The sequence below is a fragment of the Ponticoccus litoralis genome (assembly GCF_039769985.1).
GTDB lineage: Bacteria > Pseudomonadota > Alphaproteobacteria > Rhodobacterales > Rhodobacteraceae > Ponticoccus > Ponticoccus litoralis.
The window spans coordinates 174,883-231,305 of sequence record NZ_JBDNCH010000002.1 but is presented as its reverse complement, the minus strand read 5'-3'; the positions used below and the strand labels follow the sequence as shown (position 1 = coordinate 231,305).

Sequence of the window (56,423 nt, the reverse complement as noted above, 5' to 3'; positions counted from 1 at the left end):
ATGGCGGCCGGGGTGTCGGCAAGGCGCCCGCCCCCGGTGATCCCGTCCAGTACGCGCAGGGCTACCTTCACACCTTCGCGGGGAACCAGGAGGGCGTGGACACCCACGAGGGCGGCTCGATCAACTTCAAGCAGAACGACTTCACCGTCAAAGGCACCGAACCGGTTGCATAATCCCGCGCGGGACAGGGGGCGGGCGTATCGTGGCGCGCCTGCCCCCAGCACAAAGCCACGATCCACGACATCAAGGACACCACCATGTTTCAATTCACCGACACGAAGGCGCTTTCGGAAGACGGCGCATGGGTTCACATCAAGGATGGTTCGCGCCCTGCGTACTGGCCCGGCAAGGATGGCAAGCCCGACCTGTCGCGCCCGGTTCGCATCAAGGTCTATGGTCCGCACTCCGAGACGTTCAAGGATCGCGCCCGGAAGCGTGCGGCCAATCTGCTGCGTGAGCGCGGCGGGGGCATCAATTTGGCGAAGATGAGCGCCGCCGAAATCGAGGCGTTCATCGAGCAACAGGAAGACAATGCCGCCGCTGTCTGGGCTGACCGCACCATGACGTGGGAGAACGTGCCCGGCCCCGAAGGCGAGCCGCTTGCGTTCAGCCATGATGCTGCCGCGAGCCTTTACGCGGCATACCCGAGCGTGCTGAATCAGTTGGCGGCGGACTCCTCGGAGATCGAGGATTTTTGGCACTAACCTCCGGCGCCTGAAGGACTACGCGGCCCAACGCGGTTTTCTCGACGCACATATCGAGGTGAAGGGGCCAAAGGGCGAGGTGCAGGTGCTGCCGCATAGCCGTCTGGATGAATACCTCGAAGCCGGAGAAGACCCGCCGCTACCGGATCTGCCGACAGGTGGCGAGTACCTCATCGAAGCTATGTACGTCCTTTCCCCCATCCGGGTCACCGGGCGGGGGATCGCCGCGGCGGACTGGCCGGAGATCGTCGCATTCGCGCAAGGGACGCGCCGGGTTTCGGACCCATGCGAGCTGGAAGCGCTACACGCCATGTGCGCGGCTTACCGCGATGGCTTGGTCTCGGGCGCCAACCCCTTCCGCAAGTCCCCGATGGAAATCGCAGAGGACAAGCCTAGTCGGTGAAGTCCCGGAGCAGGTCTAAGGCAGGCGTCTGGGGTGACCTTGCGCAGGCCAGTCGCAGTCTGCGCAAGGTGGTCTCCTCGGCGCCTTGAAGGCCGCCCTCTGCGGTATCGAAGCCCAAGAGAAAGCCGAAGGTCATTCCGGTCTTTGCCATGGCCGGCGCCAATCGTGCCAGGCCGTCCCGCGTGCCGTCATTCAGGTCATCAAATGACCTATCCAGCTCCGCGATCACCTCGGTGCAGGGGCGTTCGCTGAATATCCTGACGCCGTCGTGATCGGAGTAGTCCGCCAGAGCCGGAGAGGCCGACAGGATTGCCGCCGCTGCAAATCTTTTCACAATCGAATCCCCCCGAGGTTCCTCAATGGACATAGCGCGTCTTGGCATCCAGATCGACAGTCGCGGCGCTCGCTCTGCTGTCACAGACCTCGACAAACTCGACAAATCGGCGGGCCGCGCTGAGCGGGCGGCGGGCGGACTCGGAAAGGCCTTCGGCATGGCGTTCGCGGGGATCGCAGGCGCACTGGCGTCTGTGAACGCGGTCAGCACTCTGCGGGGCTTCGAGAGCGCGATGGCTGAGGTTGGTGCGGTGTCTCAGGCGTCTGCCGATCAGATGCAGGCGATGCGCGACATGGCGCAGGAGATGGGCGCCACCACCAAGTTCAGTGCGACCGACGCTGCGAACGCGCTCGCCCAGCTTACCGCTTCGGGCTACTCCGCCGACGACAGCATGAAGGCGCTGAGCGGGACCATGAACCTTGCCGCTGTCGGCTCGATGAGCCTTGAACAGGCGGCGGACAGTACCTCGGATATTCTCCAGCAGTTCCGCCTCGGGGTCGAGGAGACCAACCGCGTCGTAGACGTGCTGGCCAAGCAGCACACGCAATCCTCGTCATCCGTCGCGATGACGGCAGCGGCGATGCAACAGGCTGGTGTGGCTGCGGCAACCCTCGGGCTGGATGTGGAAACCACAGCGGCCGCGATAGGCGCCCTTGCTGAGTCCGGCATCAAGGGGGCCCAGGGCGGCACCGCACTGAACGCCGTGCTGTCCCGACTGATCGACCCCACCAAAGACGCGCGCGGCGCTCTGGCGGAATTCGGTCTGACCGCTGATGACATGGATATTGCATCGCGCGGCCTGCTACCTGTCTTGCGGGATTTGGAAGCGGCCAACATCGACCTCGCCACGGCCAACGCGCTGGTGGGGTTGGAGCACGGCAAATCGCTCATTTCTCTCGCGAACAGCGTCGACATGCTCGGTGATTTCACCGAGGCGAACCGTGACGCGTCCGGTGAGGCGTTGCGCCTCGCAAAGTACATGAGCGACAACCTCGATGGAGCCTTCTTGGGGCTGAGGAGCGCCGCAGAGGGCCTTATCCTCGCCCTGGGCGAAGCAGGTCTGACCGAGGCGATCAAGTCCAGTGTCGAGGCTGTCACGGCGCTCGTGCGCGGCGTTACCGCCATGCCGAACCTCGGACCCATCGCAGCCGGGTTCACTGCTGTTGCAGCCGGTGCGGTTCTGCTCGCTTCCCCGCTCATTGCGGGCGCAGCGGCTGTGACCGGGCTGGCGGCGGCTGGCGCCCACCTCTACCAGAACTGGGATCGTGTCGCTGCCGCTTTCCCGCGCGCGGCTGGCTTCGTCAGCGCCGCCGTGGATGGGTTGATGAACGGCCTCGCTTATGTCTACCGCCGGGCCAGACAGGCGATGGCCGGAATCGAGGCAGCCTTGAACGGCGATGGGGGCGCGGCGCTCGGGGCGCTTTTCTGGGAGATGGTCGGGGATGCAGAGGCAGCACTGCGCAGCCTGTCGCCGGCGGTCTCAGATGCCGTCGATGCGTGGAAGCGGTACATTTCCGCTGGCGTCCAGACGGTACAGGCTATCCTGTCCGGCGATTGGGTCGGAGCATGGGAAGGCGCGAAGGCCACGGTGTACGAGTTCGGGGACTTCTGGAACAGCTTCGTCATTTCTCCGATTTCCCAAGCGCCATGGATGCAGGAGCTGCTAAACAGCGCGCCCATGCAATCTGCGCTCGAAATGCTGGGCGGCTACTTCGAAAGCTTTTCCAGCGGCCTATCGGCGGCGTGGGTTAACATTCAAGACGCATGGGCGCAGGTTGGTCCGACCTTCGATCACCTTCGAAGCATCATCGGATCGCTCATGCAGATATTCTCTGACGCTGACAGCGATGCAGCTCTTTCCGATCTGGCCAGCGGCCTCGGCAGACTGACGGGCCTCGGACTTGAAGCGGTATCGCTTGGCCTCGAACTATTCGCTCGGGCCATCGAGACGGTTACGGGCGCATTGGCTGCGGCGCTCAAGGGAGATTGGTCGCAATTCTTCAACGAATTTCGCGAGTTCTTCAGCTGGCTCGGCGGCGGCGTGCTTGAGGCCGTGAAGGTCGCCATGGATGGGATGGGCAGTGCGATATCCGGGGCCGGTACAGTCATCGCCGGGGCTTTCGCGGACATCTGGGCGGCAATCAAGGCGGAGGTGGCCTCGTGGCCGGGCCAGATGATCGCCATGGGTGAAGACCTCGTGCAGGGCCTGATTGACGGGATCAAGGCCAAGGCGGCGGGCGTGACCGGCGCAATCGGGGACATGGCTTCCGACGCAATCACCAGCGCCAAGAGCCTGCTGGGCATTCAATCGCCTTCCAAGGTCTTCCGTGAAATCGGTGAGTGGACCGGGCAGGGCTTTATCGACGGCGTGTCAGGAAAGGTGGCCGACGCAAACGATGTCATCGCGCAACTGACCGGCGGTGCTGACACCTCTGGTGCGCTGGCCGGCATGTCCAAGGCACAGAAGAAGAGCGCGGCGGAAAGCTGGGTCACACGGGCAATGTCCGATATCGACCGATACAAGGCGCAGCTTGCGGAATTGGCGGAGCTGAACAACGCTGGGTTCTTCGCAAGCGCCCCAGAGGCCTATGCTGATGCTGTGAAGATGGTGGCCGACCAGCTTGACCGAGCAGAAGGGGCCAAAGGCCTCAGCGATGCAATTGAGGTCTCGAAAGGCGAACTGGCTTCCCTCGGGCGAAGCCTGATGCACGGTGATTGGGAGGGCGCGTTGGATCAATTCGCCAGTACCTTCCTCAGCAGAATCTATGACATAGCCATGGACCCGATTTGGGAGACACTGGCGAACGCGTTGAACAGCCTCTTGGGCGGAATCTTCCCAAGCGTCGGGGCGGTCTCCACGTCTGGATATTCGGCGAGCCCCAGTGCCCTGGCGTCGGTAGGTCTCTATGCCGAAGGCGGAGAGCTACCGCGCCGCGCCAAAGGCGGAGGGTTCCGTGACGTGCCCCGCGCGATCGGGAAGCTGGCCGGGCCCGGCGGGAAGACGGAGGACAACCTTCTGTTCTGGGGGTCGCGCGGCGAGTTCATGCAGCCCGCCGCCGCGGTCGACTACTACGGGTTGGACTTCATGGAGGCGATCCAGAAGCGAAAGATCCCGAAGTTCGCGGCTGGGGGTGTGCTGGGTGCGCGTTCCTCCTCCGTGAATTCGGTCTCGGCCTCTGCCGTTCAACCCATCGTCAACATGCAGGTGAACGTTGAGCCGCTCCCCGGCGAAACCGCAGAGGTCACGCGCCCGCAGGATGGCCACATGAACATCCGCATGGTCCGGCAGGTCATGCGGAACGAACTCGCCAGCGGCAGCATGGACAGCGCAATGCGTCAGCGCTGGGGCGGCCGCCCACTACCGAAAGGATCCTGATATGCCAGCATGGCCCGTCGGCCTGCCGTTCTTCCAGTCCTCGCGCGGCGCGCGCCGCGATGTGGAGCCGGACGTCATCCGCACGCAGATGAGCAAGGGCCCCGCCAAGGTGCGGCGGCGTTCGTCCTCGGCGCCGATGCCGCGCCAGGGACGGTTGTCGCAGATCACCTTGGCGCAGCTCGACGCCTTCGAGACCTTCTTCCGTGAGGAGCTGGGGGAGGGTGTCCTGTCCTTCACTGCCACGGATCCGCTCGACGGGCTTGAGCGCACGTTCCGGTTCGTCGGGGGCTATTCGGTGGAGCCGCGTGGTGTCCGCCGTGAGGTCACTGCCACCTTGGAGATCCTGCCATGACCCATGAGATCAGCACGCGCCTGCGCACGGCGATCTACGCGCAGGAGAGCCCCGAGGTGCTCACCACGATCCTGCGGCTGACCCATCCCGCCCGGGAGGCGCCTGTCTGCCTCGTCAGCAATGGCGAGCCGCTGGTTCACGGCGGAGAGACCTATCACCCGTTCCCCTTCACCCTGACGCTGCCAGAGAGCGAAGAGGGCGTGCTGCCGGTCCTCAAATGGGAGGCGCAGAACGTGACCCGCGAGCTGATCCCGCAGCTGCGCAGCGTCACCGGTGAGATCTACGCGCGGGTGGCCTGGGTGCTGACCTCGACCCCGGATGTGATCGAGCGGGGGCCGTTCGAGGTTCAGATCTACGGCGTCGAGTACAACGCGCTCACCATCAGCGGAACCATGACCCTCGAGCCGGTGCTGGAGGAGCAGTTCGGCTGGCTCACCATGACGCCGGGAAACACCCCGGCGCTGTTCTGAAGGAGAACACCCATGAAAGCTGAATACGCGAAAGAGGCTGCCGCCTACCTGCGTGGCTATGTTCAGCGCCCCGGCCATGATGCCGATCTCGCCGCCGATCTGTGGTTGCAGATCCTGCGGGAAGGGCGCGGCGATGTGCAGGCTGCGCCTGTTGACACGCCTGTCAGTATCGAGCCGCCGCTCGGGCATTTCGTGGAAGTCAGCCGGACATCCGATGGTGGCATGAATATCCGCTTCGTCCCCCAGCTCACGGGCGGGAAAGATGCGGCCACGGCGGAAGGCGCTGCCGAGCAAGAGCCGGAGCAGCCCCATGTCCATGTTTTCGGGAAGTACAGCTGGAAGCCCGCGGACGGCGTCGTGATGAAGCTGTCGGATGGTGCCCACCCGATCGCCTCGGCGCTCATCCGGGAAGGGGCGATGTACCGCCGGTACGGGATGCGCCCGAGGCCCAAGGGCTGCTGAACCCTCACCCCATCCCCACGAAAACGGAAAGCCCACATGTGGACCGACGACTGGATCGGCCTGCCTTACGCGGAGCGGGGGCGGGGGCCGGAGGCGTTCGACTGCCTCGGGCTCTGGTTGGCGCTGCAGCGCGCCCGCTTCGGGCGCGAGATCCCGGACCCTGATTGTACCATGCAGGCGGCGCTGAAGCGCTCGGTGGTCGATGGTCTTCGACCACAGTTTGACCGGGTGGATGCAGCGGAAGAGGGGGACGCTTTGCTGTTCCTGTCTCGCCGGGCGTCCACTCCATCTCGGCTACGCCCTCAATAACCGGGACATGCTCCACATCGAAGCCCACAGCGGAAGTCGCGTGGACTGCTGGCGCGGGATGCGCTGGCTCGGAAAGCTGGAAGGAATTTATCGTGCTCGATGACACTGGTTTGCTCGACGTTGTCGGGCAGAAACACCCGCTGCGCCGGGATGTGGTGCGCCCGAAAATCATCTGTGGTGCCAGCGTTGCGGAAATCGTTCGGGCGATGGACCTCGACACGGAGCGCTTTGGGCTACCAGTGGTGCGCCTCATCCGTGGCACAGAGATGTCGCTCGTGCCCATCAGCATGTGGGGCAAGGTCCGCCCAAAGCTCGGCACGCGCGTTGAAGCGGCTTTTCCCGTGCGCGATCCAGGCTCGTTGGCGCTGCTGGCCTCGGCGGCGCTGCCGTCTGCTGCGACGTGGGCGGCGGGGGCGTTGGGCACGGCTGGCATTATCGGGGCCGCCGGTACTCTCTCATACGCCCTCACGGTGGCTGCCATCACCGTGGTCGGCTCGTTGGTCATCAACAGCCTGATCCCGCCGGCACAGCAGGGCGGAACGCGCGACCCTGAGAACTACGCAATCACCGGCACCGGCAACGCGATCAACAGGCGTGGGGTCTATCCCTATGTGCTTGGTCGTCACCTCATGTTTCCGCCGATGACCGCCACCGGGTTCTCGGAGACGGTGGGCCGGGACATCTATTACCGCGGGCGCATGACCTTTGGCTGGGGGCCGGTCGCGCTGGAGGATCTGCGCATCGGCTCGACGCCGATCTGGGAATACGACGGCGTCGAGCTGGAGTTCCTGAATGTCGACGAGGCGCGGACACTCGCGAACATGCCGCAGCTCGCGGACTTGGTGCGTCCGCGCACCGAAGAGGAGCATGCGCCCCGGAAACTGCTCCACGCTGTGGGTGACCTCTATGAGTTCCAGCCCGCGCAGGCGGCACGGTCGGCGGTGATCGCGGTCGAGCCGACCGCGCTGCGGCACGGCACTGTCTATTCGTTTGTGGTCGAGGTGGCCGAGGCGGGTGTTCCCGGATGGACCACGGTCGCGACCTATACCGACATCACCACAGGGCAGGAGTTCCAGTGCGGACGGCTTTTCCGATGGGGTCGCGCGCCGCTGGCGCGTTCGGATCACCAACAAGCGGCGGCTCTATGAGGAGACCACCACACTGCCGTTCATGCGCCCGGAGTCCGAGGGCATGACGGTCACCCGGGCCTCGGCGACCTATCAGGTTCCGGCTGCCGGGTGGCGGCAGGGCAGTGAGGTCATGCGCCTCTATTCCGATGACGTCGCCGAGGATGCCTATAGCGATGTCCCGCAGGAGAATGATCCGGTCATCAAGTACACCCGCCAGGAAACTGTTTCGGCGGCGGTTGATCTGACGTTTCCGCAGGGTCTCTACAACAGCACGTTCGACGGTGACCTCAGCAGCCACCGGGCGCGCTTCCGCTTCGAGTACCAGCGCACGGAAGGCGGCCTCAACGAGGCGGATTGGGTGGACCTCGGCGAAACCGAATGGTCGGGCAAATACGTCAGCCTGTACCGGGTGACCAAGGAAATCGCGTTCCCGGCGCCGGACGAATACGCCATCCGGATCACCCGCACGAATGGCATCGATCAGGATGTGGGCGACGTCAACAGCGCCACGCTCACTGCGATCCGGTCCATTCGCGACGGCAAGCTGCCGAGTCACGCGGGCATTGCGGAGGTGGCGTTCCGCATCCGGGCCAACGAGCAGCTCAACGGGCGCATCGACAGCCTCAACGCCATCGTGCAGCAGCTGGCGCCGGAGCTGGACAGCAACCTGCAGTGGACTGAGCCGCGCCCGGTGCGGCATCCGGCATGGCTCTACGCGCAGGCGCTGCGGGGTCCGCACCTGCGCCGCCCGGTCACCGATGACCGGATCGATCTCGCCGCGCTGCATGCCTGGGCCACGGAGGAGCCGCATTGGACCTGCGATTACGTGGTGGATACGGCCACGCAGCTGGCCGATGTGCTGGACATCATCTGCGCCGCCGGGCGTGGGCGGCGCACGCTGGCCGATCTGCGCTACAGCGTTGTGCGGGACGGGGCGGCGGGGCCGGTGCGCCAGGTGTTCACCCCGCGCAACTCTTGGGACTACCGTTCCAAGCTGACCTTCCCGCGCGAGATCCATGGCTTCCGCTGCATGGTTCGCTCCGAGCGGCTGGACTGGCAGGAGGATGAGGTGCTGGTGCTGAAGGACGGATACACCCGCCAGACCGCCACCGAGCTGGAGACGCTGCAGCTGCCCGGCACGGTGGTGACCGCCGAGGATGCCGACGAGGGCAACACCTATCGCCTTGGCCGCTATCACCTCGCCACCGCGCTGCACCGCCCGGAGACCCACTCCTTCAAGGCTGACTGGGAAAGCATCCATATCCAACAGGGCGACAAGATCCGGCTGGTGCATGACGTGCCGCTGATCGGCGTGGGCGAGGCGCGCGTCAAGGCGCTGACCGTCGAGAATGATCTCATCATCAGCATCACGCTGGACGACGTGTTCGACTTGGATCAGGCCAGCTTCCGCATGGTGGTGCGCAATGTCAGCGCGGGCATCCATGCATTCGCCGCAACATCGCCGGTGGACCCGCAGGCCCGGGTCTGGACGCCGACCGTCGGCGTGATTGCGGGTGATGTCGCGGTGGGTGATCTGGTTGCCATCGAGGAGACCGAGCAGCGCAGCGCCGACATGCTGGTGATGGCGGTGCGCCCGGATCAGGACGAGACCGCGCTGATCGAGGTGGTGGACGCGGCGCCCCATGTGCTGGACGCGGCCTCTGACATCCCGCCCTATGATCCGGTCATCACCAACCCGCGTCCCCCGGCATCGGACCTGCCGCCCGCGCCGGTGATCACGGCGGCCCGCTCGTCGCAGCTGACCCAGATCGTTCTGCCGGATCTCTCGGTCCGCCCGCGCATTGCCGTGCAGCTCGCGCCCATTGCGTCCCGCGCGGACCTCGACGGGGTCACCGTGCAGCTGCGCTGGCGTGAGGCTGGCGAGGATGAGACGCCCCGGACCTACGGCGAGTCCGTGCCGGCGGGTGAGTATAGCCTGCTGACCGGCGCGCTGGAGGAGGGTGTGCGCTATCTGGTCGAGGCCCGGACCGTTGGCAGGGCTGGGAAGACGCGGGGTTGGTTTGCCGCCCCCATGCAGGTCACGGCGACGACAGCCGCCCCGGCTCCGCCGCCGATTGTTGCCTCCGCCGTGCCGGCCAGCATCCCGGACGCCAATGGCAGCGCCCGTCGCCCGGCTATCCGGTTGTCCCGGGTGGCACCGGCCAACCGCACACTCCGCGTGACGTGGCGGCTGCGGGTGGCCGGGGCGAGCGAGATCGGACAGCGCGGCCTCTTCGCGGAAGCGTCCGAGGGGGAGGTGCTGATTGCGGACGGCATCCTCCCGAATACGGCGTATCAGATCCAGGCGAGCTTCGTCTCCGGCGCCGCCGATCTGCGGAGCTGGGGCGGCTGGATGGACGTCGCAACACCTGACATCCGTCTCACGGTCGATGATCTCGACGAGGATGCCCTTTCGGGGGGCTTCGATTACCCGACTGCACCCGCCAATTTGGCCCTTTCGACTCACCTGCGAGAGGACGGTGCCGCGGTCGTCAACGCCACGTGGGATGCGGCTGATCCGGCAACGGGGTACGAGATCGAAGTCGCCGAAAACGGGGGCGGCTATGTGGGCACCTCATCGACCACGAACGCCTATGCCCTGACGGTGCTGCCCGGGACCAGTCTGCAGATCCGCGTGAGGGCCGTGAATGGCCCCCGGCGTTCTGACTGGGTTGGTCCTGAGGCGATCACCGCTGCCGTCGACACAATCCCGCCCGCGGCTCCAAGTGGGCTCACCGCTGAGGCAGGGTTCGGCACGGTCTGGCTGAGCTGGAACGCGAACACTGAGCCCGACATGGCCTTCTACGAGATCGTGGAAAAGGCCAACGCGAACGCGCCGGCGCCGAACACGACCTCGCCGATCCTGACCAGCACGGCGGCCACCTTCGCGCGCACAGGCCTCAATGACGACGTGACCAAGTATTACTGGGTCCGCGCCGTGGACACGAGCGGCAACCGCTCTTCTTGGTCCAGCATGGCCTCGGCCACCACACCGGCGCCCGCGGGCATCGACACCGAGGACCTGCAGGGCCTTATCGACGAGACCAGTTTCGCGGCGGGCCTTGAGGGCGTCCGCGTGGTTTCCGGGTCGACCCTCCCGACCACCCGCAGCACCTCCGCGATTGTCTTCGGCGGCGACCTCTACCGCTGGAACGGCACAGCCTACGTCAAGTCGGTCCAGGCCGTTGACATCTCCGGGCAGGTGACCGGCGCGCAGATTGCTGACCAGGCGCTCGGCACGGCCAAGTTTGCCAACTCGATCAAGCCCGTCGAAGTCCTCTCGGCCCTCCCCGGAACCCCGCATGTCAAGGGCCGGCAGGTTTTCCTCACGACCAACAACAAGCTTTATCGGAACACGGGGTCTGGTTGGATCGCCTCTGTCGCGGCAGGAGACGTCACGGGCAAACTCACCAACGCACAGATCGAGGCGCTGGAGGCTGCCAAACTTACCGGGCAGATCACCGGAACGCAGATCTCCGATGGCGCCGTTTCCACGCCCAAGCTCGAAGCCAACTCTGTCACGACCGACAAGCTGCTCGTCACTGGTCGCGGATCCGCACTCAACGACGACCCGAATACATCGGACGCAAGCGCTTGGTCCGCCGGGGACATCGTGCATCCGGCTTCCCCTGCAGTCGGCCCGACCGCGTTGAGGAGCACCAAAGCCTATTCGTTTTCGAGACAGTTTCAGGTCGACGAGAGTAAGCAGTACCGCGTGCGCTGTGTTGCGCGACCCTCGTCTAACGCGAACGGCGATTTCTTCCTGCGGCTGTATCACTACGATGCCAATGGGAACCAGATTTCCTACAACACTGTCGCTCACCGCCCTTCCTTCTCTGGCGGCTGGCAGGTCTTCGATGCCATTATCGATGTTCCCGCCGGCACGGTTACAGCCAGCCTCAATGTGATTTTGAACCACGCCGGAACCCAAGGCTACCACGAAGCGCAAGATGTGCGCTGCGAAGAGGCAGTCGACTCGGCTCGTCATGGTCGATGGCGCCGTCATCGCCCGGCACATCAAGACAGGCGAGGTGAAGACGGACCACCTTGACGCCAACTCGGTTGTCGCGGGGAAAATCGGCGCAGGCGCGGTCCGCACCGGCGAACTCGCTGCTGGGGCCGTCACCACATCGAAAATGGCCATTGGGGACTTCACCAACCTCAATACCGACCGTGATTTCTCAGACCCCTCCCTGTGGTCTTTCGTCGGGACGGACAGCTCTGTTTCCTTCTCGAACGCAGCGCCCGAGGTGTGGGGCTCCAAGCGGGTCATGCGTCTGCAGGGGAACGGTCAGAATTTCGCTTGGGGTGCTGGGCCAGTCTTCGAAATCAGCCTGGAAGGGGAAGAGATATTCCTTCAGGGCCGCGCGAAGAATGAAACGGGCGTTGGACATGCAACACTTCACATTGAAGTGTCCAATTCGCCCACATTCGCCACCGGAAAGGTTAGCGTTTGGGGGTCTCCGACCACCATTGGCTTTCCCACGGCCTCCGTCCAGACTAAGTCCGCTGTGTACTCAATTCCCCCAGGGTACGCCTACGCACGTCTCCGCTACTACATCACGGACGGGGCAACCGACGTCAGGATCGGCGGCGTCGTAGTCCGCCGCCGCAACAAGGGCGAGTTGATCGTCGAAGGAACGATCGTTTCTAACCATGTGAAAAGCGACGCCATCGAGACTCGCCACATCGCCTCGGATGCCGTGATCGCCCGTCATATCTTGGCGGGCGAGGTCAAGGCTGACCACCTTGATGCCAACTCTGTTACCTCGGCCAAGATCGAATCTGGCGCTGTGAAGACCGCACAACTGGACGCTGGGGCTGTCACCGCTTCTAAGATGCTCATCGGCGACGTCACCAACTTGGTTACGGACCCCTACTTCTCGGACTTGGACTACTGGACGTTCCCCAGCGGGTATCTGGTCGAAGACTCCATAAGCACGACTTGGAACACGCCGCGCATCCTTCGCTTGACGGGGGACGCCAACCAGTACCTCACCGCTTTCGGGCCTTCTTTCGAAGTCACCCCGGGACAAAAGCTGTTCATGTCCGTGCAGGGCTTCCTCAGCCCTGCCGTGGGCAGCTGCAACATGCACCTGCAGGTATCTGAGAACCCGAATTTCTCCCCTGCTCAGTATTTGAACCCCGGTGAGATCACTTCGGGCAGCATCACAACCTCGTCGGGCATCGTCACTGTTCCTGCGGGCATGCGTTACGCCCGTGTCCGCTTGGAAAAGCGAAACAATGGCGCAACGGTCTGTCGTCTCGGGGCGCCTATCGTCCGCATCGCCGCAAGCGGCGAGCTGATCGTCAACGGCGCCATTCAGGCGAACCACGTTTCAACCAACGAGATCATCACGAACGAAGCCAACATTCGAGACGCGATCATCACCGATGCCAAAATCGCCAACCTTTCAGCGGCGAAAATTGACACGGGCATCATGAACGCGCGCCACGTCGAGGTCACAGAGACCCTGAAGCTCGACGCCACGACGGCGGGTTTCTCCGTGGGCAAGACCTCGGCGGGCGACCTTACGACCCCGGGCATCTATCTGGGCCGTGCGGCCTCGGGCGGCGCGGACGCGTTTGGCCTGCTGGCGGGTGGGGTCAATGCGGCGGGGATGCCCGAGTATCTGGAGGTTTCCAAGTCTCGCGGCACCCGGTTGGTCAACGCGAAATACTATCGCGACCTCTCGGTGCGCGGCGCCACGACCACGGTCACCAACTCGCAAACGATCACCCTGAACCCGGCCTGCCAGTACGTCGAGGTCACGATGATCTCGGGCGGCAACGGCGGTGATGGCGGCCGGAGTGGCAACTACGGACCGTCCCTGGGTGGGCGCGGCGGCCAGACCTCCGTCAGGGTTTTCAGCGGGTCCACGGCAACCGCGGACATTCGCAACGCGCCCCGCCCGGCGGTGCAGTCGGGCGTTGCCCGTAGCCACTTCAACGGCGGCGACGGCTTCAGCAGTGCCTTGGGCACCGGCGGCGCAGGTGGTGAAGGGTACATGAACCAAAGCTTCCAGCCGGTGAACAACCCCGGCGCAAATGCCACTGGCTACGGCGCGGGTGGTGGCGGCGGATCCTCTTGCCCCGCCAAGGATGCCGGCGCCGGAGGCAACGCGGCAGAGGTGACGACCGAGATCATCGATGTGTCCTCGGTGGCCAACGCCAAGCTGCAGATCACCATCGGCACCGCCGGCGCCAAGGGTCTGGGGGAATCTGGTCGTGGTGCCGACGGCGGCAACGGTTCTCCGGGGTGGTGCCGGATCACGCAGTACCTGGGCACGCCGGTGCGCGCCGACGTGGTGCCCATGTCTCCGACCGCTTTCGGCACGGTCTCCAACAAGGGGCCGTTTCCCGACCTCGGCGGCGGGATGTGGGTGATCACCCACACGAACGACGTGACGCTCGGCACCATCAAGGTCAACGACACGGGCAACAATCCGGTCTGCAACAGCGGCGGATCGTTCACGTTCCTCAGCTCCCGGACGCCGACTGTCGTCTCCAACCCGCACAGTGCCCGAACCCTCAACTACCAGTTCTTCAAGATGGGTGATTAATGAAGCTCTACTACGACCCAGCTGATGGCCGGGCGCTCTTTACCCTGGCCGTTCCCGACGACCAGGCGCCTCCGGGCGTCTGGGTCGAGATCGACGACACCCTGCATCCTCTGGACGTCTCGGCGCACTGTGTGGTCGAGGGCATGCTGGTTCCGGTCGAGAACCTCGTGGCGGCCCGCCTCGATGCCGTGACTGCCATCAATGAGGCCGTGGGTGCGAAGCGCCAGAACTTCATCACCGAGATCCCCGGCCAGCAGATGATCTACCAGGCGAAGGAAGCAGAAGCCCGGGCCTATGTGGCTCTCGACCCTGAACCGGCCAACCTCGAGCCTTTCCCGCTGATCAGTGCCGAGATCGGGATCACCGCGCCCACTGCACGGGAGCTGGCGCAGGTCTGGCTCCACATGGGCGACATGTGGCGCGCCACGGCGGCCACGCTGGAGGGCATCCGCCTGACCGCCATAGGGGCGGTCGGGAATGCGGGCAGCACGGCTGAGATCGATCTGGCGGTGGCCACGTGCTTCAGCGCTCTAGAGGCCGCTTGATGGTGCGGGCGCTCATGCTGGAAATGCAGAACCTCGGACCATCGGAGGCCGAATGGGAGATAGAGACATGACGGGCGACCAGTTCCCCAAGACAAGAAGCGGGCGCCTGATCGAGGCCGGGAAGATCATGGGCGCCATCGCCGCCATCGTCGGAGGGTGCAGCCTGATCTGGGGGCTGTTCTTCGGACCCTTGAGGGACATCTACAGCATGGCCTCAGATTTCGTTGACGACTTCCGGCGCCTTGAGGTGACAGTCCAGCAGCTGCAGGCGGATGTGGCCCGCGCCAATGGCGAGGATCGCGTGATCCGGCAGCCGGAAGGGCTGAGCTACATCCAGGAGCCGGTCACGCAGGGCGACAACGTGGTGATGATCCTGGTCGTCTCGCGGACCAGATTGGGGGAGGGGTGCCGCCTGATCGACTGGGTGCCCATCTTCACCGACGAGCTGAACATCCCGACACCTGGCGAGAGGGCGCGGCGCGGCCCGGTCAGTCGCCAGATCGACACCAATACGCAGCGCCTGCGTGTCGAGATGGTGCCGCCGGAGATCCTGCGCCCCGGGCGCATCGTCGTCTACCTCACGCTGACCTATCGCTGCCCCGGTTCTGACGGGGATGGGCCCCTGGAGGACCGCACCGAAGGCCTCCCGTACCGGCTGCTTCCGGCCAGCTGACCCACCCGGACATTTCATCCACCACGCCCCGCCTGCGGGGCCTTTACGCATGGGAGATCGTCATGCCAATCAACCCCGCTGTCCGCTACCTGCAGCTCGGCCTGAAATCGCTCGGCTACGATCCGGGGCCTGCCGATGGCTGGTATGGCCGCCGGACGGACGCAGCCGCCACGGCCCTCTACCGTGCCGGGCCGACCCGAAGCAGCGAATGGGCGCTGAAAATGCTGCGCACGGGCCTGATCGGGCTGGGCTACCTCAACGCCGCGCCCGAGGGCGGTTTTGACGCAATGGCCCAGACGGCCCTCGGGCAGGTGGTGGACCATGACGGCGCGCCGGCGGCGAGCTGGGCGCGGTCGGGCGAGATCCTGTCGCCGGGCAAGCCCGCGCTGGCGGTGCCGCATTCCAATGTCCTGCGCCAGGGCTCGGCTGGCACCGCCATCGACACCCTGATGATGCACTGCGGCGCGCTGCCGGGCGACTGGCACCTTGGCAAGAGCAATGGCGAGATCGTCGCCGCGATCCACCGGATGCACACCCTGCCGGTGTCGCAGGGCGGGCGAGGGTGGTCGGACACCGGCTACCACGAGATCATCTGTCCGGACGGCGAGCGCCGCGCGGCCCGTCCGCTCGACCGCTACGGTGCAGGCGCCATCGGCTACAACCGCGGCGTCAAGCACATCCTCATGATCGAGCGCCGGACCATCGACCGGACCTATCAGCCCGAGGATCTCTACTACCCCGAGCAGCTGGCCTCGATGCGCGAGGCCGTGGCCGAGTTCGGGGACCGGACGCAGTTCAAGAGGCTGCTGGGCCACCGCGAGGTCGCCGCCAAGCTCTGTCCCGGATTCGACGTGATCGACCGCGACTGGACCGATCGGGCTGTCGCCTGATCGCTACCCCCGGCGCGCCCTAGTGCGCCCATACTCCGCGGCTGTCTGCCGCTCTTCCCTGAAAGGATACAGCCATGGAATGGCTCACCACATTGCTCGCGATGCCCGAGCTTCAAACGGCCTTGATCTCCCTCTTCGGCATCCTTCTCACGATCTTCTTCAAGCGCGCCGCTGGCGCTCTCCAAGCGGCCACGGGCATCGCGATTGATGAGAAGCACCTGAGGGCGCTGCACTCGGCCATCCAGTCGGGCGTCGAGGCGGCTCTTGCCGAGGGGCCGGAGGCCGGGCTGGACATGATCAAGGCCCACGCGATCTACCACGCACAGCAGTCGGTGCCCGATGCCATCGAGGCGCTGGTGCCCGGCGACGGCGTGCTCGACCGGATCGCGGTCCGCTACTACCGTGAGGCCATGGCCCGCGTTGGTGTGGCTGTCCCGGCGTGATCGGATCCCCGCCCGGGAGGGCGGGGGTATTGCTAGCTTCTTCGCCGGTCGACGCGCCGGGCGGAGAACGGTAGTTCGCGGCGCCCCGGACGAACTGCGGAGATTCGCAAATACAGACGTGCCTCCGTATGTATCGAGCCTCTGCCGCCTCGTTGGGTCAGTGGTAGCACGGCGGCGGCGCAAATGATCTCTTGTGGAAAATGCTGGTACCAGTATTTAATTCCCTTCGAAATTCTAAGATTCGGACGAATAAGTATTGTCTCTAGTTGTTGATCTCAAAGCGCGCGTCTTCGGCGAGGACGATAAAGCCTACCGTATCTTTCCAGGAGTTCGATATCGCCACTACGATATCATGAGCAAGCTAGGAGTGGTTTTCTTAGACTATCCAGGGCTACCACTAAGCTCCGGCGGGCACTATGGGCGCACTGATGAAGTAAAGGAAGCTATTGTACGAGGTGAGCGGTACGCTGACGTGGCGTATCGAAAATCTGACCGTGTCGCCGAAATGATGGCAGATGTTGCCTCACAGGACTTATCAAATACTAGATGGTCTCGCCGTAGAGAGCAGGCGCTCAGTTGGATCAACGGCCTTTATCATGAGATCGCGGCTGGCGATCTCGTCGTTCTGCCCGGGCCAATAGGCTACAGAGACGACGAGGCGCGTCCAACCTTGGTCGGAGAAGTGATCTCGGGTACGGAGCGGTGGAAGGAAGGCCCTGGAGCGTACGCCAACGCGGGCCTCTTGGTTCGTCGCGTTCGGTGGCTCGCTGAGATTGATGAACGTGACCTGGATCATCGGACCTATCGTTCTCTTCGCACTCAGAATGCACTGATCAGCATGCGGGCAGAACTCCTCAGACCAGTTCTGGGAGCCGCGTATCAGAATGTAATTGTGAATGGCGATTTCTTGGCCAGGTTCCAAACTACTGGTGCTGAGTTCAATGCGCGCGAGTCCTACCACTTCCAAGCCTTTGTTCTGGCCGTAGTCGAAGCGTATTCGCGTCGGTCAGAAGCAGATGTGACGAGGCAGCTGGATGACTCGATCTACGCAATGGCAGCGGTACCGTGAAGCGAGGGGAGCGAGACATCCCCGAACAAGACTTCAGCATTCACTCTCCTGGCTACACGACGCTGAAAGGCTCCGCGATCGTGTTTGTTGTTTCGGCGCTGTTCGCACTGGCCTTGGAGGCCCAAGCTGAGCCGATCGACTCTAACGGTGCGGTCCAGGTGCGGTTGGAAAATTCAGATTCTGCACGGTACGATCCCTGCGAGGTCGATGGCATCGACGATGCGACACGTGAAACTTTGCGTGCAATGGGCTACAATCGGTGGCAGGAGGCATGTCGCGCGGCTCAAGCCGCGAACGAAGACGAAGGCTTCTCGCCGCGAGCGACTGTGAAAAGGTGATCTAAGGTCAGTGGGCTTGAGATGAGCTATCTTAGGGACTGGTTGAGAGCTGAAACAACGTCCCGGGGCTGGATGGTCGCCGGAGCCGTAGCTGTGATCGTTGTGAATACCCTGATATCGGGCGGGATGTGGTACCTTCAGGTGAAGGTAGATGACGATCGAGCTGTGACTGAGCTTGTCCAGAAACGGAGCGAGGAGATTCGTCTGGCAGCATTGGATTTTCAGACTTTCGCGGCGGCGTATGCTGCCGCCGTGGTGGATGGAGCCGATGACATTCCGCAAGCTAGGGCGCGGCTTTTGGAGAATGTCATGCGTCAATACTCAACTATCGACATGATTGAGAGCCTTTTGCCAGCTGCGGCACGAGAGCCCGTTGTCGACTACAAGTCGGCGCTATCCGAGTTCTCTTCGGTGATCACGGACACGGATGACGTTCTTCGTATGCGGCCCTTCTGGGAAGGGGCTGCTCAAGTACTTACCGCCCGCGACGCCGTGATCGGCGTGCTTGGATAGCAGCCTAACCGCCGAAACCTGCCGCGTAAGCTGATACACTCACGCATCATCTTCTCAGCCTGCGGGCATCAGGAGGCCGGCTGATCAATGATGAATACCGCCTAAGCGTTCGGCTTGGCTCGTCAATATTAGGCGAGCCCCTTAGTAGGGCCCTTACTGACTGGCGTCGACTCGCCCGTCCCGCCGTATGGTTTCAGGGCGCCGTGGATCTGCGATGCCTTGAGGCCGAGGGTGCACATGATCTCAGGGCCTGATCCGCCATCTCTGTGTAGGAGCGGCTCGAAGAGCAGGGGAACAAGGCCCCTGACGGGCTGCCAGCAAAGCGGGACGCCTGACCGAACATGGATCAATAGGAGAGCCATGATGCCGTCTACGGGCGTCATGGTATAATTGGACCTCAAAGTGTTCATAGCATGCACCATCGCCGAGATTCGCCCGAGCGAAGGCGTGCGGCGAAAAACCCTGTTGACCGATTGCCATGACGCTGTTGATCTGGTGTCGCGCATAAGTAGGCGCGCGGGCGTGACTCACGAGGAGCTGGCAGTGATGCCGGGGTTGAAGCCTAGTCTGTCGGCACGCACCGGCTAACAGAAATTGTGGAACGCAGAAGAGGTGTCAGATACTGGCGCTCAATGGCTTTGAAGGGTAAGGTGTGGATTTAAAAGAGTTTATTGTTGATGCAATTTCCTCAATCTCGGAAGCTGTTAAGGTTTCTGATGCCGCGATCAGCGATCTTGGTGGATTGGTGAATCCCGGTGGACACATTCAGGGGGTCACGGGAACGACCTCGGGTCGGTTTGTGGCTCCGAGGACCACCTTAGATTTTGATATTGCAGTAAGTGCATCCAAAGAAGGCAGTGCCGGCGGATCTGCGAAGGCAAAGATATTTGTCGTGGAGGCATCGGTTGGTGGCGACGCGAAATTGAGGAGCGAGACTGTATCCCGGCTCACGTTTTCGATTGATGTCGTTTTGCCGCACGATCCGATGCAAGCTGACCGAATTGGTGCCGTGAAGGCAAAATAGAACCAGTAGCCCTCGTTGCGGTACAGCTTCGAGCCGAATGCAGCAAGGTGAGCGACGGTGCCTATTGTAGGTGTCCCAAGCGAGTGCGCGGCCCGGACCCTTCCTACAAGAGAGGAAAGAATTTGGAACGCGAAACCTACATCGATCTCTTCAAGCATATGAATGAGAAAGCTGTCGACACATCGAACCTATTCCTACGAAGCGCGATCCTGATCAACGGGGGTGCCGCAGTCGCGGTACTCGGTTTTGTGGCCGCAATTGCCAAGGCTGACCAAGCTTTCACAGAGACCATCGTTGGTGTTGCGGGCGCCATATCCTATTTCGCACTGGGCGCGGCTGCTGGGGTAATCTGTATCGCCATCGCTTACCTCACACACTATGCCACCTTGGCAACCCTGGACCAAACGGGTGGTGCTCGTAAGGAGGTCTTTGGAAACATCAAGCGGTTCGTGCACGTCTGTGCCATACTGGTTGCCACCGCCTCGGTGGCATTCTTTCTACTGGGCGTGCTTGAGGTGAAATCCGCCATCCTGATTGGGCTCGTCTGAGAGCGGAGGAGAGCCTATGCGCGCCTTGATCACCATCATCTGTCTCGCACTGCCGGTCCAGGCGATCGCTCAGTCCCTCCATGTCCGGGACGCTGACACTATCGTCGTGGACGGGACCCCGGTGCGACTGAATGGCGTGGACGCGCCCGAGCTCAAGACCAGAGCGGGCCGCGATGCAAAGCGCTGGATGGTCAACTATCTACGGGGCCGGTCGATCACCTGTGATCTGAACGGTGACCGCACCTATGACCGCTGGGTCGGCGTCTGCTATGCTGACGGCCAGGACATTGGCGCGGCGGTTATCGCTGCGGGTCATGCCTTGGACTGCAGGCGGCATTCTGGAGGCCGCTATCGCCACCTTGAGACGCCTGCGGCCAAGTCGCGGATCCGGAGGGCGCGCTACTGCGGTTGACCGGCGGCGGGTTTGGTGTCCACTGACCGACCCAATTGCTAGCGATCTGGCTTGATCGGATCCCGGCCCGTGAGGGCGGGGCCATTGCTGGTTTCTTCGCCGGCGACACGGGCGGAGAGCCGACCTTCGCTGCGCTGGCGACGAAGGTCCCTTTGCATCTGGGGAGTTGCCCTCCGGTCGCACTGGACGCGACGCAAGCGAAGCGCACCCACGGTACAAGCCGATACTGAGCAATCAAACCAGATGCGTCTGGCAACCCAGCCAAAGCAGTGCAGCCAGTATTTGGTTTTCGAACACTGTGCGAAGGCTTGTTTTATGTGGAGAAATGCCTTATATAGGAATGAGCCAGAAAGGCTTTGCCGCAGTGCGCGGCGCAGTTCTCATGACATCTATGCGTATGTTGAGGATCTTGGATACCCAGGATCGAGTCGTATTCCGGCCTCCAGACGTGCGTCACACGAATACCGTGCGAGAGCGCGCGTGGACGTCGTTTGATGATCTGTCACGACATCACAAAGCGACGCGGCGCTTTCTCCGCGGGAGGATTTCAGATGACCACTCCCGAATGGCTCAAGCCGAGTGTCTATGGTGCCCTGCTTGGCGCCGCAGCCCTCGCCGTTGTCGGTTTTTCCTGGGGTGGCTGGGTGACTGGCGGCACAGCACAGGACAGGGCCAAGGACCTGTCCCATGAAACCCTGACCACTGCGATGGTGCCGGTCTGTCTCGAAATGGCGCGCAGCGATCCACAACGCTTGGCCAAGCTCGAGACCATCCGCGCCGCGTCGCGCTACCAAAAGCGCGACGCGCTTGTGGATGCAGGCTGGGCCACCGTACCCGGCGCTGATGGGCCTGATCGCGATATCGCGCAGGCTTGCCTCGCCGCCATTGATTTGGACGCGCCCATTCCCAGCGAGGTCGATGAGGGATGAGGCGCGGCTTGGACCGTGTGTCTTGGCGGACGGTCGCCGTCGTCTTTCTGGCGGGCCTTGAATTTTCACAGGATGGCAGCGGCCCGGCTCCGGCACGTGCAATGGCCCACAACTACGGCTGGATCTGAAGGCCGGGCTTGTAGCTGACAGAGGGCCCTTGCGCTTCCTGCCGATGGCCATGGCATAGGCCAGGCGTACAGGACGAGCCGGGTCTGCCCAGTATGAGCGATACGGCTTGTATCGCGATCAGTCCGCCCGAGGGAGCAGACCGCCCGAGGGAGCAGATCTCGACGGAGCCGGGAGGCGATGGTGCGGCAACATAGGGGCTACCTCGAACAATGGAGTTTGCGCACTTGAGTAATGACCAACGCCCGAGACCGGCTAGACACTGACAGGCACAGACTGCGGATGCATATCGGCTGCCGCATCAGTCACACCTTGACCCAGCCGACCCCGATGATCGCGATCCTGAATGTTCATTACTCGCGTTTCGGCGACCTCGAACGGGCGGATTACCTTGTGACCGAACCAAGCGTGCCATTGGAAAGCTACCGTGACGGGTTCGGAAACTGGTGTACGCGGCTGGTGGCTCCCGCAGGCGAGTTCACGTTGACGACTGATGGTATCTTTCGCGACGGGGGTCTCCAAGACCCCCACCAGCCGGATGCCGGGCAACTTGCGGTGCAGGACCTGCCCTTCGAGACGCTCGTCTTTTTATTGGGCAGCCGGTATTGCGATACAGACCTATTGTCGGAAAGGGCGTGGGCGCTGTTTGAAAATACTGCGCCCGGATGGGCGCGCGTGCAGGCGATCTGCGACTACGTCCACAACACTATCACCTTCGACTACATGCGGGCCGATTCCACCCGAACGGCGGCCCAGACACTTGCGGGCGGCTACGGTGTATGTCGCGACTTCACCCATCTGGCCATTGCCTTTTCTCGGTGCATGAACATCCCGGCGCGTTACTGCACCGGATACATAAGCGAGATCGGCGAGCCTTTGCCCCATGCGGACGATGATTTCGCAGCTTGGATGGAGGTGTTTCTCGACGGCCAGTGGTGGGTTTTTGATCCGCGCAACAACAAGCGCCGCATCGGACGTATTCTTGTCGCGCGCGGGCGCGACGCTGCCGACGTGCCTCTTACGCAGATCTTTGGGCCAGGGACGTTGTCGGGTTTCGAGGTCTGGACCCGCGACATTCGCAAAAAGCGTGGGGGCAACCGGGCGTGAGGACCAGAAGACAGGCCGGGGCGGCACGGGTGCAATATACGCCACACGACGCCCCCTTCGAGACCCTTCACAACAGGCAATAGTCTGTCCAATGGGACAGGCGCGTGACGCGCGTGTCTTCTCAGAAATCAAGGAGTGTTTCCATGACTCGACCGACCACCCCGTTCTTCGTCTTTGACAACCCCTTCGATCTTCCCGGCTTCGGTGAAAGCGTCGGCACTGGCGGTTTCCAGCCTGTCGCTTTTCTCGATCATATGCTGGCCGACCCGATGATCCGCCTCGTCATGATGGCGGACGGCGTTTCGGAAATCGAGATCAAGCACCTCTACCGACCCTGCGCGACCCAAAGGCTGCAGACCATCCCGCAATGCGTGCCGGTTCCAAATGGGCCCGGCCCCCGTCCGGGAAGTCCGCGTCCGGGGATCGGCGAATGAGTAACGTCTTGGACGTGCCACAGAAGCATGCGACCTCGCGCGCAAAGGCGGATGTTGCAGCTGATCGCGCCTGTCTGCGCTGCCGCAAGCCATTTCCCAGCGCCGGCTTTGGCGAGCGTATCTGCCCGCGCTGTAAGGGATCGAAAGCCTGGCGCGGCGCGGCGCCAGAAGGCGTCTCGACAGGGCGCCGCCGTGGCGGTCAGTCTTCATAGCCCGCCCATGACTCGCCTGTCGATCACCCACAAGACGCGCTACTCATTTCGCCGTGACATCGCCTTGGGTCCGCATCAATTGATGTTGCGCCCGCGTGAGAACCGCGATCTGAGCCTCGTATCTTTCGACCTCGAAGTCTGGCCGACACCCGTCCTTCGTTGGTCGCAAGATGTGGCAGGCAATGCTGTTGTCTCTGCGCTTTTCCCGGCACCTGCGCGGGAACTCGACATCACGGCCCGCATGGTGGTCGACCTGCACGCGCCCGCCTGGCCGGTTTTCCCGATCACGGCCTCAGCTTCACAGTTTCCCTTTACCTATTCCCTGGACGAACTGACGGACCTCGGGACGCTCGCTCAGCCTCAGTATTTTGACCAGGCAAAGCGCCTGATCGGCTGGGTCGAGTCCCTGATCGCGTCGCGGCCCATCGATACGCTGGCGCTGCTGAAGGACATCAGCAAAGCCATCACCGCGCAGACCTACTATCAAGGTCATGCCACAGAGGGCACGCAGGGGCCGCTCGCAACCCTAGACCGGGGATGGGGGACCTGCAGGGATTTCGCCGTGCTCTTTGCGGAGGCGGTCCGCACTCTGGGTTTCGGCGCACGGTTGGTTTCGGGCGATCTGTACAACCCTTCCGGCGAGAGTGTTGGCATAGCCGATGCAGGCGCCACCTATGCCTGGGTCGAAGTCTTTGTCCCCGGCGCGGGATGGATAGCCTTTGACCCAACGAACAGATCTGTCGGCCCTGCCAACCTGATCGCGGTGGCGGTGGCGCGCAACATCCATCAGATTTCGCCGGTATCGGGCAGCTTTCACGGGACAAATACGGATTTCCTTGGACTCGACGTCACCGTCAATGTGCGCAGGGATGCGGGCAGCTCGACAGAGAACCTGCGCCACGGAAGCGTCCTGCTTCAGGGTCGCATTTCGCCAGAGGCCTGAGGCATATCTTTCTTTGTTTACCCCAAAGCGACCTTGCGCTTTGCACGCAGACACCCCATGTATTTACGGCTAACGTTTCTTCTCTTCGAATGCTGTCGCCGCTGACCCCGGTTCCGGTTGATCGACTTGGATCGACTTTGCCGGGCTGCCGCGATCCTGCGGGCAGCATTTCAATAGGAGACCACGGATATGGCCAATGGCACCGTGAAATGGTTCAACAACACCAAGGGCTTCGGATTCATTCAGCCGGAACAGGGCAGCAAGGACATCTTCCTGCACATTTCTGCTGTCGAGCGGGCCGGCATCAGTCGCCTCGATGACGGCCAGGCCGTGACGTTCGACATCGAGTCCGGCCGTGACGGTCGTGAATCCGCTACCAATCTGGCGCTCGCATGAAGCCAACGCTGGAAGACCTGCTTGCAGGAGTTCCGGCTCAGGAAGGGAACGGTGGGAAGCCTCTGGCGCCCAGCGTTTCCGCCTCCAAAGCAAAGACTGCTGAGCCGGTCACACAGATCGAAAAGACGACCGCGAACGCCAAGCGCGTTCTCGACGAAGAGGCCAAAGCGCACGCTGACAAGACGGCTCAACTCAAAGCTGCCCGAGAAGCGCGCGACGGCACCGGCCAGAACTGAGAGCGTCGGCCCCACAGGCTGTGCGACGATCCTGACCCGTACAGCATTTTCCAAATGTCCCCGTGCGGGCAACCTGCATCGACATGAGGAGATACAAATGGGTTATTCCGTTCCGAAGAAGCAACTGGACCTCAAGGAATTTCTGAGCACACCTGCCAAGAAACGTCCGTTTTCCCGGAATTTCGGTAGCATAAAACCCCAGGCTCAGGCTTCAAAAACCGATACGCCGCCGGTGACAAAACCCGACGACACAACGGACTGACAGTCCGGATTTCATGATCCCCGGTCAATCCGGCCCATGAGGCTGGATGCTGTCCGCATAATATTCAACAGTCCCCTCACGAAAGAGCCACGCGCCGGTCGTCAGAACTTGGCGGCGGTCAGGGGATTGCGCAAACCACAAAGGCACAATTGCACATGATGGAAATTCAATGGGGCGCCCCTGTCGCCCTTCACCAGCCCCAGAACGGCACAATCGAACAGTTCAGCACTATCGAAAAGGTGCGATATTGGCTGCGGCGGAAATGGCCGGTCACGGATGCGGCGCGACAGACAGCACTGACAAGAATTGATGAAGCGATGGACTGCATGAGACCCGTAGAGGACGCTCGACATGCGTTCCTTGTCGCAGCCCTCTCTGCCGGTTTTGTCCTCACACGCGGGGCTTGAGGTTACTTTGAGGGCCTTTGAGGCGCACTTCCGCTCTCAAGACACACTGACCTTTCACGTTATACAAATTTTGTTTCTGCGCCGTGGCTCGCTCAAACGCGCAGCAATGGCTGGGACCGGCCATCCGCTGTGCCTGGCACGAATGTCGGCTCTGGGCCGCTTGTTACGTGCCCGGCGGTCGGGACGGTGAAGGGCCATGGACGACGCAGGCAATACGTCCTAGCGTCAACTCGCTGGTCCATGTTGGTGGATTATCCGGTCTTGTTCCTCGATTGGGCGATCATGCTTTTACCCGTGCTGATTCTGGCCCGTCACTCGTGACGCGTTGGTTCAACGGGACCATCAGCATCCACCGTAATTCTTATTGCCGCTGGCGGTGATTGTGTATGTACCGCCTCGCGGTCCGACATAGCATCGCGAGCTACTAGATGGGCGCGGGGCGCGGTACGATGAAGCGCGCGTTGCGGTCGCTATCGCCCTCTGCTTCAACGCGAGTTTGTTGATTTGGACGCCCCATTCGCACGCCAGGCCATCACCATCGCGGTCCAGTCCAGCGGGGTCTCTTGTCGGACCTCCATTGGATAAGAAGTAGGCCTGCGCAGCAGCAGCGGAACTGAAATCGCTACAATCACGGTCCGACGACGGTTGTGCCGTCGCTTCTCTCGCATACAGGCTCTTACCGTATGCTGAACTTGTCCTTCGGCCAAGATAGTCGGTTCCGCTGACGGTCTGACCCCTGGTGCCCAACTCAGCCTCGATCAACGCTAACTCTCGCGGATCGGATACCGTGTAGTGCTTCGACCACAAGAGAGAGCTACTCATGGACTTGAAGCTGGTCGAAGTGACGGTCGGGGCGCATCCTACGACTACACCTAAAAGGACCAGAGCAAAGTAGCTGCGCATATTGAACCTCTCCAAAAAAGATACCTGAATCGATATTCCCCAAGTGGACTACCGCTTGATGGCAAACGTCAGCTGACTCTGGGCGGCGATCAAGAGCTTTTTTCCGTGTATCGTGCTGGCGGTCACGTAAGCGCACGGAGTTTGGCGGAACGGGTCTTTACTTACTCCTTCGCTACTGGCGCAAGTTCACTTTTGAATGACCTTAATCTCATGCTGCATCGCAGAATCTCTGGCCTAGATGAAAGTCTGCTCTGGGCCGTGAAGCGGCGTGCAGGACGTGCTCCTATGTTCTGGGGGCTTGATGGCGGAGCCGCTGGGGCGGTGATATGCCCGTGCCATGCACATGCTCTGGCTCAAATGCTCCTGCTGCGGCGCGGAGGCCGATGTCCCGGCCCCTGACGATGTTCTGTCGCTGTCCCGTGCCGAGATACTGGCGCGGGCGCGGTGTCGTCGCTGTCGAGGCGGGCCGGCTGTGGATATGCGCCGGTACTGGTCGCCGCAGGTCAATGCGCTGGAGAGCGCGCGCGAGTCCGGGAAGGGGCTGGGCTGGGGTGGGTGAGGGGCTTCCTGTCCCACGGTCTGGCGGGGCGATGGTGTGCTTCCGGATCGGCTGGGGCCTCGGCGCCGGTCATCGCGACTACCGCGGGCGATGCTGGCTCCACATCGGCACATTGTTGGTCTTTTTTTGTTTCCACCCGACCCGTAACCTACTGACAACACGTTGGCGAATTGCCCCATGTTTCCGGGCAACCCCTTGATATAGCCCGCTTGGGCAAATCCTCTCGGGTGCGCCATTACCCCCGACAATCGATTATGCCGGATCCGCGCGCCTTCAACCCGGTGCGGGTGTGGCTTGGGCTGTGTGCCCCGGGGCCGGCCCGGGCGGTCCTGCATGCCGCATCCACCGGCAGTGGCGGCAAGGCTCAGGGATGCGGGTCGGCAGGCGCGCCAGATCGTCGGGCAGGGACGGATGAGACGGCATAGGGCCAGCGCCCCCATCGGATCATGGTCCGGGGTCCGGGCCTCTGGTGGTCAAGGCAGGCGCCGCCCCAATCTGGCGGCGAGGTCCGCGTTCCCCGGCCTCAGCCGGACCCCAGCGACAGCAGCGCGCGGCGGAACTCGGGTTCGCTCAGCACCACTTCTCCCGCGCCAAGCGCCTTGGCGTGACGCAGGGCGTGGGCGGTCAGGGCCTGTGCCGTCTCGATGGCGCGGGGCACGGGAAGGCCGCGCCCAATGCCCGCGACCAGCAGCCCGGCAAAGAGATCGCCGGTGCCGGGCAGGGCGATCGGCAGGCGTTCGGTCGGGTGTCGGCTGGGGCCTTCAGGTCCCAGAAGCACGGTTTCGAGCATGCCTTGGCGGGTGTCGCCCAGCACGCAGCCGGTGGCGATCAGATGGGCCGCGGGGGCGATGTGAAGCGTCGCGCGCGCCGCCTGAAGATCGGCCAGCCCGCGGATCGGCAGCCCGGTCAGCCAGGCCAGCTCGAAGGGGTTCGGCGTGGCGATGTCGGCCATCGGCAGCAGCCGGTCGCGCATCACGCCGGCGATGGCCTCGGGGACGTAGAGACCCGGCCCCTCGTCGCCCAACACCGGGTCGCAGACATAGCGCAGGCGCGGGTTCGCGGCCTTCGCCTCGGCCACGAAATCCGCCACCATCTGGGCCACGTCGAGCGACCCGATATAGCCCGTGAGGATGTAATCCGCGCGCTCGGGCAGGCCGCGTTCGCGGGCGCCCTGCAGCAGGTCGGAAAAGAACTCGGGTGGCAGGGCGCGACCGCGCAGGGTCGGGTAGTCGGGGGTGTTCGAGAAGACGACGGTGGGGATCGCCGCCACCTCCAGCCCCGCCGCCTGCATCGGGAAAAGCGCCGCGGAATTGCCCACATGGCCAAGCACCACCTGGCTCTGGATCGAGATCACGAAGGGGGGCGGGGTCATGCCGTGCCGTCCAGTCTTGCGCTCCAGTCCTCGACCCGGCGGCTGTCCAGCCTGCGGACCGCATATTTGCGCCAGCCCTCGGCCAGCACGTCAAGCGCGGCGATGCCTTCGAGTTCGCCGAGGTTCATCCGGTCGACGTAAAGCGCATGCCAGAGCCGCCGCAGGGTCCAGTCCGGTGCCAGCCGGTCGATCAGCTCCAGCCGGTCGCCGGGGGCGACGGTGCCGGGCCGGAGCACGCGGTAATACCACCCGGTGCGCCCGGTCGCCTGCACCCGCCGCGCCATGTCGGGCAGGCCGAAGCGGTGGTTGAGCTTCCAGCAGGGTTGCCGCCCCTGCGAGACCTGCACCAGCGCGCTGCCCAGCCGGAAGGTATCGCCCACGGCAACCTCGGCTTCGGTGAGCCCGGCGGTCGCGATATTCTCGCCGAACCCGCCGGGGGCGGCCAGCGGCGGCAGCGCGCCAAGATCCGCGCGCCACTCGGCGTAATGGTCCTGCGGGTAGTGGTGCACGGCCTTCTCGATGCCGCCATGCACCCGCCGGTCGGCCTGCTCGTCGCCCTCGAAACCCTCGGGACCCAGCGCCAGCGGGCGGGCCACGCGGGTCTTGACGATGCCGCTGCGGGCCTCGCTGCCGGCAAGCGGGGCGACCGGGCCGGTCAGCAGGGTGATCGGAAAGACTGTCATCGGAGCCTCTTGCGTTTTTCCCCTCCTTGGCAAATCACTGGCCTATCTGGAAGTGCCAGTATGAAAGAGTTGGATAGGCCGGTTCTGGATATGCGTGAACCACTTGCCCTCGAGATAGAGCCGGGCCACGGCGGCCCGCTGTTCCTTGCCATTGCCGAGGCGATCACCCGCGACATCACCCGGGGGCGGCTGCGGCCCGGGGCGCGGTTGCCCGGCACGCGGGCTCTGGCCCGCGCGCTGGGGGTGCATCGCAACACGGTGGATGCGGCCTACCAGGAGCTGCTGACCCAGGGCTGGCTGCGGGCCGAACCGGCGCGGGGCACCTTTGTCGCGCAGGATCTGCCGCAGGGGATGCTGGCGCGCAGGCCCGCGCCCGCGCCGGTGGACCCGGTGGCGCCGCGCGCGGCGCTGGCCTTCACCGATGGCGCGCCCGACCCCAAGCTGGTGCCCGACAAGGCACTGGCCCGGGCCTTTCGCCGGGCGCTCTTGTCGCCCGCCTTTCGCGCCGGGGCGGATTACGGCGATGCGCGCGGCACGGTGTCGCTGCGCGAGGCACTGGCAGGCTATCTTGCTTCGGACCGGGGCGTGGTGGCGGATCCGTCGCGGTTGCTGATCGCGCGGGGCAGCCAGATGGCGCTGTTCCTGGCCGTGCGCGCGGCGCTGTCCCCGGGCGAGGTCATCGCGGTCGAAGAACCGGGCTATCCGCTGGCATGGGACGCCTTTCGCGCGGCGGGGGCCGAGGTGCGCGGCGTGCCGGTGGATGGCGGCGGCCTCAGGATCGACGCGCTGGAGGCGGCGCTGGCCCGCGACCCGCGCATCCGGGCGGTCTGTGTCACGCCGCATCACCAGTACCCGACGACCGTGACCATGGGTGCGGCGCGGCGGTTGCAGCTGCTGGAGCTGGCGCAGCGCCACGGGCTGACGCTGATCGAGGACGATTACGACCACGAATACCGCTTCGAGGGCCGCCCGGTGCTGCCGCTGGCCGCCCGTGCGCCCGAGGGGCTGCCGCTGATCTACGTGGGCTCGCTGTCCAAGCTGCTCTCGCCCGGCATCCGGCTGGGCTATGCGCTGGCGCCGGAGCCCTTGTTGACCCGCATGGTCGAGGCGCGGGCCGCCATCGACCGGCAGGGCGACGCGCCGATGGAGGCGGCGCTGGCGGAACTGATCCGGGAGGGCGATCTGGGGCGTCACGCCCGCAAGGCGCGGCGGGTCTACCGGGCGCGGCGGGATCTGCTGGCGGGGCTGCTGGGGGAGCATCTGGCGGGGCACGTCACCTTTGACCTGCCCGCCGGGGGCCTCGCGCTGTGGCTGCGCTGCGAGGCGGTGTCGGCCGAGGCCTGGGCCGAAGCCGCCGGGCGGGCCGGGCTGGCGCTGCTGCCCGGCAGGCGCTTCGCGCTGGATGGCCCGGCGCCGCAGGCCTTCCGTCTGGGCTATGCGGCGCTGGACGAGGGGCAGATCGCCCGGGCGGTGGAGATCCTCGCCCGAAGCGTTCCGGCCTGACCTATTCCGCCGCCACCCGGGGCCGGGCCTCTGCGGGGGCGATGTGCATCCCCAGCCGGGCCAGAAGGTCCTGATCCTTCCAGGCCGCCGGGTTGCCGGTGGTCAGCAGCTGGTCGCCCACGAAGATCGAGTTCGCCCCGGCGAGGAAGCACAGCGCCTGCACCTCGTCGCTCATGCCGGTGCGTCCGGCGGACAGGCGCACGACCGAGGCCGGCATCAGGATGCGGGCCAGCGCCACCAGCCGCACCAGAGCGAAGGGATCGACCGCCTGCGCACGCGCCTGCACCGGCACGCCCTCGATCTCGTTCCACAGGTTCACCGGCACGCTGTCGGGATGCGCGGGCAGGGTGGCCAGCGTCACCAGCATGGCGATGCGGTCCTCTTCTGTCTCGCCCATGCCGAGGATACCGCCGCAGCAGACCTTGATGCCGCCCTTGCGGACCTGTTCGACGGTGTCGAGGCGGTCCTCCATCGTGCGGGTGCTGGCGATCTGGGCGTAATATTCGGGCGAGGTGTCGATATTGTGGTTGTAGAAATCCAGGCCCGCCGCCTTCAGCCGCGCGACCTGTCCGGGTGAAAGCATGCCCAGCGTCATGCAGGTTTCCAGCCCCAGATCCGCCACGCCCCGCACCATGTCGCAGAGCTTGTCCATGTCGCGGTCCTTGGGGCTGCGCCGGGCGGCCCCCATGCAGAAGCGTTGCGCGCCGGAGGCCTTGGCGCGTCTGGCGGCGGCCAGAACCGCGTCGGTCTCCATCAGCTTGGTCGCCTTCACCCCGGTGTCGTGAAAGGCCGATTGCGAGCAATAGCCGCAATCCTCGGGACAGCCGCCGGTCTTGATGCTGAGCAGGCTGGCGGTCTCGATCGCATTGGGGTCGAAATGCTTGCGGTGCAGGGTCTGGGCGCGGTGCATCAGGTCGGCGAAGGGCAGGGCGTGGATCGCCCCGGCCTCCGCCATGGTCCAGTCGGTTCGGATCATTCTGCGCGGGCCCTGAGTCGCACAAGCGCGGTGATCAGCCCCGATGCCAGCGCCAGCTTGACCAGATCGCCGAGGATGAAGGGCGTGAGCCCAGCCGCCAGCACGGAGGACGCCGGGACGAAACCGGCAAGCCAGGCGAGGCCGCAGGCATAGACCACCGTCAGGCCCGCCAGCATCGCAAGGAAGCGCCCGATCAGCCCGCGCCCCTGCGCCAGCCAGCCGGTCAGGGGCGCGCCCAGCAGGTAGCCCGCAAGATAGCCGCCGGTCGGCCCGGCCATATAGGCCAGCCCGATGCCGCGTTCCGGCGTGCCCGAGAAGACCGGCATCCCCGGGGCGCCCGCCGTCAGGTAGGTCGCCACCGCCGCGAGGCCCAGCCTTGGCCCCAGCGCGGCGGCGAGGAAGAACACCGCCAGCGTGTGCATGGTCATCGGCACCGGCCAGAAGGGGATCTGGATCTTGGCGCCGAGCGTGATCAGCGCCGCGCCGCCAAGCGCCAGCGCAAAGCCGCGTCCCAGCGCCGCGGGACGGGTCAGAGAAGGGGTGAGAATTGCCAAGGGTCTGTCCTCCGAAGATAGCTGTCAGGTCTATCTATAAATACGAGGATTGGGGGCCGTTCTGGCAATCCGATTTATAGATAATTATCCGGGAATCTCGTAAGTCTCTCGGGGGTCGGCATTTTTCACCGCTGTTTTGCGCTTGCCGATCCAGCCGACATGGCGTGCCAGCGTGGCGCAGGCAAGGTCGGTTTGGTCCTTGCGCAGGGCGTCGAGAATGGCGCGGTGGTCGTGATCGGTACGGGCCTCCCAGTCGCGCCGCCAGGCGGCAAAGAGGAAGCGGGCGCTGGCCGCCTGCAGGTCGTCGATGGTCCGCAGCAGCCGTGGCATCCGGCAGGGCGACAGGATCAGGCGGTGGAAATGGCGGTTCGCCGCCTCCCAGTCGCGGACCGTGCTGGCGCTGTCACCGTGGCGCGTAACCTCTTCTGCCTCCTGAAGAATAGCGCGCGTCATATTGGGCGCGGCGTGGCGCAGGGCGAGGCTTTCGAGGCTCGATCGCATCTCGGCGACCTCGCGCAGTTCGGCCACGTCGAACTCGGTGACGCGAAAGCCGCGCCTTGGCTCGCTCTCGGCCAGTCCCTGGGTCTGCAGCGCCCGGAAGGCCTCGCGCACCGGGACGTGGCTGGCGCCGAATTCAACGGCGACATGATCCTGCCGCAGCCGCGCGCCGGGCGGCAGCTCGCCCGAGATGATGCGGTTGGCAAGGATGCGGGCGATGCGCGCGGACTGTGTCTCTGAGGGGGCGTGTTTCATGAATTATAGATAATTCACGCCACGCCGCTTGTCGACACCCGGATCGCAACGCGGTCTTGGCGGCGGAGAGGGGTCTCTGCCCGGGATGTTGACAAGGCTGCATTTGTCCCGCAGCTTGCCGCCACTCACCCGGGGGGTCTCGACAAGAGGCTGAGATACTGCTGGCCGGACGCCAAATCCGCGCAGCGCAGTGACCCGATGAACCTGATCCAGTTCACACTGGCGTAGGGATGGTGCACTGGCCGCGCGGGCGTCGATCACGGGATACGTGACGGCGCAATCCGTCCCGGCAATCCCATTCGACGCGGAACTGGGTCTCCAACGCATTGAGCACTGGAGGCTCTGACCGATGAAAGACCTGACCCCAACCGTCACCACGGGCCCGCTGCCCGCCTCGCGCCGCGTCTGGCACGCGGGGCAAAGACACCCCGAGATCCGCGTGCCCATGCGCGAGATCGACCTGCATCCCACGGCGGGAGAGCCGCCCGTCACCGTCTACGACAGTTCCGGGCCCTACACCGACCCCGAGGCCGAGATCGCCATCGACCGGGGCCTGCCGCGCCTGCGCGCGGGCTGGATCGCGGCGCGCGGCGATACCCAGACCTACGCGGGGCGCGCCATCAACCCCGCCGACAACGGCTTTGCCGAGGGCACCCGGCTTGTGCCGGAATTCCCGCTGCGCCACGCCCCGCGCCGGGCCACGCAGGGCCGCGCCGTGACGCAGATGGCTTATGCCCGCGCCGGGATCGTCACGCCCGAGATGGAATTCGTCGCGATCCGGGAAAACCTCGGTCGCAAGGCGCAGGCCGAGGCCCTTGCCCGCGACGGCGAAAGCTTCGGCGCCGCGATCCCCGATTTCATCACGCCCGAGTTCGTCCGGGACGAGATCGCGCAGGGCCGTGCGATCATCCCCGCCAATATCAACCACCCCGAGGCCGAGCCCATGGCCATCGGGCGCAACTTCCTTGTGAAGATCAACGCCAATATCGGCAACTCCGCCGTGACCTCCTCGATGGCGGAAGAGGTGGAAAAGATGGTCTGGGCCACCCGCTGGGGCGCCGATACGGTCATGGACCTGTCGACGGGCCGCAACATCCACAACATCCGCGACTGGATCATCCGCAACAGCCCGGTGCCCATCGGCACGGTGCCGCTGTACCAGGCCTTGGAGAAGGTCGGCGGCATTGCCGAGGATCTGACCCGGGAGGTCTTCCGCGACACGCTGATCGAACAGGCCGAGCAGGGGGTGGATTACTTCACCATCCACGCGGGGGTCCGCTTGCACATGATCCCGATGACGGTGAACCGGGTGACGGGCATCGTGTCGCGCGGCGGCTCGATCATGGCCAAATGGTGCCTGCACCATCACCGCGAGAGCTTTCTCTACGAGCATTTCGACGAGATCTGCGAGATCGCGCGCGCCTATGACGTGTCGTTCAGCCTTGGCGACGGGCTGCGCCCCGGCTCCATCGCGGATGCCAATGACGCGGCGCAGTTTGCCGAGCTGGAGACGCTGGGCGAGCTGACGCAGATCGCCTGGGCGAAGGACTGTCAGGTGATGATCGAGGGACCGGGCCATGTGCCCATGCACAAGATCAAGGCCAATATGGACAAGCAGTTGCAGGTCTGCGGCGAGGCGCCCTTTTACACGCTTGGGCCGCTGACCACCGATATCGCGCCGGGCTACGACCATATCACCAGCGGCATTGGCGCGGCGATGATCGGCTGGTTCGGCACGGCGATGCTGTGTTACGTGACGCCCAAGGAGCACCTCGGGCTGCCGGACCGCGACGATGTGAAGGTGGGCGTCATCACCTACAAGATCGCGGCCCATGCGGCGGATCTGGCCAAGGGCCACCCGGCGGCGCAGATCCGCGACGATGCCCTGAGCCGCGCGCGGTTCGAGTTCCGCTGGGAGGATCAGTTCAACCTCTCGCTCGATCCCGAAACCGCGCGCTCGATGCATGACGAGACCCTGCCGAAAGAAGCCCACAAGGTCGCGCATTTCTGTTCCATGTGCGGGCCGAAGTTCTGCTCGATGCGGATCAGCCACGACATCCGCGCCGAGGCGCAGAAGGACGGCATGGCGCGCATGGCCGAGAAGTTCCGCGAGGGCGGCAGGCTGTATCTGCCGGTGGAGGACAAGGCCTGAGCCGGACAGCGGAGGGCCCTTGACGGTCCTCTGCGTCACGCCCTGCATCGCCAGTGCCGTGGCGGGACGCTCGCGGCCCCTGTCCTGGGGGTCGCGGGCGCCTCGCGGTGTCGGACCCGGGGGCGGCCAGACGCCCGGGTGCTGGGGCAGGCAAAGCGCACGACCGGCATCCGGGGCAGGGCCCCGGGTGTCCCGTCTCTGGCGGGCGTGACGCGGTCAGGCGGGTGCTCTCGGGCGCGGCCGGTTGCGGGGCCGGTGTCCGCGACGGTCAGGGCTTTGGCGATCTGGACGGCATTTGCGACATCAGCGCGGCGGCCTGTTCCGCGACCTCGGCCACGTCGAGGCTGAGGGCGAGGCCGCTGTCTTGCAGCGCATCCAGATCGACCCAGCGCGCGTCCAGTGCGTCGTCCGCCGCAACCGGCTCTCCGGCGGTCCAGCGGCACAGCACGGCGATCAGGATGAAGTGCCGCCGCAGGGCGCCTGTCTCGACGCGGTCGAAGGCATCGACGGCGGTGACCACGCGCAGCGGTTCGGCAGCGACGCCTGTTTCCTCGGCCAGTTCCCGGATCGCGGCCTCGAACAGGGTTTCGCCCTGATCGATCTTTCCGCCCGGGAAGCCCCAGAGCCCCGCGTCGGGCGGGTTTGCGCGGCGCACCAGAAGCACCTGCCTGTCGCGGATGACGGCGGCGATGGTCGCCGCAATCGGGCGTGGGGCTGTCGATGGTGCGGGCAAGGCGGCCTCTTCATGCTGGGGCCGGCAAGGGCAAGAGGGCGGTGCGATCCTGTCCCTTCGCCGGCATGATCCGGATCAGGTTCAAAGGGTCACCGCGCTGCCCAACGACCCTGCGACCGAAGCGCCAGCGATATCTCAGCCCCTTGTCGGGACACCCCTGGGTGGCCTTCAGCCTATCAGGTTGCTGCCCGAGTTCAACGCCACCCGCGCCGCCCGGGTCGGGTCGGAGGCCCGAGGGGCTGTTGCCGCAGGTCTTGCCACGGTTGTTCGGCCAAGCGCGACGGAGACGGCGCCCGGGATGGACGGGGGGCGGACTGCAAGCGCGCCGGTCCCGGGTTGCATGGCCCCGGCAGGGCCGAGGCGGAGCGCGTCAGGGCTGCCGCGCGCCCGCTGTGGCGCCACGGCCCGACAGGATCACCGCCAGCAGGCCGATGCTGGCGATCAGAACCGTGAGGATCGTGCCGAAGCTGCGGGGATAGGCCGGAATGTCGTCCGTGTCCGGCTGCACGACAACCTGGAAGATGCTGCGGTTCAGCGCGGCTTCGCGGTTGGCGGCGATCTCGGCCTCGATCGCCTCGCGGACCGCTTCGCGCGCCAGCTCCAGTTCCAGCGCCGCGTCGTCGTATTCCGCCAGCATGGTGTTCAGGGGCGTCGCCGAGGTGCCTTCCGGTGCCACCAGCTGCTCGCGCTCTGTGCGGATCTGGGCGTCCAGTTGCAGGGCCAGGGCCTCCAGATTGGCGGTCTGGCGGTTCTCGCCGACCCCGGCGATCTGCGCCTTCTGGATCTCGGTCCTCGTGCGGTAGGCCTCTTCCTCCAGCCCGCGGATGCGGGCGTAGATGTTCTCGACCCGCTGGCGCGGATCGACGTCCTGATAGCGCATTTGCAGGGTCAGAAGCCGGGCCTGTGCCTCGCGCACCTGTGCCTCTGCGCTTTCGCGCATCAGGGCGGCATCGGCGCGGCGCTGGTCGAACAGTGCCTGACCCAGCCGCGCGACCTGCGCCTCGGCACTGGTCAGCACCGCCTCGGAGACGGCGATGGCGCGGTCCGGGTCGGGGGCGCGGACATAAAGCGTCAGCAGCCCGCTTTGCACGTCGACCGAGGTTTCCACGTAGCGGTCGAAACGCCCGTGCCGGGTGATCGACAGGGCGGGGATGTCGCGCAGGCGGCGCAGCGGGTCGACGGCGGGGCCGCTGACCTCGGTGGCAAAGCCGGTCTGCGCTTCGAGATCCTGCATCAGGGCGCGGCTCTTGATGAAGGTGGCGGCGCGGAAGACGTCTTGCAGGTTGACCGGCTTCTCGCCGCCCAGAAGGCCCGCCTGCACGCTGTTGCCCGCGTCGCCCGGGCGGGTGATGGCGATGACCGAGCGCGCCTCGTAAAGCGGTGTGGCGATGACGCCAAGATAGAGCCCGGTCAGCAGGACCGGCAGCAGGGCAAGCGCGCCGAGAAGACGGAACCGGGGGCCGCGTGGCTCTGGCGGGAGGGTCCGGGCCGTCCCGGCCCGCGCGGCATCGAGGAAGGCCTGCGCCTCGGGTGCTGCCGGGGCGGGGGCGGTCCTTGCGCCCGGTGCATTCTCGGAGGCGGCGCTTGCGGCAGGTGCCTTGGCGGCTGAGGCTTCGGGCGCGGCGGGCGCGGTGTTCTGCTCCGTTTCGGTCGCCTCGGGCGCCGGGGCCTGCGCCGTCCCCTCTGGCCCGGCGGGCGCATTGTCCGTTGCGCTGTCCGGGGGGCGGCGCGTTCGGCCTCTGGCGCCCCGGCGTCCTGCGGTGCGGGTGCCGGGCGGGGGGCGTCCTCTGCCGTGGCGGAGTGGCCCAGCCGGGCGGCCTTGTCGGCGGCGGCGATGGCGGCGCGTTGTTCGCGCCATGCCGCGATGCGGTCCTCGTCGGTCTTGGCCGTTTGTGTCATGCCGCACCTCGTCCTTCTGCCAGTCGGCTGGCGGCTTCGAGTTCCAGCGCCTGTTGCGCCACGTCGAGATCGTCGCAGGGCACCAGCCGTCCCGCGATCAGCACCATGAAACGGTCGCACCAGATCTTCAGCTGGCGCGCGTTGCGCGACAGGAAGACCAGCGCGCCCTCGTCCAGCCGCTCGGCAAGGATCCGGTCGCAAAGCCTGCGGTGGTGCGGCTCTCCGACCGAGATCACCTCGTCGGCGATCCATGTCGCGGGGCCGGGCACGCAGAGCGCGCAGGCATAGGCCAGCGTCGCGCGTTGCGTCGGCGTCAGCGTCTTCATGCGCCGCCCGGCCAGTCCGGCGATGCCGGTGAATTCGGTGCAGAAGCCGGTCACGTCGTGCGCGGACAGGCCGACGAGGCGGGCCAGGGTCGCGAGGTTCTCGGCAACGGTCAGTTCCGGGTGCAGGAAGCCCGCGAAGCCGATGGGCCAGCTGACGCGGCCCTGCCGCCGGACGCTGCCGCCATCGGGCCGGTCGATGCCCGAGAGGACGCGGGCCAGCGTGCTCTTGCCGCTGCCCGGCGCGGCAAGGATGCCCAGTCGGTCGCCGGGCGCAACCCGGAACGAGGCGCCCGACAGGATCACCCGGCGGTGCCGCAGGCCCGGCGTCATCAGGGTCATGTCGCGGACCTCGATCACGACATCCCCCGCAGCAGGCGGCGGTTCGTGGCGAAGCGTTCCAGCGGCAGCGAGGCAAGGTAGAACCCGGCGCCGATCAGCAGCGGATAGCGGGCATCGGCCATGGGGCTGTCGAAGCCGAGGAAATAGCCCTCGCGCAGCAGTTCGGTCACATGCAGGAAGGGGCTGTACCACATCAGGTCGCGCACCCCGGCGGGCAGTTCGGCGGCGATGTAGAAGACCCCCGACAGCCAGAAGAAGGGCCGCAGCGCAAGCGGCACGGTGCGCGCGAAGGTCTGCGACAGCTGGCCCGCGATGGCGGTGAAGCGGCCCACGCCCGCCCCCAGTGCCCAGTGCCACCGCAAAGGCCCAGAGCACGCCGGGCAGCGAGGCGGGCAGCGCGGCGCCGAAGATCAGCGTCACGCCGCCGAAGATCAGCAGGGCCGAGACCGCGAGGTTGATCGCCTCCAGCAGCATGCCTGCCCAGAGGATCGTGTTGGTGTCGACGCCGGGCAGGGTGCGCATGTGGCGATGGGCGGGCAATATGCGCGACAGCGCGGTGACCGTCTGGCGAAAGGCCACGTAGGGCAGGATGCCGGTGGCCACGAAGATCTCCAGCCCCGCGTCGATGGGCGGGCGGCGGTCGAGGTAGACGAACAGCCCGACGATCAGGGCGATCCAGACCACCGGGTTTATATAGGCCCAGAGGTATCCAAGCGCGCCACCGGCAAAGCGGGTCCGCCGTTCGCGGTCGAGCAGGGCAAGGACCCGGCCCGGACCGCCCGGAGGCGCGATATGGAAGGCCTCGGCCAAACGGTCAGATCCTGTAGTATCCGCGATACCACTCGACGAATTGCCCGATGCCCTTGGCGACGGGGGTGTTCGGGCGGTAGCCGGTCAGCGCCTCCAGAAGGTCGGTGTCGGCCCATGTGGCGGGGACATCGCCCTTCTGCATCTCCATCATGTTCTTCTCGATGGTCATGCCAAGGGCCTTCTCGGTCTCGGTGATGAAATCCAAGAGCGCGACAGAGGCGCCGTTGCCGATGTTCAGCGTGCGGAAGGGCGCCACCGGCGACAGGCTGTCCTTGGGGATGGCGGCGCCGCGACCCTCGACCAGCGGCGGCGGCGTGTCGACCAGCAGCCGGATCGCGTGCACGAGGTCACCGACATAGGTGAAATCGCGGTACATCTTGCCGTGGTTGTAGACATCGATGCTTTCCCCGGCGAGCGCGGCGCGCACGAACTTGAACAGCGCGAGGTCGGGCCGCCCGTAGGGGCCGTAGACCGTGAAGAAGCGGAACATGGTCGTCGGCAGCTTCCACAGGTGGGCATAGCTGTGCGCCATGGCCTCGTTGGCCTTCTTGGTGGCGGCGTAAAGCGTCAGCGGCAGGTCGGTCTTCTGGGTCTCGTCGAAGGGCATCTCGGTGTTGCCGCCGTAGACCGAAGAGGTCGAGGCCATCAGCAGGTGGTCGACCGCCCGTTCGCGCGCGCATTCCATCAGGTTGAAGGTGCCGACGAGGTTGCTGTCCACATAGGCGCGCGGGTTTTCGAGGCTGTAGCGCACGCCCGCCTGCGCGGCGAGGTGGACGATCACCTGCGGGTCGGCCTCGGCGACGGCCTTCGACAGGGTCTCCATGTCCTCCAGCATGCCGATCACGCAGCGAAAGCGCGGGTTCTCGCAAAGGATGCGGTGACGTTCCTCTTTCAGCGAGACGTCGTAGTAGTCGGTCATGCCGTCGTAGCCGACCACGTCAAAGCCCTCGTCCAGCAGGTGCCGGGCCAGATGAAAGCCGATGAATCCGGCGGTGCCGGTTACGAAAACGGTGGTCATGTCTACTGCCTGCTCGTCTTGCTGGCCGGCTTTGCGCCGGTTGTGAGGGGCTTTGCGCCCTTGTCAGCGCGGATTTTCGAAGAGTTCGGCGGTCCGGTCAAGGATTGTCTCGACCGAGAAGCGATCAATAGAGTGCGCCATGGCCAAAGCGCCATAGCGCGCCAGCCGGTCCGGGTCGTCCAGCATCTGGGCCAGACGGGTGTCGAGTTCCTCTTCGGGCAGGGTTTCGGCATCCGACAGGATGGTGCCGGTGACGCCCTGTTCCACCACCTCGTCGGTGCCGCCGGCGGGGGTGGCCAGAACCGGGGTGCCGACCAGCTGCGCCTCGATCAGCACGTTGGGCAGGCCCTCCATCGCGGCGAGGTGCATCAGCAGGTCGGCGCGGTGCATGTAGAATCCCACCTTGCTGCGGATCCCCAGCGCGAAGACGCGGTCCTGCAGGCCCAGCTCGGCGATCTTCGCCTGAGCGTCGGGAAACAGCCCGCCGGACCCCAGCATGACAAAGCGCGTGTCGTCGCGTTTGGCAAGGTAGCGGGCGGCGGCCTCGATCCAGCGCAGCGGGCGCTTGTTCTCGTCGAAGCGGAAGACCCCGACCACGGTGCGGGTGCAGGGGGCAGAGCGTTCGAGGATGTCGAACCAGGCGGCGCGGTCCTCGTCGTCGCCCTCGGGCGGCATGACCTTCACGGCGTTGGGAATGACCTGCACGGTGCCGGGGGCAAGCTCCAGCCAGTCCTCGTAGGCGGTGGCCGCCTTCTGGCTGTTGGCGGTGAAGGTGACATGCGGCATGGCCGCCAGCGCCTTGTAGAGCACCGGCAGTTCCGGTCGCCAGAAGTTCGGGCGCAGGTTCGGCGGCAGCCCCCGGAAAGAGGTCACGATGCGCGGCACCCCCGCCAGAACGGCGGCGATGGCGGATTGCACGATGCCGCCGTCCTGCCAGAGATAGGCGACCTCTGTCCGGTGCGCGCGGAAGGCCTGAAGCAACTGGCAGGTGTGGCGCTTGACGTCCGGGGCCAGCAGCGACAGCAGGTCGCGCAGCTCGGGGGTCAGGCCATCCAGTGCCGCGACGGCGATCTCCTCCTCCTCGGAGAAGACGCGGGTCGGCACACCGGCCTCGGCCAGCATCGGGCGGTAGAAATCAGAGCCTGTGGCGGGGTTGGCGTGCTTGACCCAGACCTCGGGCAGCGGGTCGCCCACCAGCGCGGCGCGGTCGAGGAAGGCGCAGGCGATCCGGGTCATCTGGCGCTCTGCGCCGCCGGTGCCCAACTGGCCGGAGAAGAACACCATCCGCCGCGCGCGGTTCAGCGGGCGCCGCGCGGGCGCGCGGGCGAAGATGGCGTCGATGGCCGCTGCCGATTGCTCCAAGTCGTACCGTCCCATCATCTCTGCCTGTGCCTCGACCCGCGCCAGCAGGTCCTGTGAGGCCGCGCCCATGCGGTCCCGCCCGTGCACCGCATCTGCCACTTTGGCGGCTTCGGGGAAACGCGATTGTTCGGCCAGGGCCTTGATGTAGTCCATGCGGATGGCGCGGTCGGTCGGATGCAGGACCGAGAGCGTCGACCAAAGCTGATCCAGTTCGGCCCGGGCCTTCAGCTCGATCAGGCCGGGCAGGGCGATGCGCGCCTGCGGCAGCGCCCGCCAGCAATCCGGGTAGTGCCGCGCGATGCGGGCAAGGCCCTCGTCCACGCGACCGTCGCGGCGCAGCCAGCGCATCAGCATGCGCAGCGCCAGCGGGTCCTGCGGGAACCGCTCTTGCAGGGCGCTCCAGACCGCGCGCATGTCCTTTTCGCGGCGCAGGCGTTCCATCAGAAGGCCCGAGGCCAGCGCAAGGTGGCGGTCGGCGCGGAAACGGTTCAGCAGCGGTTCCAGCTGCGCCAGAACCTCTTCGGCCATCGCCGCAGAGGTCACGCCCCGGGCCAGGTCGAAGATCTGCTGCGACGCGCCGGGGGGCAGCGGCGGGGCGCTGTGCGAGAAGTCCAGTTTTTCCGCCAGTGAGGTCATGGCGTCACGCGCAGGCCGGAAGGGCGTCGCGAAGCCTGAGGGCCTCGGCTGCCAGTCGGGGGTTGTCATCCGCAAGCGACAGAACGCGGCCTGCGGCCTTTAGGGCAAGAGCTTCGTCGCGGGCGCGGCGGGCCGCGCGCATGACCAGAACCCAAAGCGTCAGCCGGTCCGGCATCGCCCCGGTGGCGGCAAGCCCGGCCTCGGCGGCCTCGGCGGTGCGGCCCCGGGCCAGCAGCAGCCGCGCGCGCCAGAGGTCGAATTCTGCGCGGGTATCGGGCAGGGCGGTCACCTCGGCGCCCAGAGCCTCCAGCGCGGGCAGGTCGCCCGCCTTGCCCAGCCCGCGAATGCGGGTCACCAGATCGGTGCGGGCCTCGCGCAGCGCGTGGCGCAGGGCGGCGTTGCGCGGATCGGTCTGCGCCAGCCGGGCCAGCGCTTCGGCGCGCTCCCGGGCGGTGTCCAGCGCCAGCGCCTCGGCCAGCCATGCCTCGATCACCGCGTTCAGCGCGGCGTCGCGGATGCGTCCCGGCCCCTGCGCCTTGCGCCAGTGGGCCACGGCGGGTGCGGCGGCGACACCGGCCTGCCCGGCGATCCGGGCCGGGTGGCGCCGGGCAGATCCGCCGCGATCAGCGTGCGCAGGCAGGGTGCGGGGCGCCGCAGGGCGCGGGCGATGCCCTCGGGCGTCAGGGCCTCTTGCACCCGGGCAATCAGCGCCGGGTCCAGACGGCCCGCAAGAGAGAGTGCGTGGTCCTGCACCAGTCCGGCCAGAACGGTGGCGGGGCGGCGCGCCTGCGGTGTCTGGCGCAGGGCGGCGCAGGCAAGGTGCGCGGCCTGCGGCAAGGCCCCGGCCTCATGGGCCGCAAGGGCAAGATCGGTAAGCAGATCGCAGGGCAGGTCGTCGCGCCGGTCCAGCAGGGCGGCGGCCCCGTCGAAGCACCCCAGCGCGGCGGCGCGGCGCATCCACGCCACGGGGTCGGCTCCGGCATCGCCCAGATCGGACTGGGCCAGGGCCCTGTCGGCCCGAAGCGCGTCCAGCGCGGCGCGGGCGGCGGGGAAGCGGTCAGAGACCCGGGCCAGCCGCGTGCAGGCGTCGTTCAGGTCGCCGCGTTCTATCGCCGCCTCGACCTGCGCGACAAAGGGCTCGGGCCGGGTCGCGGTCAGCGCCTCGGTGCGCGGCGCGATGGTGGTGCGCATCCACTCGGCCATCAGGGCGCGGGCGAAGGTCTCGGTGAAATGGGCAAGGCTGGTGCTGTCGTCCTCGATGGCGCGGGGCTGGCCGAATTCCACCATCAGCTCCGTCGGGTTGCAGCAGGGCAGACCCAGCGCCGCGCATTCCTCGGCGACCATGTCGATCAGCCCGGCGCGCGAGCGGATCGGCAGGCCGTCCGGTTTCACCGCGTTCACATGCGTCACCACCAAGAGGTCCGGCAGCAACGACGCCAGCGTCTGAAGGTCGGCGCGCAGGCTGTCGCGGGTCACCAGGCTGCGGCGGATGCGGGCCAGCAGCTTTGACTGCGCGCGTTGTTCGGCGGTGGCGGACCACGCGCTGTCGAGGAAGGCGGCGGTGGCGGGCTCGTCCCCGGCATCCGCCAGATCCCAGAAGGCGGCGGCGCGGGTACTGTCCGACAGGAACTCGGGGAAGGCCGAGCGCAGGTAGTTCAACTGGATCGACACGCCGTCGACGGTCAGCTCCTTGGCCGAGGCGATCTCGACCAGGTAGAGGTCCGACATCTCGGGCGGCTGTGCACCCAGCGTCTCGCGGTCGTGAGAGCGGCAGACCAGCGGCCAGAGGTCGGCGGGGATCTCGGCCTCGCCGCGCAGGAACCGCGCCATCTGCACCGCCTCGGCGGGCGAGTGGCAGTAGCCGTAGCTGCGCGTCAGGTTCAGGCGCACCCCGTGGGTGGCCTGCCCCATCCGCAGCGGCGTGGTGATCCGGCAGGATCCGATTGGCGTGACGGTGAACATCGGCTCAGGCCCCACCCGTGCTTACAGCGACCAGTAGGTCAGGGTGCCGGGCAGGGGCGTCTTGCGGAAGACCGCCTTGACGTCCATCAGCACGCCGCCCTCGCGGATGCGCCGGAAAAAGCCCTTGTCCTCGATGTACTCGCGATGCGCGGTGGCCAGGATCATCATGTCGAGATCGTTGAAATCGGCATTGTCGGTCAGTTCGATGCCGTAATGCGCGGCCTCGGCGGCGTCGCATTGCGGGTCGTGCATGACCGGTTGCAGGCCGTAGCCGCGCAGCACCTCGATCAGCTCCAGCGTCTTCGAGTTGCGCAGGTCGGGCACGTCTTCCTTGAAGGTAATGCCGCAGATGCCCACGCGCTTGCCGGCAAGGTCGCCGCCCTGCTTGATCAGGAAGCGCAGCGCCGCGTCGGCCACATGGCGCACCATGCTTTCATTGGTGCGGCGCCCGGCCATGATCAGCTGCGGGTTGTGGCCCAGCCGTTCCGCCAGCGCGGCGAGGTAATAGGGATCGACGCCGATGCAGTGCCCGCCGACAAGGCCGGGGGTCATCCTGACGAAGTTCCACTTGGTCGAGGCGGCCTCGATCACGTCATGGGTGTTCACGCCGATCTTGTCGCAGATCATCGACATCTCGTTCATCAGGGCGATGTTCACGTCGCGCTGGGTGTTTTCCAGCACCTTGGCGGCCTCGGCCACCTTGATGCTGGGGGCGGCGTGCAGGCCCGCGTCGATGACCGAGGCATAAAGGCTGCGGATGCGTTCCAGCGTCCCGGCGCTGTCGCCCGAGATCACCTTGACCACATTGGCGACGGTGTTGACCTTGTCGCCGGGGTTGATGCGCTCGGGGCTGTAGCCCAGCCCGAAGTCGGTGCCGCAGGTCAGGCCCGACAGGCGTTCGAGGATCGGCGCGCAGATTTCTTCGGTGGCGCCCGGGTAGACGGTGGATTCGAAGACTACCACGTCTCCCTTGCTCAGGCAGGGGCCGACCGTCTCGCAGGCCGAGATCAGCGGACCGAGGTCGGGCTGGTTCGAGGCGTTGATCGGCGTCGGCACGGTCACGATGTAGAAAGAGGCCTTGGCGATGCTGCGGCGATCGGCGCTGGCCTTCAGCCCGCAGGTGCGCAGCGTCAGGGCGTCGACCTCGTTCGAGCCGTCGATGCCGTTCTTGATCTCTGCCACGCGGCGGGTCGAGATGTCGAAACCCGCAACCTCTTCGAAGCGGCGGGCCAGGCGCACCGCCAGCGGCAGGCCGACGTAGCCAAGGCCGATCACCGCCACCCGTTCCGCGGTGGATTTGATCGTTTCGTTATCGGCGACAAGCTGTAGCCGCGTGACCCTTGCGTCCCGGTTGAGGCGCGTTTCCTGAAGCGATTTCGAGACCATCTGCCCTACCTTTTTATTGGTTCTTGCAATCATTAATGGCGGGCAAAAATGGCGAAAATTTGCACGAAACCTGAAAGATTCAGGGCTGTGGAAACGGACTGCTTCCAGGTTGGGAACAATCGAACTGTGGCAGGGTCAAAATGCGTTTAGTGCCTTGAATTAAAATTGATTTCTCAGGGGGCTCGCCGGAGCTTCCTGCGGGGCGGACCGCAAAATGCCCAAATTCCCGGCAAAAGCTGACCACAATCTTACGGTTAACAGTCCGCTAGTAGAGAACAGGCCGGTCCGTCGGTCCTGGGTCCTGCCAAGCGCCGAAACGAGGCGTCGGCGCCATGGGGATCCAGCCTGCGACGGACCCGCCAGATTGGTGAGAACAGGCACATGTGGTATTGGAACGGCTCTTATTGGGAATGGGATATTTTCGGCTGGGAAACCGGAGGCCGTGGCGGTGACACCGGCAACGGGATTGCCGGGCAACTGCCCGAAAGACTGCGCTTCGTGGAAGACCAGCGTGGGACGCTGGATCTGTCGGATCTGGATCTGGGCAGTCTCGGCGGCAAGAACGACATCATCACCCTGACCTTCGAGGTCAGTTCCGGCGCGCTGTTTGCCGACCGTTATGGGCCGATCGACATCGCCGGGTCCGGCACCGGCACCGTGACGCTGTCCGGCAAGGTCAAGCATCTGGAGCGTTACCTTGACGACGCCGCGGACGCGCTGTCCTATCTTGGCGATCAGGATGCCTTTGGCGAGGGCGCCGGGGCACTGAGCATCCGCGTCGGGCAGGGCAGCACGGCAGAGGCGCTGGGCAGCGTTTCGATCGACCTCGACGACAGGCGGGACGACATCGTCGGGACCGAAGGCGACGACGACCTGTCCGGCGACGGCGGAATGAACGGCATCTACGGGCTTGGCGGCGACGATTCCCTGCAGGGGCACGGCGGTGACGACCTGATCGAGGCTGGCGACGGCTGCGACACTGTTTCGGGCGGCGCGGGCGCCGATACGCTCGACGGCGGCGCCGGTGAGGATGTGCTGTATTACTACGGCTCGCAGGCCGGTGTCCGCATCGACCTTGGCGCCGGGACGGCCTCTGGCGGCGATGCCGAGGGCGACGTGATCTCGGGCTTCGAGCATATCTATGGCAGCAATGCCGCCGACGTGCTGACCGGCGACGCGGGGGCCAACACGCTCTTCGGTTACGGCGGGGCGGATGTGATCAACGGCATGGGCGGCGACGACGTGATCCGCGGCGGCGCCGGGGCCGACACGCTGGACGGCGGCGATGGCACCGACTGGCTGCGCTACCTCGGGTCGCGCGAAGGGGTGACCATCAGCCTCGAACCCGGCACGGTCAGCAGCGGCGGCGATGCCGAGGGCGACGTGGTCACCAACTTCGAGAACATCCAGGGGTCGGACCACGGCGATGTGCTGACCGGCGACGCGGGTGCAAATGAAATCATCGGCAACGATGGCGACGACGCAATCTTCGGCGGCGCGGGCAAGGACAGGTTGCGCGGCGGCGAGGGCGCCGACACCCTGGACGGCGGCGCCGGGGTCGACACGGTGCTGTATGGCGGGTCGGACGCGGGCGTTACCGTGAACCTGCGCACCGGCAGCGGCACGGGGGGCGAGGCCGAAGGCGATGTGATCTCGAATGTCGAGAACGTCTATGGTTCGGACCACGGCGACCTGCTGATCGGCGGTGCGGGCCGCAATTACCTCTATGGCTACGACGGCGACGACACGATCTCTGGCGGCGAGGGCAAGGACGTCCTGCGCGGCATGGCCGGGGCGGACAGCTTCCTCTTCGACACTGCGCCCGCGGCCTCGAACGTGGATCGCATCCTCGACTTCACCGCCGGCACCGACAACATCCTGCTGGACGGCGCGATCTTCGACACGCTGACAGCGGGGGCGCTTCTGGAAAGCCAGTTCCTTGTTGCGCAGTACGGCGTGGCGCAGACCGCCGACCAGCGCATGATCTACGACTCCGGGGACGGGACGCTTTACTACGACGCGGATGGCTCGGGCGCGCTGGATGCCATTGCCGTGGCGCAGCTGACCAACCGGGCGGACCTGAGCTTTGACGATATCCTGATCGCCTGATCCGGCCCCCTGCGGGATGACATGACCGAGCCGTCCCGCAGGGGGCGGTCGGTTGCTTTCCGCGCGGCGGTTCAGGCCCTGCGCGGCGGGCAGCGCTGCCTGCGTCCCCGAAGACAAGCAACCCTCCGTCATGGTCAGGCAGGCGAGACCGCCCGGCGCGACCGAGGACACTGGCGCTTTCGGGCGGGGTGGATGCGCGGGACGTTGCCCTCGAATCGAATGCGATCGTCCCCGGCATCATGACGCTGCACGGCGGGCAGGCCGCGTTTCGGCGTTCCTCCCTTCGCCGAGACCCATGCGGTTCGCGCGTCCTGCGGACAGAAGTTCGCGGGCGCGGCGGCGCCGCTGTATGACCCCGGGAGCGGCCTGCGGATTTCCGCCGTCCTGCGGTTCCGGCACCGGCCTCGGCGGGCCCTTGCAAACGGGCGAAACCCGCTTGCACAAGGGCCGTTCGGGCAATAGAAGATGCCAAATTCGTACTTCCGCGCCCCGCCTTCCGGGGCGCTCCGCAATTCTGAGGGATGAACATGCAGGTCACTGAGACGCTGAACGAAGGCCTCAAGCGCGGCTACGCCATCACGGTGACGGCAGCAGAGCTTGAAGAGAAGGTCACCGAGAAACTGAAAGAAGCCCAGCCCGACATCGAGCTGAAGGGCTTTCGCAAGGGCAAGGTGCCTCTGCCGCTGCTGAAGAAGCAGTTCGGCCAGCGTCTGATGGGCGAGTCGATGCAGGAAGCCATCGACGGCGCCATGAACAAGCATTTCGAGGACAGCGGTGACCGCCCGGCGCTTCAGCCCGAGGTCAAGATGACCAACGAGGACTGGAAAGAGGGCGACGACGTCAACGTCGAGATGACCTACGAGGCGCTGCCCGAGGTGCCCGAGCTGGACCTGACCGCGATCGAGGTCGAGAAGCTGGTGGTGAAAGCCGCTGACGCGGACGTCGACGAGGCGCTGGAGTCGCTGGCCAAGACCGCGCAGGAGTTCGAGGCCAAGGACGGCGCGTCCGAGGACGGCGACCAGGTCGTGATCGACTTCGTCGGCAAGGTCGACGGCGAGGCCTTCGAAGGCGGCGCGGCAGAGGACTACCCGCTGGCGCTTGGCTCCGGTTCCTTCATCCCCGGCTTCGAAGAGCAGCTGGTCGGCGTGAAGGCCGGTGACGAGAAGGCCGTCGAGGTCAAGTTCCCCGAGGAATACGGCGCCGAGAACCTGGCCGGCAAGGACGCGGTCTTTGACGTGACCGTCAAAGAGGTCAAGGCGCCCAAGGCCGCCGAGATCAACGACGAACTGGCGAAGAAATTCGGTGCCGAGGATCTCGAGGCGCTGAAGGGCCAGATCCGTGAGCGTCTCGAAGCCGAGTATGCCGGTGCCGCACGTCAGGTGATGAAGCGCGGGATGCTGGACAAGCTGGACGGCATGGTGTCCTTCGACCTGCCGCCCTCGCTGGTCGATGCCGAGGCCAAGCAGATCGCGCACCAGCTGTGGCACGAAGAGAACCCCGAGGTTCAGGGCCACGACCACGGCGAGATCGAAGCCACGGATGAGCACAAGTCTCTGGCCGAGCGCCGCGTGCGCCTTGGCCTGCTGCTGGCCGAGCTGGGTCAGAAGGCAGAGGTCGAAGTGACCGAGGCCGAGATGACCCAGGCGATCATGAGCCGAGGCCCGCCAGTACCCGGGTCAGGAGCGTCAGTTCTTCGAATACGTCCGCCAGAACCCGGGCATGCAGCAGCAGCTGCGCGCGCCGATCTTCGAGGACAAGGTCATCGACCTGATCGCCGAGCAGGCGAAAGTTTCCGAGAAGGAGATTTCGAAGGAAGAGCTTCAGACCGCCGTCGAGGCTCTGGACGAAGAGTGATCTTCCCGGTCGGCTGCGGCAGGGGTCTGCCGCGCCGCACCAAAGAGACGAAGGCCGCTCCCGCTGGGGGCGGCCTTTTCGCTTTTCAGGGGCGGGGCCAGAGGGTGTCGGGGGGTTGGGGGGCCGCAGGCCTCGAACCGGGGCGGCCTTGTCGCATTCCGGCTGCGGAACGGGCAGGGGAGTGTTCACCGCCCATAGAAAAGGGCCGCGTCCACACTGCGACGCGGCCCCCGGGTCTTTCAGGATCCGGCTTAACCGATGGCCTGGCCGTCCTCGCGCCAGACCGAGATCACCGACGAGCGCGGGATGCCGTCACCGTCCGGCCACGAACCGCCCGGGTGCTGGATGCCCACGAAGGCCACCTTCTTGTCCGCCGACCAGCACAGGCCGGTGACTTCGGCGCCGTTGGGCGCGGTCAGGAAGCGGGCGATGTCGCCGGTTTCCGTGTTGCCCACCAGCATCTGGTTGTTGCCCTGACCGGCGAAGTCGCCTTCGTTGCTGTCGTCGCCGTCGGTCTGGATCCACAGCATGCCCTGCGTGTCGAAGGCCATGCCGTCCGGCGAGTTGAACATGTTGCCGGGGCTGACGTTGTCGGACCCGCCATAGGCGTTGTCGTAGACCGCCGGGTTGCCCGCCATGACGTAGAGATCCCAGGCGAAGGTCTCGGCGCCGTGGTCCTCGCCCTCGGGGCGCCAGCGCACGATCTGGCCGTAGTCGTTGGTCTCGCGCGGGTTGGCCGCGTTGACCGGCATGCCCTCGCTGCCGCGCTTGGAGTTGTTGGTGAGCGCGCAGTAGGCTTCGGACTTCAGCGGGTTCACGGCGATCCACTCGGGGCGGTCCATGGTGGTCGCGCCGACCTTCGACCCTGCCATGCGGGCGTGCACCAGCAGCTCGGCCAGTTCCATGCCGGTGGTCTCGGGCGTCAGGGCCAGCCATTCGCCGGTCATGTCGTCGTTGAACTTGGCCACATATAGCGTGCCGTCCGACAGCAGCCCGTCGGTAGAACCGCCCTCGGTGTAGACGCCGTTCGAGACGTAGCGATAGATGAACTCGCCGCGTTCGTCGTCGCCCATGTAGACCACGACGCGACCGTCGGCGGTCTGCGTCATCGCGGCGTTCTCGTGCTTGAAGCGGCCCAGGGCGCTGTGCTTGACCGGGGTGCTGTCCGGGTTCGCGGGGTCGATCTCTGTGATCCAGCCGTGGCGGTTGGGCTCCATCGGCTCTTTCGACAGGTCATAGCGCTCGTCGAATTTCTCGTAGGCGTAGCGGCCTTCGCCGCCGATGCCGTAGCGCTCGAAGCCTTCGGTCAGGGTGAACTCGCCGGTGGCGCCGAAGTAGCCGTTGAAGTTCTCTTCGCAGGTCAGGTAGGTGCCCCAGAGCGTCCGGCCCGAGCCGCAGTTGTTCATGGTGCCCTTGGGGCTCATGCCCTCGGGGTCGGCATTGGTCTTGACCAGATCGGACCCGGCGACGGGGCCGTCCATGGTCATCTGGGTCTCATGGGTGATGCGGCGGTTGTAGGGGCTGTCCACGACGACGGAATAGCCTTCGCCCTGATCGGCCACTTCCATCACGGTCACGCCCTGCAGGTTCTTCAGCAGCACGACTTCGTCGGCGTTCTTGGGCATGCCCTCGCTGTCGGCGGGCAGGTTGATCTTGGGGTTCACATATTCGGAGTTCACGGCGATCAGCTGCTTGCCGTCCACCTCGAACAGTTCCATGCCGTCGGTGTTCTCGCCGAAGACCTTGTCCGACATCTCGACCGACACGCCGGTCTCGGGCGAGAAGGCGCCCTCTGCCTCGGACCACAGGGCGTCGCCCCAGCGCACCAGCGGCTTCCACGCGTAGCCCTCGGGGACGTGGATGTCGAAGTCGGTGGCGATGTCGATGGGGGTGAAGGCGAAACCGGCGGCCTGCGCGCGGGCCGAGGTGGCCGAGCCGAAGACGCCCGCACCCATGGCCACGGCGCCAGAGCCGAAGGCCAGCGCGCCGCCCAGGAAGCCCCGGCGCGAGATGGCACGCTCGACGACGGCGTCGAAATCGTTTCCGGCAGGGCGGGGGTCGCGCAGTTCGTCGAACTCGTCCCAGGACAGGTCGATGAGATCGCTCTTTTTCATGGCTGGCCTCTCTGGCTTGCAAATCGGTCGGCCTGCCGGGAATCGGCGGGCCACGTGCGCAAACCTGAGGGCGGAGTGTAACGGCGGGGCGACGGTTGCGTGACGGTTTCCTTGCGCCGCCGAAGGGCCGTCAACTGACTGACAAAAAAGAAAAAACCGCGCCGGGATGCGGCGCGGTTCAATGTTCGGGTGCCTGTGCGGCGAGGGTTTACACCTCGTCGCGCGGATCCTCGGAGCCCTCTTCGGCGCGCGGTGCCGGGGCATTGTCGCCGAAGTCGTCATTGGCGGCGCCGCCCATGTCGTCGAACAGCTGGCTGACCTCGAATTCGGCGGCTGCCTCTTCCTCGGCGGCCAGGTCCTGGATGGACTTGCCGGCTTCCTGAAGCTCGGCCTCTTCGGGCGAGCGGGCGACGTTCAGCGTGACCATGCACATGACCTCGGGGTGCAGGTGCACCTCGATGTCGTGCAGACCCAGTTCCTTGATCGGCTGACGGATCAGGACCTGCTTGCGGTCGATCGAGAAGCCCTCGGCGGTGGCCACTTCGGAGGCGTCACGGGTGGTGACGGAGCCGTAGAGGTTGCCGCCGTCCGACGCCTGGCGAATCACGACGAACTTCTGGCCGTCGAGACGCTCGGCCAGTTTCTCGGCCTCACCCTTGGTTTCGAGGTTGCGTGCCTCGAGCTGGGCTTTCTGCTCTTCGAAGGAGGCGATGTTCTCTTTCGAGGCGGTCAGCGCCTTGCCCTGCAGCAGCAGGTAGTTGCGCGCATAGCCCGGCTTGACGGAGACGACGTCGCCCATCTGGCCCAGCTTGGCCACGCGTTCGAGAAGGATAACTTGCATGTCGCTCTCTCCTTACTTCACGGCGTAGGGCAGCAGGGCGAGGAAGCGGGCGCGCTTGATGGCACGGGCCAGCTCACGCTGCTTCTTGGCCGAGACGGCGGTGATGCGCGACGGCACGATCTTGCCGCGCTCGGACACGTAACGCTGCAGCAGCTTGGTGTCCTTGTAGTCGATCTTGGGCGCATTGTCTCCCGAGAAGGGGCAGACCTTGCGGCGGCGGAAAAACGGTTTTGCAGCCATGGTTTAACTCCTTGTTTCGGGATCAGTCGCGGGGCCGGCGCTCGCGGCGGTCGCCACGGTCACCGCGCTCGTCGCGCTTCTGCATCTGGATCGACGGACCTTCGGCGTGCTCGTCGACCTTGATGGTCAGGACGCGCATCACGTCGTCGTGCAGGCGCATCAGGCGCTCCATCTCCTGAACCGCGTCCGAGGAAGCGTCGGTCCGAAGGAAGGCATAGTGGCCCTTGCGGTTCTTGTTGATCTTGTAGGCCATGGTCTTGACGCCCCAGTACTCGGACTCGACGACCTTGCCGCCGTTGTCGGAGAGGACGGTCGAGAAGTGTTCGACGAGACCTTCGGCCTGCGCGTTGGACAGGTCCTGACGCGAGATAAAGACATGCTCGTAAAGCGGCATGTGCACTCCATTTCTGTCATGGCGCATTTCAAAGGGCAGGGGCCTTGGCCTCTCGCACCCTGCCCACGAGAGACTGCGCGGGATGAATACGTCTTGCGAGAGGAAGGTCCCATATACACGGATAGGCGGGTTTCGCAAGGGTTCGCTGCGGCGCCGCAGCAATTCCCGGAAGGCGCCGCAATGCTGTCCACTTGTGCCGGGACACTGCGGGCACGACCGCCAGGACCCTGCAGGAGAGATCATGACCGCAACCGCACCCCAGACAGACCGGGCGCCCCGGGCCGAATCCCCCCGTGCCCCGAGTTTTCTGGCGCGTGTCCTGCTGACGGTGCTGGGCGGCGCCCTGACGCTGGCGGCCTTCGGGCTGTGGCTTGTGCCGGTCTCGGGCGGGATGCCGATGCTGTTCCTGATGAAACTGGGCATCTCGTTGGTCATGCTGATTGCCGGGATGTGCTGCCTGGTCGTCACACGCGGACAGAGGGGCTGAGCGGGCCCCGGCCCTTCGCCGGGAAGGGACCGTTGCGCCCCTTGCGATGGGCTGTCTGCCCCGGTGCGCTCTGCGGCGTTCCCGGGCGGGCGCCCGAGCCGCCTTCCGTGCCGTGACGGGCGCAACGCGCGCAGGCGCGTGACCCCTCGTACCGCGCCCCGACGGGCGGCGCGCCGGGCGCGTTGCGCGCAGGGATCACGTGACCGTCCGACTCAGGCGGAGATTGCGGAAGCCTCGTCCGCCTTGTAAGGGCTTGTCTTCAACAAGATCGGCATCACGCAAGGAGAGGGTCATGAGCCGCGCATTCATCTTCCCGGGACAGGGGGCACAGGCCATCGGCATGGGCCGCGATCTGGCCGAGGCCTACCCCGCCGCGCGTGCGGTCTTTGACGAGGTCGACGAGGCATTGGGCGAAAGCCTCTCTGCCCTGATCTGGGAAGGCGACGCCGAGACCCTGACCCTGACGCAGAACGCGCAGCCCGCGCTGATGGCGACCTCGCTGGCGGCGATGCGCGCGCTCGAGGCCGAGGGCGTGACGATCGGGGCGGCTGCCTTCGTGGCGGGACACTCGCTGGGCGAATACTCGGCGCTGACGGCGGCGGGCAGCCTGACCCCGGCGGATGCGGCCCGGCTTCTGCGGCTGCGCGGCAAGGCCATGCAAGAGGCGGTGCGGGTGGGCGAGGGCGCCATGGCGGCGGTTCTGGGGCTCGACCTGGCGGCGGTGCGCAAACTGGTGGCCGAGGCCGCAGAGGGCGAGGTGCTTGCGGCGGCCAATGACAACGACCCGGCGCAGGTGGTGATTTCCGGCGCGAAGGCGGCGGTGGAACGCGCCGCGGCGCTGGCCAAGGAGGCCGGGGCCAAGCGGGCGCTGATGCTGCCGGTCAGCGCGCCCTTCCACTGTGCGCTGATGGCCCCGGCGGCCCGCGTCATGGCCGAAGCGCTGGACGATGTGCATATCTCGGCGCCCGCGGTGCCCCTGGTGGCCAATGTGACCGCCGACCGGGTGACGGACGAGGCGACGATCCGCTCGCTGCTGGTCGAGCAGGTCTGCGGCGCGGTGCGCTGGCGCGAGTCGGCGGCCTTCATGGTCGGGCAGGGGGTGACCGAATTCTGGGAAATCGGCGCCGGCAAGGCGCTGTCGGGCATGGTGCGCCGCATCCACAAGGAGGCCTCGGTGCAGGCGGTGGGCACCGCCGCCGACGTGAGCGCCGCGGCCCGGAGCCTGACGGCATGACACAGGACAGCGGCCCCGCAGGGCCGTTTTCTTGGAAAGAAAACGGTGCGAATTCCGTGACGGAATTCGCACCGCGCGAATGGAGAGCGAAATGTTTGATCTGACAGGGAAGGCTGCGCTGATCACCGGCGCGTCCGGCGGCATCGGCGGAGAGATCGCCAAGGCGCTGCACGGTGCAGGAGCCACCGTGGGTCTGTCCGGAACCCGCACCGAGCCGCTGGAGGCGCTGGCCGCCGAGCTGGGTTCGCGGGCCCATGTGCTGCCCTGCAACCTTGGCGATGCCGAGGCGGTGACCGCGCTGCCCAAGCAGGCCGCCGAGGCCATGGGCGCCGTCGATATCCTGGTGAACAACGCCGGAATCACCCGCGACAACCTGTTCATGCGCATGTCCGAGGAGGAATGGGCGCAGGTGCTCGAGGTTAACCTCACCGCCTCGTTCCGGCTGTGCAAGGGGGTTCTGCGCGGCATGATGAAGGCGCGCTGGGGCCGGATCGTCAATATCACCTCGGTGGTGGGCACCACGGGCAATCCCGGGCAGGGCAATTATGCCGCTGCCAAGGCGGGGCTGGTGGGCATGTCGAAGTCGCTGGCCTACGAGGTGGCGACGCGCGGGGTCACGGTGAACGCCGTCGCGCCGGGCTTTGTCCGCACCGCGATGACCGACAAGCTCAACGACGAGCAGAAGGCGGCGATCCTGACGCAGATCCCCGCCGGGCGCATGGGCGAAGCGGAAGAGATCGCGGCCGCGGTTCTCTATCTTTCCAGCCCCGAAGCGGCCTATGTGACCGGTTCGACATTGCATGTGAACGGCGGCATGGCCATGGTGTAGACGGCACCGGAAAGCCGGGCAGGGGCCGCGCGGGAAAGCATTTGCCATCCCAGCAGCCTGTGCTATAGGCGCCCGAGGTTTACGGGCGGGGCCGCCATGCGCCGGCCCTGTCAGCCCCCGGCACGCCGGGAGATCGAGCCGCCCGGGAACGGGCAATGAAAGCCAAGCCGCGGGGCAGGGCGAACCGGACCGAAGGTCCGAATGAACTGTGAGGGAAAGACATGAGCGATATCGCAGATCGCGTGAAGAAGATTGTGGTCGAGCACCTGAGCGTGGAAGAAGAGAAGGTCACCGAGAACGCTTCGTTCATCGACGACCTCGGCGCCGACTCGCTCGACACCGTCGAGCTGGTCATGGCCTTCGAGGAAGAGTTCGGCATCGAGATCCCAGACGACGCGGCCGAGACCATCCAGACCTTCGGCGACGCGGTGAAGTTCATCTCGGAAGCCCAGTAAGCCGACAGTCGGCTGAATGTTGAGGACGGCGCCCATCGGGCGCCGTTTCCTTTTGCGGGGTGGTGGTGGAACGCCCGCTGCGCGGCCCTGCGAGAGGCGCCGCCTCTCGCGCTCTCCGAGGAATTGCCGGACCGAAGAAGGGCAGGGCGCGGGCGGTTCCCCGGGCCCTGCAACGCAAAGCGCCCCCGCAGGGTCATGCGGGGGCGTTTCCTCTGTCAGCGTCGCGCGGGCGCGCGGCTGCGATCAGCCGTCGAAATCGACCTCTTCGATCAGCCGCAGCGCCTCGGCCGCGCAGCTCTGCCAGGGTCATCAGGTTGGTCTCGTCAGCCT

56 protein-coding genes, 2 pseudogenes and 2 riboswitches (2 of these 60 only partly in view) are annotated in these 56,423 nt (G+C 65.8%); of the genes and pseudogenes, 37 read left to right on the top strand and 21 right to left on the bottom strand.

Annotated elements, in window-relative coordinates:
* From ABFB10_RS02095 to ABFB10_RS02085, 3 genes are all read left to right on the top strand, one after another.
* A protein-coding gene (locus tag ABFB10_RS02095) for a hypothetical protein (RefSeq protein WP_347165145.1) crosses the window boundary here: on the top strand, positions 1-173 show its 3' end. The gene continues 340 nt to the left of window position 1, outside the view; 173 of the gene's 513 nt are visible here — the last part of the coding sequence; the start codon falls outside the window, past its left edge; its stop codon occupies positions 171-173.
* Positions 174-257: 84 nt separating this feature from the next.
* Positions 258-704, top strand: a complete 447-nt coding sequence (locus tag ABFB10_RS02090; RefSeq protein WP_347165144.1) for a hypothetical protein — start codon at positions 258-260, stop codon at positions 702-704.
* Between the two features lie 58 nt (positions 705-762).
* Positions 763-1,107: a hypothetical protein gene (locus ABFB10_RS02085; protein ID WP_347165143.1), complete on the top strand. Its 345-nt coding sequence runs from the start codon at positions 763-765 to the stop codon at positions 1,105-1,107.
* Here the strand turns inward: ABFB10_RS02085 and ABFB10_RS02080 are convergent.
* Positions 1,097-1,474 carry a hypothetical protein gene (locus ABFB10_RS02080; RefSeq protein WP_347165142.1) on the bottom strand — a complete coding sequence of 126 codons (378 nt, stop codon included), beginning with the start codon at positions 1,472-1,474 and terminating at the stop codon, positions 1,097-1,099. The two genes, ABFB10_RS02085 and ABFB10_RS02080, sit on opposite strands and share 11 nt — an antisense overlap.
* Here ABFB10_RS02080 and ABFB10_RS02075 point away from each other — a divergent pair.
* From ABFB10_RS02075 to ABFB10_RS01950, 26 genes are all read left to right on the top strand, one after another.
* Positions 1,467-4,817, top strand: a complete 3,351-nt coding sequence (locus ABFB10_RS02075; RefSeq protein WP_347165140.1) for a phage tail tape measure protein — start codon at positions 1,467-1,469, stop codon at positions 4,815-4,817. The two genes, ABFB10_RS02080 and ABFB10_RS02075, sit on opposite strands and share 8 nt — an antisense overlap.
* Position 4,818: 1 nt before the next feature.
* Positions 4,819-5,169: a hypothetical protein gene (locus ABFB10_RS02070; RefSeq protein ID WP_347165139.1), complete on the top strand. Its 351-nt coding sequence runs from the start codon at positions 4,819-4,821 to the stop codon at positions 5,167-5,169.
* Positions 5,166-5,639: a DUF1833 family protein gene (locus ABFB10_RS02065; protein ID WP_347165138.1), complete on the top strand. Its 474-nt coding sequence runs from the start codon at positions 5,166-5,168 to the stop codon at positions 5,637-5,639. Before ABFB10_RS02070 ends, ABFB10_RS02065 begins: the two co-directional genes overlap by 4 nt.
* A gap of 12 nt (positions 5,640-5,651) precedes the next feature.
* Positions 5,652-6,101, top strand: a complete 450-nt coding sequence (locus tag ABFB10_RS02060; protein WP_347165137.1) for a hypothetical protein — start codon at positions 5,652-5,654, stop codon at positions 6,099-6,101.
* Between the two features lie 36 nt (positions 6,102-6,137).
* Complete coding sequence (locus ABFB10_RS02055; protein WP_347165136.1) at positions 6,138-6,410, top strand: NlpC/P60 family protein; 273 nt, start codon at positions 6,138-6,140, stop codon at positions 6,408-6,410.
* Positions 6,411-6,502: 92 nt separating this feature from the next.
* Positions 6,503-7,558 (top strand): hypothetical protein, encoded by a 1,056-nt coding sequence (locus tag ABFB10_RS02050; RefSeq protein WP_347165135.1) that lies wholly within the window; start codon positions 6,503-6,505, stop codon positions 7,556-7,558.
* 43 nt (positions 7,559-7,601) lie between these two features.
* Positions 7,602-11,591, top strand: a complete 3,990-nt coding sequence (gene gpJ / locus ABFB10_RS02045; RefSeq protein ID WP_347165134.1) for a TipJ family phage tail tip protein — start codon at positions 7,602-7,604, stop codon at positions 11,589-11,591.
* Positions 11,527-14,103 carry a hypothetical protein gene (locus ABFB10_RS02040; RefSeq protein WP_347165133.1) on the top strand — a complete coding sequence of 859 codons (2,577 nt, stop codon included), beginning with the start codon at positions 11,527-11,529 and terminating at the stop codon, positions 14,101-14,103. The genes gpJ and ABFB10_RS02040 overlap by 65 nt, the downstream gene beginning before the upstream one ends.
* Positions 14,103-14,648: a hypothetical protein gene (locus tag ABFB10_RS02035; RefSeq protein ID WP_347165132.1), complete on the top strand. Its 546-nt coding sequence runs from the start codon at positions 14,103-14,105 to the stop codon at positions 14,646-14,648. The genes ABFB10_RS02040 and ABFB10_RS02035 overlap by 1 nt, the downstream gene beginning before the upstream one ends.
* A gap of 67 nt (positions 14,649-14,715) precedes the next feature.
* Positions 14,716-15,321 carry a hypothetical protein gene (locus ABFB10_RS02030; protein ID WP_347165130.1) on the top strand — a complete coding sequence of 202 codons (606 nt, stop codon included), beginning with the start codon at positions 14,716-14,718 and terminating at the stop codon, positions 15,319-15,321.
* 62 nt (positions 15,322-15,383) lie between these two features.
* Positions 15,384-16,211 (top strand): peptidoglycan-binding protein, encoded by an 828-nt coding sequence (locus ABFB10_RS02025; protein WP_347165128.1) that lies wholly within the window; start codon positions 15,384-15,386, stop codon positions 16,209-16,211.
* 74 nt (positions 16,212-16,285) lie between these two features.
* Positions 16,286-16,654, top strand: a complete 369-nt coding sequence (locus ABFB10_RS02020) for a hypothetical protein (protein ID WP_347165127.1) — start codon at positions 16,286-16,288, stop codon at positions 16,652-16,654.
* A gap of 256 nt (positions 16,655-16,910) precedes the next feature.
* The gene (locus ABFB10_RS02015; RefSeq protein WP_347165126.1) at positions 16,911-17,723 is read left to right on the top strand and encodes a hypothetical protein; all 813 of its coding nucleotides are present in this window, start codon (positions 16,911-16,913) and stop codon (positions 17,721-17,723) included.
* On the top strand, positions 17,720-18,061 hold the full coding sequence (locus ABFB10_RS02010) for a hypothetical protein (protein ID WP_347165125.1): 342 nt from the start codon (positions 17,720-17,722) through the stop codon (positions 18,059-18,061). The genes ABFB10_RS02015 and ABFB10_RS02010 overlap by 4 nt, the downstream gene beginning before the upstream one ends.
* Before the next feature lie 93 nt (positions 18,062-18,154).
* A complete protein-coding gene (locus ABFB10_RS02005; RefSeq protein ID WP_347165123.1) occupies positions 18,155-18,574 on the top strand; it encodes a hypothetical protein in 420 nt (139 codons plus the stop codon).
* Positions 18,575-19,226: 652 nt separating this feature from the next.
* A complete protein-coding gene (locus tag ABFB10_RS02000; RefSeq protein ID WP_347165122.1) occupies positions 19,227-19,598 on the top strand; it encodes a hypothetical protein in 372 nt (123 codons plus the stop codon).
* Positions 19,599-19,720: 122 nt separating this feature from the next.
* Positions 19,721-20,146 carry a hypothetical protein gene (locus ABFB10_RS01995; protein WP_347165121.1) on the top strand — a complete coding sequence of 142 codons (426 nt, stop codon included), beginning with the start codon at positions 19,721-19,723 and terminating at the stop codon, positions 20,144-20,146.
* A 16-nt stretch (positions 20,147-20,162) separates the two neighbouring features.
* Positions 20,163-20,558 carry a thermonuclease family protein gene (locus ABFB10_RS01990; protein WP_347165120.1) on the top strand — a complete coding sequence of 132 codons (396 nt, stop codon included), beginning with the start codon at positions 20,163-20,165 and terminating at the stop codon, positions 20,556-20,558.
* A gap of 551 nt (positions 20,559-21,109) precedes the next feature.
* Positions 21,110-21,487, top strand: a complete 378-nt coding sequence (locus tag ABFB10_RS01985) for a hypothetical protein (RefSeq protein ID WP_347165119.1) — start codon at positions 21,110-21,112, stop codon at positions 21,485-21,487.
* A gap of 456 nt (positions 21,488-21,943) precedes the next feature.
* Positions 21,944-22,720: a transglutaminase-like domain-containing protein gene (locus tag ABFB10_RS01980; RefSeq protein WP_347165118.1), complete on the top strand. Its 777-nt coding sequence runs from the start codon at positions 21,944-21,946 to the stop codon at positions 22,718-22,720.
* Between the two features lie 104 nt (positions 22,721-22,824).
* The gene (locus tag ABFB10_RS01975; RefSeq protein WP_347165116.1) at positions 22,825-23,154 is read left to right on the top strand and encodes a hypothetical protein; all 330 of its coding nucleotides are present in this window, start codon (positions 22,825-22,827) and stop codon (positions 23,152-23,154) included.
* Between the two features lie 51 nt (positions 23,155-23,205).
* Entirely contained in the window at positions 23,206-24,309 is a 1,104-nt protein-coding gene (locus ABFB10_RS01970) for a transglutaminase family protein (RefSeq protein WP_347165115.1), read from the top strand.
* A 189-nt stretch (positions 24,310-24,498) separates the two neighbouring features.
* Complete coding sequence (locus ABFB10_RS01965; RefSeq protein WP_206565614.1) at positions 24,499-24,705, top strand: cold shock domain-containing protein; 207 nt, start codon at positions 24,499-24,501, stop codon at positions 24,703-24,705.
* On the top strand, positions 24,702-24,941 hold the full coding sequence (locus ABFB10_RS01960) for a hypothetical protein (RefSeq protein ID WP_347165114.1): 240 nt from the start codon (positions 24,702-24,704) through the stop codon (positions 24,939-24,941). The genes ABFB10_RS01965 and ABFB10_RS01960 overlap by 4 nt, the downstream gene beginning before the upstream one ends.
* Positions 24,942-25,038: 97 nt before the next feature.
* A complete protein-coding gene (locus ABFB10_RS01955) occupies positions 25,039-25,203 on the top strand; it encodes a hypothetical protein (protein WP_347165113.1) in 165 nt (54 codons plus the stop codon).
* Between the two features lie 155 nt (positions 25,204-25,358).
* On the top strand, positions 25,359-25,610 hold the full coding sequence (locus ABFB10_RS01950) for a DUF982 domain-containing protein (RefSeq protein WP_206565611.1): 252 nt from the start codon (positions 25,359-25,361) through the stop codon (positions 25,608-25,610).
* 342 nt (positions 25,611-25,952) lie between these two features.
* On the opposite strand, the gene ABFB10_RS01945 is transcribed toward ABFB10_RS01950, so the two are convergent.
* From ABFB10_RS01945 to ABFB10_RS01935, 3 genes are all read right to left on the bottom strand, one after another.
* Positions 25,953-26,432 carry an excalibur calcium-binding domain-containing protein gene (locus ABFB10_RS01945; protein WP_347167910.1) on the bottom strand — a complete coding sequence of 160 codons (480 nt, stop codon included), beginning with the start codon at positions 26,430-26,432 and terminating at the stop codon, positions 25,953-25,955.
* Between the two features lie 1,163 nt (positions 26,433-27,595).
* On the bottom strand, positions 27,596-28,444 hold the full coding sequence (gene pdxY / locus ABFB10_RS01940; RefSeq protein WP_347165111.1) for a pyridoxal kinase: 849 nt from the start codon (positions 28,442-28,444) through the stop codon (positions 27,596-27,598).
* Complete coding sequence (locus ABFB10_RS01935; RefSeq protein ID WP_347165109.1) at positions 28,441-29,127, bottom strand: MOSC domain-containing protein; 687 nt, start codon at positions 29,125-29,127, stop codon at positions 28,441-28,443. The genes pdxY and ABFB10_RS01935 overlap by 4 nt, the downstream gene beginning before the upstream one ends.
* Before the next feature lie 90 nt (positions 29,128-29,217).
* Here ABFB10_RS01935 and pdxR point away from each other — a divergent pair, with 90 nt between their 5' ends.
* Positions 29,218-30,630 carry a MocR-like pyridoxine biosynthesis transcription factor PdxR gene (pdxR, locus tag ABFB10_RS01930; protein ID WP_347165108.1) on the top strand — a complete coding sequence of 471 codons (1,413 nt, stop codon included), beginning with the start codon at positions 29,218-29,220 and terminating at the stop codon, positions 30,628-30,630.
* 1 nt (position 30,631) lies between these two features.
* Here pdxR and bioB read toward each other — a convergent pair whose 3' ends face one another.
* From bioB to ABFB10_RS01915, 3 genes are all read right to left on the bottom strand, one after another.
* Positions 30,632-31,606 carry a biotin synthase BioB gene (gene bioB / locus ABFB10_RS01925; RefSeq protein ID WP_347165106.1) on the bottom strand — a complete coding sequence of 325 codons (975 nt, stop codon included), beginning with the start codon at positions 31,604-31,606 and terminating at the stop codon, positions 30,632-30,634.
* A complete protein-coding gene (locus tag ABFB10_RS01920) occupies positions 31,603-32,160 on the bottom strand; it encodes a biotin transporter BioY (protein WP_347165105.1) in 558 nt (185 codons plus the stop codon). Before ABFB10_RS01920 ends, bioB begins: the two co-directional genes overlap by 4 nt.
* A gap of 84 nt (positions 32,161-32,244) precedes the next feature.
* On the bottom strand, positions 32,245-32,913 hold the full coding sequence (locus ABFB10_RS01915; RefSeq protein WP_347165104.1) for a GntR family transcriptional regulator: 669 nt from the start codon (positions 32,911-32,913) through the stop codon (positions 32,245-32,247).
* Between the two features lie 120 nt (positions 32,914-33,033).
* Positions 33,034-33,162: riboswitch (TPP riboswitch) on the top strand.
* 100 nt (positions 33,163-33,262) lie between these two features.
* Between ABFB10_RS01915 and thiC the strand changes: the two genes are divergently transcribed.
* Positions 33,263-35,065: a phosphomethylpyrimidine synthase ThiC gene (gene thiC, locus ABFB10_RS01910; protein ID WP_347165103.1), complete on the top strand. Its 1,803-nt coding sequence runs from the start codon at positions 33,263-33,265 to the stop codon at positions 35,063-35,065.
* Between the two features lie 268 nt (positions 35,066-35,333).
* Here thiC and ABFB10_RS01905 read toward each other — a convergent pair whose 3' ends face one another.
* The 9 genes from ABFB10_RS01905 to ABFB10_RS01865 form a co-directional block, all read right to left on the bottom strand.
* Positions 35,334-35,798 (bottom strand): NUDIX hydrolase, encoded by a 465-nt coding sequence (locus ABFB10_RS01905; protein ID WP_347165102.1) that lies wholly within the window; start codon positions 35,796-35,798, stop codon positions 35,334-35,336.
* Between the two features lie 33 nt (positions 35,799-35,831).
* A riboswitch (TPP riboswitch) is annotated at positions 35,832-35,967 on the bottom strand.
* A gap of 201 nt (positions 35,968-36,168) precedes the next feature.
* The gene (locus ABFB10_RS01900; RefSeq protein WP_347165101.1) at positions 36,169-37,656 is read right to left on the bottom strand and encodes a KpsE/RkpR family capsule polysaccharide export protein; all 1,488 of its coding nucleotides are present in this window, start codon (positions 37,654-37,656) and stop codon (positions 36,169-36,171) included.
* 37 nt (positions 37,657-37,693) lie between these two features.
* Positions 37,694-38,380 carry an ATP-binding cassette domain-containing protein gene (locus ABFB10_RS01895; RefSeq protein ID WP_347165100.1) on the bottom strand — a complete coding sequence of 229 codons (687 nt, stop codon included), beginning with the start codon at positions 38,378-38,380 and terminating at the stop codon, positions 37,694-37,696.
* Positions 38,377-38,694, bottom strand: coding sequence for an ABC transporter permease (locus ABFB10_RS01890; protein ID WP_347165099.1), 318 nt, complete (start codon positions 38,692-38,694; stop codon positions 38,377-38,379). Before ABFB10_RS01890 ends, ABFB10_RS01895 begins: the two co-directional genes overlap by 4 nt.
* Positions 38,695-39,176: 482 nt before the next feature.
* Entirely contained in the window at positions 39,177-40,190 is a 1,014-nt protein-coding gene (locus ABFB10_RS01885; RefSeq protein ID WP_347165097.1) for an NAD-dependent epimerase/dehydratase family protein, read from the bottom strand.
* A gap of 63 nt (positions 40,191-40,253) precedes the next feature.
* Positions 40,254-42,188 (bottom strand): glycosyltransferase, encoded by a 1,935-nt coding sequence (locus ABFB10_RS01880; RefSeq protein ID WP_347165096.1) that lies wholly within the window; start codon positions 42,186-42,188, stop codon positions 40,254-40,256.
* Between the two features lie 4 nt (positions 42,189-42,192).
* Positions 42,193-42,741: a hypothetical protein gene (locus ABFB10_RS01875; protein WP_347165095.1), complete on the bottom strand. Its 549-nt coding sequence runs from the start codon at positions 42,739-42,741 to the stop codon at positions 42,193-42,195.
* Entirely contained in the window at positions 42,687-44,150 is a 1,464-nt protein-coding gene (locus tag ABFB10_RS01870; protein ID WP_347165093.1) for a hypothetical protein, read from the bottom strand. Before ABFB10_RS01870 ends, ABFB10_RS01875 begins: the two co-directional genes overlap by 55 nt.
* Positions 44,151-44,171: 21 nt before the next feature.
* Positions 44,172-45,536, bottom strand: coding sequence for a nucleotide sugar dehydrogenase (locus ABFB10_RS01865; protein WP_347165091.1), 1,365 nt, complete (start codon positions 45,534-45,536; stop codon positions 44,172-44,174).
* Between the two features lie 381 nt (positions 45,537-45,917).
* Between ABFB10_RS01865 and ABFB10_RS01860 the strand changes: the two genes are divergently transcribed.
* Entirely contained in the window at positions 45,918-47,645 is a 1,728-nt protein-coding gene (locus tag ABFB10_RS01860; protein WP_347165090.1) for a calcium-binding protein, read from the top strand.
* A gap of 527 nt (positions 47,646-48,172) precedes the next feature.
* A pseudogene (gene tig, locus ABFB10_RS01855) lies at positions 48,173-49,499 on the top strand (trigger factor).
* Between the two features lie 251 nt (positions 49,500-49,750).
* Here tig and ABFB10_RS01850 read toward each other — a convergent pair.
* From ABFB10_RS01850 to rpsF, 4 genes are all read right to left on the bottom strand, one after another.
* Entirely contained in the window at positions 49,751-51,613 is a 1,863-nt protein-coding gene (locus ABFB10_RS01850; RefSeq protein WP_347165089.1) for a PhoX family protein, read from the bottom strand.
* Positions 51,614-51,821: 208 nt separating this feature from the next.
* Positions 51,822-52,454: a 50S ribosomal protein L9 gene (gene rplI, locus ABFB10_RS01845; protein ID WP_347165088.1), complete on the bottom strand. Its 633-nt coding sequence runs from the start codon at positions 52,452-52,454 to the stop codon at positions 51,822-51,824.
* Between the two features lie 12 nt (positions 52,455-52,466).
* Complete coding sequence (gene rpsR / locus ABFB10_RS01840; protein ID WP_023850238.1) at positions 52,467-52,694, bottom strand: 30S ribosomal protein S18; 228 nt, start codon at positions 52,692-52,694, stop codon at positions 52,467-52,469.
* Positions 52,695-52,716: 22 nt separating this feature from the next.
* Positions 52,717-53,088, bottom strand: a complete 372-nt coding sequence (rpsF, locus tag ABFB10_RS01835) for a 30S ribosomal protein S6 (RefSeq protein ID WP_023850237.1) — start codon at positions 53,086-53,088, stop codon at positions 52,717-52,719.
* Between the two features lie 241 nt (positions 53,089-53,329).
* Between rpsF and ABFB10_RS01830 the strand changes: the two genes are divergently transcribed.
* The 4 genes from ABFB10_RS01830 (at position 53,330) to ABFB10_RS01815 (ending at position 56,093) form a co-directional block, all read left to right on the top strand.
* Positions 53,330-53,575 (top strand): hypothetical protein, encoded by a 246-nt coding sequence (locus tag ABFB10_RS01830; RefSeq protein WP_347165087.1) that lies wholly within the window; start codon positions 53,330-53,332, stop codon positions 53,573-53,575.
* A gap of 292 nt (positions 53,576-53,867) precedes the next feature.
* A complete protein-coding gene (fabD, locus tag ABFB10_RS01825; RefSeq protein WP_347165086.1) occupies positions 53,868-54,809 on the top strand; it encodes an ACP S-malonyltransferase in 942 nt (313 codons plus the stop codon).
* A gap of 91 nt (positions 54,810-54,900) precedes the next feature.
* Positions 54,901-55,638: a 3-oxoacyl-[acyl-carrier-protein] reductase gene (fabG, locus tag ABFB10_RS01820; RefSeq protein ID WP_347165084.1), complete on the top strand. Its 738-nt coding sequence runs from the start codon at positions 54,901-54,903 to the stop codon at positions 55,636-55,638.
* A 221-nt stretch (positions 55,639-55,859) separates the two neighbouring features.
* Positions 55,860-56,093: an acyl carrier protein gene (locus tag ABFB10_RS01815; protein WP_023850233.1), complete on the top strand. Its 234-nt coding sequence runs from the start codon at positions 55,860-55,862 to the stop codon at positions 56,091-56,093.
* Between the two features lie 243 nt (positions 56,094-56,336).
* Here the strand turns inward: ABFB10_RS01815 and ABFB10_RS01810 are convergent.
* Positions 56,337-56,423 (bottom strand): annotated as a pseudogene (locus tag ABFB10_RS01810) (Fe(3+) ABC transporter substrate-binding protein) (it continues 923 nt past the right edge of the window).

Bases quoted from the DNA above. Each gene is read 5' to 3' on its own strand.
- ABFB10_RS02025 (WP_347165128.1), top strand. From the start codon at position 15,384: ATGCCAATCAACCCCGCTGTCCGCTACCTGCAGCTCGGCCTGAAATCG.
- ABFB10_RS02080 (WP_347165142.1), bottom strand. From the start codon at position 1,474: ATGTCCATTGAGGAACCTCGGGGGGATTCGATTGTGAAAAGATTTGCA.
- ABFB10_RS01955 (WP_347165113.1), top strand. From the start codon at position 25,039: ATGGGTTATTCCGTTCCGAAGAAGCAACTGGACCTCAAGGAATTTCTG.
- ABFB10_RS01860 (WP_347165090.1), top strand. From the start codon at position 45,918: ATGTGGTATTGGAACGGCTCTTATTGGGAATGGGATATTTTCGGCTGG.
- rplI (WP_347165088.1), bottom strand. From the start codon at position 52,454: ATGCAAGTTATCCTTCTCGAACGCGTGGCCAAGCTGGGCCAGATGGGC.
- ABFB10_RS01870 (WP_347165093.1), bottom strand. From the start codon at position 44,150: ATGTTCACCGTCACGCCAATCGGATCCTGCCGGATCACCACGCCGCTG.
- ABFB10_RS01970 (WP_347165115.1), top strand. From the start codon at position 23,206: ATGTTGCAGCTGATCGCGCCTGTCTGCGCTGCCGCAAGCCATTTCCCA.
- ABFB10_RS01865 (WP_347165091.1), bottom strand. From the start codon at position 45,536: ATGGTCTCGAAATCGCTTCAGGAAACGCGCCTCAACCGGGACGCAAGG.
- ABFB10_RS02075 (WP_347165140.1), top strand. From the start codon at position 1,467: ATGGACATAGCGCGTCTTGGCATCCAGATCGACAGTCGCGGCGCTCGC.
- fabG (WP_347165084.1), top strand. From the start codon at position 54,901: ATGTTTGATCTGACAGGGAAGGCTGCGCTGATCACCGGCGCGTCCGGC.
- gpJ (WP_347165134.1), top strand. From the start codon at position 7,602: ATGACGGTCACCCGGGCCTCGGCGACCTATCAGGTTCCGGCTGCCGGG.
- ABFB10_RS02060 (WP_347165137.1), top strand. From the start codon at position 5,652: ATGAAAGCTGAATACGCGAAAGAGGCTGCCGCCTACCTGCGTGGCTAT.
- ABFB10_RS01990 (WP_347165120.1), top strand. From the start codon at position 20,163: ATGCGCGCCTTGATCACCATCATCTGTCTCGCACTGCCGGTCCAGGCG.
- fabD (WP_347165086.1), top strand. From the start codon at position 53,868: ATGAGCCGCGCATTCATCTTCCCGGGACAGGGGGCACAGGCCATCGGC.
- ABFB10_RS01985 (WP_347165119.1), top strand. From the start codon at position 21,110: ATGACCACTCCCGAATGGCTCAAGCCGAGTGTCTATGGTGCCCTGCTT.
- ABFB10_RS02035 (WP_347165132.1), top strand. From the start codon at position 14,103: ATGAAGCTCTACTACGACCCAGCTGATGGCCGGGCGCTCTTTACCCTG.
- ABFB10_RS01950 (WP_206565611.1), top strand. From the start codon at position 25,359: ATGATGGAAATTCAATGGGGCGCCCCTGTCGCCCTTCACCAGCCCCAG.
- ABFB10_RS02070 (WP_347165139.1), top strand. From the start codon at position 4,819: ATGCCAGCATGGCCCGTCGGCCTGCCGTTCTTCCAGTCCTCGCGCGGC.
- ABFB10_RS02020 (WP_347165127.1), top strand. From the start codon at position 16,286: ATGGAATGGCTCACCACATTGCTCGCGATGCCCGAGCTTCAAACGGCC.
- ABFB10_RS01915 (WP_347165104.1), bottom strand. From the start codon at position 32,913: ATGAAACACGCCCCCTCAGAGACACAGTCCGCGCGCATCGCCCGCATC.
- ABFB10_RS01885 (WP_347165097.1), bottom strand. From the start codon at position 40,190: ATGACCACCGTTTTCGTAACCGGCACCGCCGGATTCATCGGCTTTCAT.
- rpsF (WP_023850237.1), bottom strand. From the start codon at position 53,088: ATGCCGCTTTACGAGCATGTCTTTATCTCGCGTCAGGACCTGTCCAAC.
- ABFB10_RS01880 (WP_347165096.1), bottom strand. From the start codon at position 42,188: ATGACCTCACTGGCGGAAAAACTGGACTTCTCGCACAGCGCCCCGCCG.
- ABFB10_RS01900 (WP_347165101.1), bottom strand. From the start codon at position 37,656: ATGGCGCGAACAACGCGCCGCCATCGCCGCCGCCGACAAGGCCGCCCG.
- ABFB10_RS02030 (WP_347165130.1), top strand. From the start codon at position 14,716: ATGACGGGCGACCAGTTCCCCAAGACAAGAAGCGGGCGCCTGATCGAG.
- pdxY (WP_347165111.1), bottom strand. From the start codon at position 28,444: ATGACCCCGCCCCCCTTCGTGATCTCGATCCAGAGCCAGGTGGTGCTT.
- rpsR (WP_023850238.1), bottom strand. From the start codon at position 52,694: ATGGCTGCAAAACCGTTTTTCCGCCGCCGCAAGGTCTGCCCCTTCTCG.
- ABFB10_RS01965 (WP_206565614.1), top strand. From the start codon at position 24,499: ATGGCCAATGGCACCGTGAAATGGTTCAACAACACCAAGGGCTTCGGA.
- ABFB10_RS01960 (WP_347165114.1), top strand. From the start codon at position 24,702: ATGAAGCCAACGCTGGAAGACCTGCTTGCAGGAGTTCCGGCTCAGGAA.
- ABFB10_RS01935 (WP_347165109.1), bottom strand. From the start codon at position 29,127: ATGACAGTCTTTCCGATCACCCTGCTGACCGGCCCGGTCGCCCCGCTT.
- ABFB10_RS02065 (WP_347165138.1), top strand. From the start codon at position 5,166: ATGACCCATGAGATCAGCACGCGCCTGCGCACGGCGATCTACGCGCAG.
- ABFB10_RS02040 (WP_347165133.1), top strand. From the start codon at position 11,527: ATGGTCGATGGCGCCGTCATCGCCCGGCACATCAAGACAGGCGAGGTG.
- ABFB10_RS01815 (WP_023850233.1), top strand. From the start codon at position 55,860: ATGAGCGATATCGCAGATCGCGTGAAGAAGATTGTGGTCGAGCACCTG.
- thiC (WP_347165103.1), top strand. From the start codon at position 33,263: ATGAAAGACCTGACCCCAACCGTCACCACGGGCCCGCTGCCCGCCTCG.
- ABFB10_RS02055 (WP_347165136.1), top strand. From the start codon at position 6,138: ATGTGGACCGACGACTGGATCGGCCTGCCTTACGCGGAGCGGGGGCGG.
- bioB (WP_347165106.1), bottom strand. From the start codon at position 31,606: ATGATCCGAACCGACTGGACCATGGCGGAGGCCGGGGCGATCCACGCC.
- ABFB10_RS02090 (WP_347165144.1), top strand. From the start codon at position 258: ATGTTTCAATTCACCGACACGAAGGCGCTTTCGGAAGACGGCGCATGG.
- ABFB10_RS01850 (WP_347165089.1), bottom strand. From the start codon at position 51,613: ATGAAAAAGAGCGATCTCATCGACCTGTCCTGGGACGAGTTCGACGAA.
- ABFB10_RS01945 (WP_347167910.1), bottom strand. From the start codon at position 26,432: ATGAGTAGCTCTCTCTTGTGGTCGAAGCACTACACGGTATCCGATCCG.
- ABFB10_RS01830 (WP_347165087.1), top strand. From the start codon at position 53,330: ATGACCGCAACCGCACCCCAGACAGACCGGGCGCCCCGGGCCGAATCC.
- ABFB10_RS01980 (WP_347165118.1), top strand. From the start codon at position 21,944: ATGATCGCGATCCTGAATGTTCATTACTCGCGTTTCGGCGACCTCGAA.
- pdxR (WP_347165108.1), top strand. From the start codon at position 29,218: ATGCGTGAACCACTTGCCCTCGAGATAGAGCCGGGCCACGGCGGCCCG.